Below are 57,671 nucleotides of genomic sequence, written 5' to 3' on the forward strand. Positions count from 1 at the left end.
CGACTGTTTCATTCATTATTCTGATAATTACATGTTACACCTTTTTAGATAACAAAGCAAACTTTATCCTGTTTTGTAGGCATTTTCATCTAAATTCATATCAAAATTTGTATTAAAGTCGCTTGAGATCTATCAACTAAAAGTTAACAAAAAAAGCTTACATCAAAGCTAGACAACTTCTGTGATGTAAGGAATTTTTATTATTTATTTGCTACTTCATCTGCTAGTGATACCTTAGCGGCTAGTAACCAGGGATGTAAGACTTTAATATCATGATTTAGTATATAATCGATATAAAATAAACAGCCTTCTGATAAAGAAATAGATAATGCAACAAGCAAGTCTTGCAAATAAGGTGGTTGACCTGCACCATCCCATTTGATTTTATCAGCTAAAAAGACTGTCTTATCTAATAAACTCGGATTTGCTTTTAAAGTGGTATGACAGCAAATTGCTGATAATATATCTTCGTCTGCTATCTCAAATACTTGCTTGGCAAGTACTTTAGATAACTTCTGGTGGATAATCATCGGTAAGGCAAGTTCTTCTTTAAAAAGTGATAGCTCAAATTCTCTTGCCTTACCTATCCGTTCCTCATTGGGAAAAATACCGCCAATATCATGCAATAAGCCAGCAATATAAGCCTTGTTTTGATCTGCACCGACTTGCTTTGCTAAGGCTTTGGATGCCTGCGCTACAGCAACTAAATGTTTGAATAGGTCATCACAATTATGGGCTTGACAAACAGTCTGCACTTGCTGTTCTAGTCTGTTCATTTTCAATTTATCAGTTTTAGATACTTTGTACATGGGTATTTTCCTTATGACCTACTGCTGATATTTGACCAGTTATTTGGATTTACTAAATACAGCGACATCTTCTGCCGTCATCCCAATCATCGGATCGATCGTTAGGACATTTTCCATTGTCAAAACATAATTTGCTGTTTTAGCGCCTAGTCCAGTACTTTCGACTGCTGGTTGATCACTAGCTACCTGATCGCTTGCGACATCTTTAAAGGCTGTCTTGTCGATTACCGCTGTTTCGATAACTGTTTCTTTGACAGGAATTGCTTCTGAATTAGTTGCTGCTTGATCTGATGTTGTGGTAAGTCCAAACCGTTCAACCAGATATGTTTTACGGTTAGCGCCTTGTCGACTGACTGCTGTTTGGAAACTCTGTCCCTCACCGAGTAAGATCAAGGACTGTTTAGCTCTTGTAATCGCTGTATACAGTAAGTTACGCTCTAGCATGCGATGATAACTCGCGACCATGGGCACGATGACACTTGGGAACTCACTCCCCTGAGATTTGTGGATAGACATGGCATAGGCCAGGGTGATTTTGTACCACTCAGCTCTTGGGTAGCTGACTTCATTGCCATCAAAACTCATGACAATCTCATCCTGTTTAGACTCTGTATACTTGGCTGGGACTAGATCAGTAATCACGCCAATATCACCATTAAAGACGTCTAGGGATGCTTCATTAACCAGATGGAGGACTTTATCGTCTTGCCTAAAAATCGTATCCTGAAAGAGAAATTCTAGTCGATCAGCTAGGGGATTAAACAAATTTTGCAGTGATTTATTGACCTGATTAATCCCTGCTACGCCTTTGTACATGGGGATCAATACTTGTAAATCAAAGGGGTCGTTACCACGCTTCATCCAGGCACTGGCAATCTGCTCGATATAGTTTGGGATATTGACTGCCTTACTTTCGATATAAGACCGATCAGCTTTCTTAGCAGTGAAATCTGCTGGTAGTTGTCCATTTTTGATGTCATGGGCTAGATTTGTAATCGTAGAACCTTCACCCTGACGGAAGATTTTATCTAATCTGACGGTCGCAAAATCAGGGATTTTAAGCAGATCCGCAAATACCTGTCCAGGGCCAACTGATGGCAGTTGATCTGCATCGCCAACGAAGATAACCGTCATAGAGGGTAGGATGGCCGCAAATAGTTTATTGGCTAGCCAGGTATCCACCATCGAAAACTCGTCCACAATCAAAAGACTGCCGGATAAATCGTTACCAAAGTCATCCTCTAAATCATCCGAGTTCAGCCCTAGTTGGCGATGAATCGTCGCTGCCGGTAAGCCAGTTAATTCGTTCATCCGGCGTGCCGCACGTCCCGTAGGTGCCAACTGGACGATTGGAAAGACATCATCCGTATAATTATCCGGATTTAAGTCTAAATGATTTAGGCTAGCATAGGCCTGAACGATTCCCTTTATTACGGTTGTCTTACCTGTTCCTGGTCCACCTGTCAGGATGAAAAATTGGTGGGTCAGCGCCTTATAAATCGCCTCTTTTTGAAGACTATCATAGCGAATCTCAAGCTTAGCTTCGACATCGCCTATAATCGTCTCAAATTTATCTTGTGCTAATTTAGTAACCTTGCTATTGGTTAGCTTGTCTAAGCGCTGATAGATCCCATCTTCCGCAAAATATAAGGAGTTCTCAAATAATTTTGTCCCAATTGCCTGCAGTTTGCCTTCAGCTAGCAAGACGTTAATCATCTCTGCCACCTGGTCAGCTAAAATTTCTACATTTCTAGCTGATTCTAGCAAGTCGATGGTCTGATTCAGTAAATCCCGTGCTTCGATATAAGTGTCACCACTGTCAAGTGAATGGGTCAGCACCGTATGGATTAACCCTGCTTGAATACGTGCATCACTGGTAGCTGAAATCCCTTCATCTTCGGCGATTTTATCTGCTTTTTTAAAGCCGATGCCTTTGACATCAAAAACAAGCTGATAGGGGTTTTCCTTAATCACATCTAAACTCGCCTCCTTATAGAGGTCATAAATTTGAAAATTTAGCTTACTAGGGAGTTCGTACTTGGCCAGTTTGGATAGGATTTTTTCCATACCATGATTTTCAGATAGACGCTTAACAAAGGCAGCTAATTTTTCAGACGACAAAATACCTGATAGATGCTCAGGTGTCTCTAAAATATGATCGATGGTATCTTCTGGAAAGGTTGCGACGATTTTTTCAGCTGTTTTCTTGCCAATACCAGGAAAGTGCTCGCTAGACAAATACTTGACTAAACCTGCTCCTGACGTGGGGACATCTTTTTCATAGGTCGTTACTTTAAGCTGCTCGCCATATTTAGGATGATTGGTTAGCTCACCAAAAAATTTGTAGCTATCCCCTTCAACCACATCCCCTATAATCCCATTGACAACAATCTCGTCGTCCTTAAAATCAGCATTGGTATCTGTAATGGCAAGTAATAGCACCTTATAAAAATTAGCTGGGTTACTGAAGAAAATCGCTTCAATCGTCCCCACAAAATAAAGTTTATCAGCCATGTTTTTCATTCCAATGCGTTAAGACATAATGCGTTCCATCATAATCAACGATAGACAGTGTATTATTATCAAGACCTACACCACCTGGACGTAATTCACCGATCGGTGTTTGGACTAGCATCCTGATTGAGCTAGATAAAAAAGCCCCATGGCTGACAACGAGAACATTGTCATATCCTTGTTGCGATACCTCTGCTATAAACTTCCCAAATCTACGCTGAATATCTGATAGATTTTCTGCACCGAACGGATTACCCCAAAACTGTTCTGGATGATGGCGAAAGGCATTCATATTTTCGGGATTTTTTTTGATGGCATCATCGATCAGCATCCCTTCAAATATACCCAGATTCCATTCAAATAGCTCGGTTTTTTTGATGATGTCACGCGGGTGCTGATTATGCTCAGATAAAATCATTGCCGTGTCTACTGCACGTTTAGAGGGACTTGAAAACATGGCATCGAAGGTGACATCTGCCAAATAATCACCAAGTTTAGCAACCTCTAGACGTGACTCTGCTAATAAGGGAGAATCTCCAGTCATCCCTTGCAGTCTGCGCTCTTGGTTCCATACTGTTTTCCCATGACGTACAAAATAGAGCTTCATTTTAATTTGTCCTTTTCATATCTGTGAACTAATTCCAGTCCGTGATACTGTTGTTGTCTGAGACATTCATAAATCACGATGGCAGCCGCATTTGATAAATTCAAACTTCTGACATGTTCATCATTCATAGGTATGCGCAAGGCCTTTTCAGGGTTTTCACGCATGAAGTCCTCAGGTAAGCCAGTATCTTCACGACCAAATAAAAAATAATGATCTGCTTGATCAGTATACAGATCAGTTTCTGAATAATCATGCTCAGCGAATTTCGTAATCAGATGTAAACTAGCTGTTTCATCAGCATTGACATGCGCTAAAAAAGCGGCTAAATCATCATGATAGACGATTTCAACCTTATCCCAATAGTCCAATCCTGCTCTTTTGAGGTTTTTATCCGTAATCTCAAAACCAAAAGGGCGAATCAGGTGCAAATGTGTGTTGGTTGCTGCACAGGTGCGGGCAATATTCCCAGTATTAAAATGAATACGGGGTTCAAAAAGTACGATGTGATTTGTCATAATAGTTCTTATTATAGCAGATTTTCTATCATATTTCAGGAGTAACTTACCAGTCAAAGACACCCAACTACCTAAACCTATTTTGAACCTTATTTCTGATATGTTTAGCTAGGCTAGGTATTCATTAGATTAACACAGAGTGACCTGCTATCAATGACTAGCAATGTATGGCTAACTTAAAAAAACGATAAAAAAAAACTAGAGTGCTCGGAGTCAATCTCAGCGAGCACCCTAGTTGGTAGACGAGATTTGCTTTAATCATAACAGGTTTGATTGAAACAAATTTCTATATTTAGTATATTACCAAATTATTAGATAATTGTCAACACTTTAGACAAAATTACCTATTTTTATTAGTTCCCCTTACTGCGCTTCAGCTACTTCTTGACAATAATCAAGATAATCTTGATCAACTAAAAAGTATTTAGGCATCATGACGGCAGTAAGTGTGACTAAGAATTGATGATGTGCTATCTTAGGATTTAACATCATGTGTTCGGTATTTGCGATCGTCTTGACTTGTAAGACTGACTTTTTGACAATGTCTGTATAAACAGCTTTTGTTTCTAATGAATCTACATTTTTATCTTTTTCTGCTAGCACTAAATATAGGGGACGTTTTATGTTGGCTAAATCTGCTGTTGCATCTGCATCTAAGTTGCGACGAATAAATAAGTATCTATCTGATGATAGGTTTTCTTTTCCACCCGCAGATTTGTAGCCATCAACTGTTGCATTTTCCTTAATCAGCTGGGCATCTTTTTCAAAAGCTGCCCGCTCTGCTAATCGCTCTGATTTTGAGCCGCCTGCATCTGCTATGCGCCAGTCTGTATTATATAGCCCTTGTCGCATCCAGTTAATGGCTGGTCCTACAAGAATTGAAAAATCAATCTTAGGATTTGTCGCCATGACTTTTGGTATCACCCAACCTGCTTTGCCTCTTTTGGATAGGCTGTTTTTAACCAGGCAATCACTTGGGAAACTTCCTTGGCACGATCGTCCATGGATTGGTCTAACCAGTTGCCAGTTGAGCTCCCAATACCAGCTTTATCCCATGATACAGATAGGAAGCCTGATTTAGCAAATCGTTCCATTACCGGTTTGTAACCACCATCTTGTGTTGCATTTTGTGGCCCATCTCCATGGACAAAAACGATAATCCCTTTTATTTTTTTTTGCTTGGGGAAGGTGATGACTGCAGAGAGTTTCGCCTTTTCCGTAGGTATCTCAACCCTTTTTTCAGTCATCTGATAGTGATTACCTATCATAAATATGATGCCAGATGCAACAATCAGCACAGTTAAAACTGCCATAATCCATTTAATTTTTTTCATTTTCCCACCTCATTAAATACCAGCCTTTTTTCCCAGTCAGCCAATACAAAAGCCGACTTGATTCATGTTTTATACGTTTAAAGTTTAATTTTTCATAGAGTTTAATTGCCTGTTGATTCGTGTCTGCTACATGCAGCGTGAGACGCTGTTTACTAGTCATGGTCATGCTATGCTCTATTAAAGATTGGGCAACCCCTAATCTATAAAATTTTCGATCGGTTACGACTAACTCTATATAGCCTTCATTTTTTTGTGGCCGATAGGAAAGCATCATCATTAGCAATAATAGCTTGAGTGATTGCATAGCAGTTAATGACCGCCTAAAAAAGTGGTAGAGATGCACTAAATTGTTTGGGTGTTCGCTGATAAGTAAACACCCACAAATTTGTCCCTCTATCTCACAAATCGCTAAAGTATGCTGCTGTGACATGACAAGATAATCACTGATGACTTTGATTGCTCGAGTGGCAGTTTTTTTAGAAAACATCTGATGTGTGAATTTGGCTGAAAATCCTTGACTGATTAACTGGCTAAGCTGTTGACTTAGATAATCAGGATCATAGGCAGCTACTGGCTTAATCATTTTGTTCATACACACACTTCCACAGTATAAACTAGGCCACTGTTATAGGCTAGAGAACGCGTGACATTTTCATAGACTAGGATTTGCTTGTCTTTTGGTTGGGTCAACTGAAAGAGTGGATCCTCTAGAAATTGACTAATTTTCAGGTCAAGGCCGACTTCATCAGCTACTAAAAAGTTGATACATGCATAGTTACCAGCTAAATAAACATGATCATAATCAGATACTTGTGATGCATAGCAGACATCAACTTGCGCTTCATTTGACTGGATGAAATAAGGCTGATCTATCTTAAACTCCTTTTGTTTGCTTGCACTAAGGTAGTTAATCTCCCCATTAGTTACCATATCTTGCGGTAACTTTTTAAAGTAACGATCAGCATGCGCAACAAAGTAAACGTCATCAAGTTGACTACTATCATGAGAATCGATAATCTTAGTCGTTAACTTTTGTAAGCTGATTAGCTCATCGATGTTTGCTTGCAACATCTGCTTTGACTTATGTAATAAGGGCATCAAATCATCTACTGCTTGACTCGCCTTAATATCAGAAATAGAAAACCCAATTTTTCTAAATATGATGAGTTGATAAAGTCGATAAATATCTGACTCATCAAATAGATAGTAGCCGTTCTCCTCATCAACATGAGGAGATAATAGCCCTTTGTTAATATAGTAACGCAGCTTTGATTTTGGTAGGCCAAATAGCTCAGCAATTTGACCAGAAGATAGGGTATTCATCTCGTTTTCTCCTTTAAAGACATTATACACCGTGCACCTAGTACGCGGTCAAGTCATTTTATTTAGTTTTATCAGCTTATCTAACCTATAAAAAAAAGAAGTAGGGAATTCCACTTCTTTTTCTATATTTTTTTCTAAAAACTAGGCCACAGCAATCCTTTCAGACTCGCCACCATTAGCTAAAAACTGTTTAGATTTGATAGGCATACAAACGTGCTGGCCCATCGAGGCCATAAGCACTACCCAGATGCTCAAATCCAAATTTTTCATAATATGAGGTATGATCTGTCACCAGATACAAACTCGGATAGCCCATCTCTTTAACTTCTGACACAGCATGCTGGATCAACAGTTTACCTAAGCCTTGTCCTCTGTATTTTTCAGAGACAAACAAGGCCACAAGCCAAGGGTACAGGTCTTGACGGCTATTAAAATCATTTGTAATTAGCCCAAAACAGCCGACAAGCTCAGTCCCTTTTACCAGGACATAAAAGCGAGGTAAGGTAGATGTCGTTGTTAAACTAGCTGTGATACTATCCCTATAAATTTCTTCTGGTATGCCAAAAGCCTCAGAAAAGTAGGTAACAGCAGCATCCAAATACTCCGGATGCTGACTGATTGCGATAAGCTGATGTGGGTTAGTAATCATGAGCAGGTCTTTCTAGATAGGAGCATGCATAGGATAGTTGTTCATACCCCTATTTTTTAATCGACTAAACTTATCAAGTCTTGGAAGAAAGTCGGATATGAGGTATCGATTGCTTCTGCACGCTCTAGCGTGACTTCACCAGCTTTGACGAGTAAACTTGCGATTGCTGCTGTCATACCGATCCTGTGGTCGCCTTGGGTATTAATCGTTGCACCAGTTAACAGTGACTTGCCTCTAATAATCATGCCATCATCAGTCGGTGTGATGGCAGCACCCATGTCATTTAACATGTCAGCTACGACTTGAATACGGTCGGTTTCCTTGACTTTTAATTCCTCAGCATCTCGGATAATGGTCGTGCCATTTGTTTGCGTCGCAAGCAAGGCAATGACTGGTAATTCATCGATCAGTCTAGGAATCAGATCTCCTGAAATCTCAGTTGGCTTAAGTTCTGATGTTTTAACGGTTAAGGTAGCAGATTTTGCTAGCTCGTCGCGATCTGAAATCACCAGATTGCCACCCATTGCCTGAATCACGTCTATGATACCTGTGCGTGTTTCATTTATGCCAACATTTTTTAGTGTGATGTCACTATTTGGCAGGATAAGGCCTGCTACTAGAAAGAAGGCTGCACTTGAAATATCGCCTGGTACTGTGATGTCAGTTGCAGTAAAGGTTTGGCCACCTTTGACACGGATTTCTTTGCCATTGATCGAGATCTGTCCGCCAAACTGTTGGATCATATCCTCAGTATGGTTTCTTGTGAGTTCTTTCTCAGTAATGACAGATTCACCTTCTGCTTGCAAGGCTGCAAAAATCAAGGCTGATTTCACCTGTGCAGAAGCAACAGGTAAGGTATAATTAATCGGCTTTAAATGGGCTGAACCTGTCATCTTAAGTGGAGGTAAATCACGATCAGTTTCTCCTGAAACGCTCACGCCCATCTCTCTGAGTGGTATCGTCACGCGATCCATCGGTCTTTTAGACAAGGAATCATCACCAAATAGCTCAGCTGAAAATGGTTGTCCAGCTAAAACACCACTAATGAGCCGAATAGAGGTGCCAGAGTTCCCCATATCAAGGCGATTTTTGGGTGCAGAAAGCCCCTTAAACCCGACACCATGTACGATAACTTCTGCTCCCTTGTCTTCAATCTTAACGCCCATTTCCCGAAAAACGGCCATGGTAGAAAGCACATCCTCACCACGTAAGATATCATGTACGCGTGTCTCACCTTGGGCTAGGGCACCGAACATAATACTGCGATGACTAATGGACTTATCGCCTGGTACTTTAAGTTGACCGCGAAGGCCGCTTGCATTTGTCTGTAATTTCACTGTATATCATCCTTACTTTTTAGTCACTGGGTGAATGTCCGTATTCAACCTTTACACATGAGGGCTAGCATAAGCTAATTTCATTAGCTTATTGGTAAACGTCATAATCCGTATTTGCTTTGATCAAGCCTTCTGCTGTCTCTAAATCATGTTTTGTTTTAAAGGTAATCTGTAACACACCATTTAGTTCAACACGCGTTTCATTAATTTTGATATTGATAATACTTAAATGATGACAAGAAAAATACCCAAGTACATCATGTATAGCATCTGATTTATCAGGAATACTAATGAATAGATCATAGAAATTAGCCATAGCACCTTTGTGAATGGGCATTTGCGCCCGAAGCTTGCGTGCTTGGTCGAAAAATTGCCAAACAGCATCAGACTGCTTATCTTGAATCAAGCTTTTAACAGCCTGTAATTTGTCGGTAAATTGATCGATTTGATCAACCACATTATCTGGATTAGACATCAAAATTTCAGCCCACATATCTGGCGAACTCTCAGCAATCCGAGTCATATCCCGAAAACCGCCAGCTGCAAGATTTTTGGTAAAGGGCATTTTGTCAGAAAAATCATCGGCATTATTGACTAATGCTGCTGCCACAACGTGTGGGAAGTGGCTGGTTACAGCTGTCATCGCATCATGTTCAGCAGCTGATAGGTCTATAAACTTAGCATGCGTTTCAGATAAAATCAACTTGAGTTCCGCTAGGTCCTCAGGTTTGGATAAAGGTGATGGTGTCAAGATGTAATAGGCATTTTCGAACAAGAGCGCATCAGATGCAATCACACCCGTTTTATGGGATCCTGCCATCGGATGCCCACCTACAAAACGAACTGCTTGACCTGAAAATAGCTTTTCAGCGCTGTTAATAATCTCTTGTTTTGTCGAGCCTGAATCAGATATCAAAACATCTGGCTTTAAAGGTAAGTTTGCTAATGTCTCTAAAAATTTGATGGATAATTGGACAGGAAAATTTAAAATAATCACGTCAGCGGCAACAGCCAACTGCTCAAAATCATCTGATACTTCATCCACCAGCTTTGCTTGCATAGCAAAATCCCTTGGCGCTTGACTACGGTTATAGGCAGTAACATGATACTCTGGATGGCCTGCTTTGATTGCACGTGCTAAAGAGCCACCAATGAGGCCTAGACCAGCAATCAGGATTGTTTTATTGCTCATGATTTGGCCTCCTTTAGACAAGTAATAAAGTCAATCATGCCTTAAAATCCTTTGATATAGGCGTTGTGACGGGCTATATTTTCTTTGAGTTCAGCCATGTTATCTGAGGCAAATTTTGCTAAGACTTCTGTTGCTAAAACAGTAGCGACCACATGTTCAGCAACGACTGCTGCTGCTGGCACTGCCGTCGGGTCAGACCGTTCTACTTGTGCTTTATAAGGTTCGTGCGTGTCGATATCGACTGACATCAAGGGTTTATAAAGCGTTGGAATTGGTTTCATCACACCTTTTACAACGACTAATTCACCATTTGTCATGCCGCCTTCAAAACCACCTAAGTTATTTGACTTACGTGTGTACCCGTCAGCTTCATTCCAAAGGATTTCATCCATAATCTGACTACCTGGTTTATAGGCCGCATCAAAGCCAATACCAAACTCAACACCTTTAAAGGCATTGATCGAAACAACAGCTTGAGCGATTTTTGCATCCAATTTTTTGTCCCACTGAACGTAAGAGCCTAGACCGACTGGTAGACCACCCGCAACAACTTCTACGACACCACCGATGGTATCACCATCTTTTTTGGTTTGATCAATCAAGGCTTTAATGTCTGCTTCACGGTCTGGATTAACAATCGACACTTCAGACTCACTCGCACGCTTGCGAATTTCTGATACCGTCAAGTTCTCAGGAATGGCCACTTCGATGCCACCGAATACGGTTACATGGCTGGCCACTTCTATCCCTAACTCTGATAGTAAGCGCTTAGCAACTGCACCGATCGCCACACGCATCGTTGTTTCACGCGCACTTGAGCGCTCTAAAACATTACGCAAATCTGGAAAACGGTATTTCATACCACCGACTAAATCAGCATGCCCAGGACGTGGTTTGGTCAGTTTACGTTGTGCTTTGAACTTGTCTTCAACGTCATCAGCACCCATAATGCTTGTCCAGTTTTTAAAATCTTTATTGGTCACATTTAGGGTAATCGGACTACCCATGGTAACACCATGACGGACACCTGACGTGATTTCTACTTGATCACTTTCAATCAACATACGGCCACCGCGACCATACCCACCCTGGCGGCGTTTTAATTCCTGATTAATATCAGATGAACTTAAACTAAGGCCTGCAGGAATGCCTTCTATAATCGCTGTTAAGCGAGGGCCATGACTTTCTCCAGCTGTGAAATATCTCATACTTTATCTCCATTTTCATAACGCTTATTTGCTAGTCTCTCAACGCAACAACTTAGTATCTTATTTTATCATGTTTACCATAAGGCGCAAACTGATAGGCCTTTTATAACCGCTTCAACTCTCATATCATGCATGACGACATGTTACAAAACGCCCTTAGGCTAACCAGTCAGAAATAGCAGACATGTCGACTTCATTAATCATCGCTTGTCCTATTTTTGGCACAAGGACTGTTTTGATCAGGGCACCACGTGCTTTTTTATCCATGGTCATGGCCTTAGTAAGACGGGCTACATCCCAGTCTGCAACAGTCGTTGGCAGATGAAATTTGACAACCATGTCACGGATAGCCTGCGTAAGTCCAGGGGCAACCAGTCCCTTTTCCTCAGCTACTTTAGTTATCTGGATCATACCGATTGCGACACCTTCACCATGCATGACGGTACCATAACCTGCCGTTGCTTCGATGGCGTGACCGATCGTATGACCAAAGTTAAGATAGAGGCGTGTGCCATTATCTAACTCATCTTCGACTACCACTTTTCTTTTGACATCACAGGCATGGTAAATCAGTGATTCAGCATTAGCAAGTAGATTATCGACCTCACCTGTCAAGCCTTGTAAAATTTCCCATAGTTCAATATCAGCGATCAAGCCACACTTGATGACTTCTCCCATACCTTCGTATAGTTCTCGTTCTCCCAAAGTTGCCAGACAATCTGGATCGATTAAGACACCGTCAGGCTGGGTAAAGGTACCGACCATATTTTTGGCATAGGCAGTATTTACCCCCGTTTTCCCACCTACTGATGAGTCGACTTGCGCAGTCAAACTCGTTGCGATTTGTAGAAAATGAATGCCACGCATATAAGTTGAGGCGACAAAACCTGCTAAATCTCCGACAACGCCACCACCAAGTGCGACGATACCATCTGAGCGCGTCAAGCCAGTCTCAGCTAAAAATTGATAGGCAGTTTCAACTGTCGCCAGTGTCTTCGAGGCTTCTCCTTCTGGAAAGGTAAAGACGGCAACGTCGAATCCTGCACCCTCAAGTGACGCTTTCACGCCATCGGCATATAAGCTACCCACATGACTATCTGTTATAATCACGATTTTTTGTTGTTGCCATAGACTTGCGACCCACTCACCTGCTTGTGATAAGTAGCCACGCGCCACGATTATATCGTAAGGATGATCTGGTAAATTTACATGTAGTTTTTTCATAAATAACGTTTCCTTTCAGCTTCAACCTTAAGATAAAGGGGGTGTCTTGGATTGCCAGCCTTGGTTGGCTCAGCAAAATGGAAAATCTTGATACCTTGCGCTTTTAAGACTGCTAATATCGCATCCCGACCTTGTCGTAAGGCTTCATACTTAAGATCTCCCCAAGCACCCCAAACTTCTGTAATCTCATGTTCACACAAAAATGCACTGATCACGGAGATATTTTCTTGGGACAAGGCTTGATCAACCTCAGCCATGTTAGCCGCATCAGTCGCACGTTCTGGATAAGTATTAAAGACAACCCAGCCATCATAGCCTAATTTTTGACTGGCCGAAATGACACGATTAACGGTTCTATCACTGCTTTGGTCTCTGGCAGCTGACGGATTCATGCAGATGGCAACCAGTGGTCGCTTGCTTACTTTGCCAATGCCAAACCGATAGGGCTGATAGTGAGTTGGCTCAACCCAGTCAGGTGATTCACCTGCTGGATAGTGGACAACAAGCTTGGTCACTTTAGCAGCTGTAGTCTGTTTTTGATTTGCCATTTTCGGTGTGACTGTCTGTTTATCCATATACTTTTTCTTCCAATTTTGGCCAAATCAAGTCAGTTGGCATTTCCTTTCCAGTCCATAGGGTAAAACTTTCTGCTGCCTGATAAAGCAACATCCCTAAGCCATTCACCGTTTGATTCCCTTGAGACTTGGCATATTTGATCAAGGGCGTTTCGATCGGTTTATAAATCACATCAGCAACGATCATGTCTTTGGGCAATTTCATATCAGATGCGATCGGCATACTGATGCCATCCATGCCAACACTGGTCGTATTAATCAATAAATCACCAGTCAAACTCGCTAGTTCTGATAAAGGTTTGAAAATGATCTCTCCTGGATAGCCTGCAAATAGGTCTGGTTTATAGGTCCGATTATAAACTGTAATTCGGCCTGCACCTTGTAGCGCTGCTTCAGCAATAATCGCACGTGCTGCCCCACCAGCACCAATGACAGTAATCTCACTATCTTTGATGACAAAATCTTTAAGCGATTTGAAAAATCCCAAACCATCTGTTGAGGTACCAAACAAATGACCATCTTGATTGACGATCGTGTTGATGGCACCGGTCAGTTTAGCAACCTCTGAAAGCTCATCCATATAAGGGAGTGCGGCTTCTTTATAGGGCATAGACAAATTAGCCCCATACATCTCTAGGGACTTGATCGACGCTATTGTTGTTTGTAGATCTTGCTCTGCTATCTCAAATGCAAGATAAACGCCATTTTCATTAAGCTGTTCAAATGCAAAATTATGTATCAGTGGTGACAGAGAGTGTTTGATAGGGTTTGCAAGGACTGCTGCTAATCTAGTCTGACCATTTATTTCCATATCTTATTTTAACGTAATTTTCCGAATTTTTCAATATTGCTCAGCATACAAAGGCAGTTTCCTTGCGGTCAAGCCATATATTGGCAACGCTAAGCAAAAATACCTCAAGAATCGACAACAGCTACTTACTGTCGATTTCTGAGGTATCGGTATAGCGTTTACTGACGCTTGATATTGTTATGTCGTTTCTTTAGTCGCCCGCCATAACCATAGCTTTAATCGTGCTGATAAAGTCAGCATGACTGCTACAACTACTCAGTCTTTTGGCATTCAGGTCGTCTGACACAAGCATAATAAACTGCTCAAAGAAGCGATTAAATACCCGAGCATCAGCTTGATTAATGGCGATACAGGCGACTAATTTGACTGGATAATTCTCCCATATGATGGCATGCCTTAAGGTCATGATACTTACACCACTTTTAAGGGCAACGCGTGCCACAGCATGCGGTACGGCAATACCTGATGGAAAACTAGTTGGCGACATCTTTTCTCGCTTCTCAACTTCACATAAAAACGTCTGATCGACATAATCTGCTTGCTGCATGCGCTGATAGAGTCGCTTGCGAATCATGACCGGCGTGAGATCTTTTGATGCGAGCTGACCAAAATATAAGTCAGCCGGTATAAGGGTATCGATCAAGTGGCAGATATGACTTTTCTTGCGTGTCATGCTTAAGGTATCAATCGCCTGAGCTATTTTTTTCAAGTCCTTAGCTCTCAGAAATGGCTGTACCTTAACCGCATGTGCATAAGTAGATGCGATAGCTGGATCAGTTGTTATCAGTAACTCAGAGGACAAGGGGGCAAGATCACTTTTTTCAATCACATCAACCGTCACACTCTTGCCAAAATAGCACACGAGTTGCTCACGCATTTTCTTACCGATATCATGATAATCATTGACAAACAGGTTCAGACTGATTCGATTTTTATCATATCGCTCATTCTCTAAATAAGCACCAATATGTAGCGCAATGAAGGCAATTTCATCATCATTAATCTTTATCGCCAGCTGTTCTTGAATTAAAGAAGCGATGTAAACTGCCAAATCATAGGTCAGCGGATAAGCGCTTTTTAAATCCATTAGACTATTGTTTCTAGTAAACGTATCATATCTTGATCTGTGATAGAGACTTTGTAAATGAATGGCCAGCTGGTTGAAAAAAGCAGTATCATGTAAGTCGACTAGATAGGTCCGTTCAACTTCTGCTAAGACGGTTTCGAGTGCTTGTATAATCTCTGGATCAACAAAGCAGGTTAGGGTGTCATTTTGCAGGTGAAGCTGGGTATCATTTTGTAGACCAATGAAGAGTAAAGATAGCTGTGCGAGCTCGATCTCTGAGAAATAAATGTCGTATTCTTGAGCGAGTTTGTCAGCAATTTCTTCCGCGATTTTAAAAGTCGATTTACGCTTTAACAGCTCATGTTTTGGAAAGCTCATCAAGGTATGACCTTGCTTGATCCGCGCCATGCTAATCGCTAAATGCAAACTGATATTATCTAAGACATACTGATTCAGTTGCATCTGGTGGGCTGATAATACCTCTTGAACTAGCCCATTCAACTTGTCTAGTGATAGATACCCAATCATATCTTGAATGCTTTGCTTTAACTTTTCTTGCAGGTCACTTTCATTATACAAAAGTGAAATCAAGTAGCCTCGTTTCGCACGTTCAGTCCCAGTTAGCTTAACATAGTTACCCTCAAATACGATTTGAATCGGGTCATTTACAAGATTGCCTTTTAAGCATTGGATATCCTGTTTTAAAGTGGATTCAGAGATAAACAAGCTATCTGCCAAATCGAAAAAGTCAACCCCATTTTCAGGCTGTTTTAGCAGGGCTAAAAAGATACGAGGTTTCCTTTGCTTCCTCAAAAAGTCTGTCTGCTTCTTCCTTAAAATACCGTATTTTATTTGAATAATAGGTCTTGATGTAGTCATCGACGGTCATCTCATCACTAAAATAATGCGTATGAACAAAGGTAAGGGCTTCTCGAGATAAATCTTTCCAAATAAATGACGAAAAATTATCGTCTTCTCTCACGATTTTAGGCATTAGTGCCACCCTTTCGCATCTTGACTATCACGTAATGCAATACGTTGAGCGAGTTCAGGGAATTTATTAGCTTGTCTTAAGACACAAGAAGTGATTTTGGCAACATCATTCATCAGTTCATTCGCAATTTGTTTTCCATTCAGCATCGATTGTACATTACTCTCGCCAAAATCAACAGTTTTAAAACTCGACATGTCTTTTAAACCTGTCAATGTTGCAATTGCATCTTGTGCTTCTACGGTATTCGATCGGATTTTACCTGCCATAAAGAACCCATTTTCTTAATTAGTTACATTTATTATAACACGAATCATCTTAAAAATCAGTTGCTTTAGGACTTATTCCATATTTTCACTATTTTGTTGGTGTTTATAATCAGTTTAGTGAGTTTAATTAACTAAACTAACTAACTGGATATGTTAAGTTATGATTCATCTCTAGCATTTTCATTATTTGATACATTCATTATAAAACAACCGCATGATGACAAGCAAACTTCTTTTTTTCCTACTACTAGGAAACTTCATGATTTTGATAAACAAAAAAGCACCTAGGCTTTCCTAAGTACTGTTAGTATGATATATACATTAATTAAAACATCGATGTTGAATGCGCGTGCTTTAATTGGCCAGACTGGATTTTCTCCATGATCTGATTGACCGCATGCGGCCCTTCTTTGAAGCCTTCGACAATCAAGCCAAGTTTCCCTTCATAGCTTGCTGTATCACCAATGGCGTAGATATTTTCACTACTTGTTTGGTAATGTTTATCAACCAAGAAATGCTGGCGATTCATCGTCAGATTAACTGACCAAGCACGGATATCCTTATTATTACTGAGGAAACCGTGCTGTACAATGATCGTATCCACTTCCAGTTGATGGTCATTAGACAAGGTTAACATCAGGCCATCGTTATGATCTGAAATGTTGCGAATCGTCATCGGTGTTAAGACATCAACTTTTGAGGCATGCAACTTATCAACTGAAGACTCATGGGCACGAAACTCATTTCTTCTATGAATCAGACTAACTGATGCGCCGACGTGTTCTAACATCAAAGCCATATCGATAGCCGAATCTCCACCACCGGCAATGGCGATATGCTTGCCATTAAACTGATCTTTTTCAGCAACATTATAGCGGAGTTTGGCTTCATCAAAGACAGATGGCTCATCAGTCTTCAGCATTTTAGGTGCGAACGAGCCATTTCCAGTCGCAATGACCACGGCTTTGGTCAAGTAGCTAGTTTTGCTTGTCTTCACCTCATAGAAACCAGTTTCAGCTTGTTTGGTAATATCGACTACTTTTTCAGAAAGTCTGATTGGCACGCCGAATTGGGCAGTTTGTTTGACCAAATCGGCCACCAAATCTTCAGCTTTTACTGCAAAATAGCCTGGGACATCATGGATTGTCTTCTCTGGATATAGGGCTGTTAATTGGCCACCTGCTGTTTCAAGCGAGTCCAAAATTTGTACTTTATTTTTACGCATGCCAGCGTAGAAACCAGCAAAGAGGCCGCTGGGCCCAGCACCAATAATTGTGATATCGTAAATATTTTCTGTCATTTTTATATTCCTTTTTAGCATATAGTGTCAAACATATTTTACCATATTTAAATGAAAAGCGTATTAAAAATGCTTAATATTTTCTATATGCCAACAGAACATCTAGACTTAGTAACGATGAAATTTAGTTTCTTAAATACTTTTTTTAAAAGCAGTCATATTGATTGATTGCTGCCACACTGTTGTCAGCTATAAACAGGTATACTTATCATATAACAAACCTATCATCATTAATTGGAGGAAACACATGAAAACAGTTTATATTTACCTACTTGATACACTCGCGGACTGGGAAATCGGCTACATCACGTCAGAATTACGCTCAAAACGCTTTTTCAAAAGAGATGCACCTGAGATCACAATTAAAACAGTCAGTTATGACTTAACCCCCATCACGACAATGGGCGGTTTTACACTCAAACCTGACTGCTTGGTAGCTGATATTTTGGTCAATGCATCCAGCACCTTACTATTACCAGGGGCAGATACTTGGCATGAGCAGAAACATCAAGCAATACTTGTCAAAACGCACGAGTTACTTGATGCTGGGGCAACGATAGGAGGGATTTGCGGGGCAACTGCTGCCCTTGCCAATGTTGGCATACTAGACGATCGGATGCATACCAGTAATGGCCTAGTCTTTCTTGACATGTTTGCTAAAGCCTACCATGGACACCCCCATTACATAGATGAACCAGCCGTATCAGATCATAACCTCATCACTGCAAATAGCACTGCTGGAGTGTTATGGACAAAACTAATTCTTGAACAAATAGGGGTATTTGAGGTCGACACCTTGTCTGCTTGGTACCACTATTTTAGCACTGGTAATGCAGCCTACTTCTTTGAGCTGATGCAGTCTTTACCCGCTAAAAATGATCAAAATCAGCCCCATTAACTTACTTTGATAGCAGCTTACAACAAGCCGATGTTGGAAGCTGCTATTTGCTTTTATCTGCTTTGAGTTGTCTCTTTATTTTTTTACTTGCCCAATCATAATGACTGGATAAGGATGATACAAAATAACTCCCTAAGGACGTCGTCCCTGTCCAAGCAAAATACTGCTTGGTAAAGAGAGCTTCATTTGACAAAGCGTCAACTAATGTCATCATTTCCTGATGACTGTTGGCCAATAATGCTTCTGCGCTTGCTAGCGTAGTTTCCTGATGTTGCGCTATAAAAGTTTGATTTAACTTGCCATAAGTTCGCCAGTTATAAGGGGCTGGAAAGAATGGCTGAACTTGTCCTGCTTGATTTGCCCTAACCCAGGTTAATACCAACTGATGCCATTCATATAAATGGATCAGTACATCTCTTACATTTTTATCTCGCTGCCAATGGACCTCTGTCATCTTGTCAGTTATGACAAAGGAAAAGTCGACTTCTGGATCTGCTAACTGGTGGCACAAGGCCATCATCTGCTCATAACTCGTCCTACTCGCTGTGAGTAAATCTGCTTTAATCGTTGGTCTGCTCATGATATAACTGCCTCATACTTTCTACTGTTTCTACTAGCTCTTTTTTTAAGCTTGTAGGTGATAGCACCTTAGCTGCCTCTCCTAGGGATAATATATAGTTAATGAGCCACTTGCCCCTAGGAAATTCGCCATCAACTAGCAAATGACCACTTGCTAATTTGCTAATCGAGTCAAGTGGAAAATCATCATAAACTCGGTAGCCGACTCCTGCTGCTACCTCCATGACCAAATGAACTGTTTCTATCTCACGTGGGTCAACAAAAGGCCGTGTTGTCGTTACCATCTCTCGCCTAGTAAACTGCTGTGAGCTGATGATTAAACTTGTCATTCGGCTTAGCTTAAATAGTCTAAAATCAGATCTTGTTAAGCAATAGCCTTTAAGATACCAATTCATACTCTTAAAGACAAGTTGCAGCGGTTCCACTTCTCTAGTCGATAGATCACCCTTACTATTAAAATAGTTAAACCTGACGCTTTTAGTGTCAAAAATAGCGTGCTTCAAAAGATCGAAACACTGGTCACTTGTCTCATACCAGGTGCTTAAGTCGATCGCTAACCAGGGTTCACTGATTTTACCAAAAAACGCTGATAACTTTTGTAAGACATCGACATTTCTTGTCTCTATATTAACTGCAGCCATTGTCTCAAGTGCCTGTAAGACGGTCTCTCTCTCTTTTTGATCCAGTAGCACTTTATTCAGTACAAAATCAGATAAGAGACCAACACCGCCACCAGCTCCCTTTTGCGTATAAATAGGAATCCCAGCCTGACTGAGCCGATCAATATCCCGATAAATCGTTCGGATGGACACCTCACATCTCGCGCTCAAGGCCTTAGCGGTTATCCGCTCTTGGTTTAACAGTATATAAATAATATCAAATAGTCGATTTGTCTGCATCCGCTAACTCACTCCTTAAACTGATGTAAATATGGACCTCAGCTTGCTTACCATCGGCCACCTGATAGGCTTCAAAATCTGCGGCAAATAAGCGAGGTAGGGGCATCTGCCAAATAGCCGTCCAAGCATCTGCGACTTTTGAAACGAGTTGATCTTGACTTGCTTTGACAACAAATTTAGCATACTTACCGCCCTTGATCACCCGCGTTTCAAAGCGACTACCTGGCTCAGTCACTTGGCATGCCACCATCACCGTATAGTCGCCTTTTTCATCAGATGCATAATCCGTGTAAATACCTAGTGCAACATGGTCTACCCGATGCGCAATTTTGTCAACATGACCATCACTATAGAAGCGCTGCCATAACTGAGCAATCTTTTCACCCATATCCGGCGCAGCATTATTGGTCCGATCCGTAATTCCCACAACTAATTTATCTGCTAGTGTCACAAGTTCATAGGTCATTTTAATCACCTTTTATCCTTTTCATTATACCATTATCATAACAGAGGTAAGCTGACAAGATCTGTCAGGTATATAAAAAGAAACATAGACCTTTAGTTTCAGTTATAAGAACAAAACCCCATCCGCTAGCCATACTTAGTTTTGACAAGACATAAAAATAGCCATGTGATTGGTATATCCCTAGTTATTGTTTTACTTTTTCAAAAGATAGTGCTTAAATAATAAACATAAAAGAAGGATGCGATATGAACAGTTAAGACTAGATCTTACGAGAATGGGGACGCTTAAAATGGTGAATGCTTTAGAAAAAGGGATCGTTATGGAGTTATATCATATTTTAGAAAAACGTGATCATAAGTCTATACAAATTTTAGATATTTTGGATGTTTTATTACAAGTTGATAAACGACTAGATAACGAAAAACATCCAGAGAGATTAATCAATAAATTAACGCAATATATTCGGATTACTGCTTCTACAGGGAAAATTAAATTTGATTCTGAAGCAGAAAAACTAACCATTCAGTTAAGTGTTATTGGGCAAAAAGCTGGCCTAAACGGGTCATACATGGCGGACTTTTCTGATAAATCACAGTTCTATAAATTTGGCCAACAAGTGCCATGTCATAATAACTAGATTAATCCCCCAAAAATACTTTCAAACAACAGATAAACCTCACTCAGAAAATGGGTGAGGTTTTTTGCGATCTGACTAAACAGATGACGTTTAGTTTTTTTAGTTACCTTGTAAAATCGTCACCTTAGGCCATTTCTCTTGCCAATTTTTCTTGGCAAGACGCGCTTGATAAATGCTTAGCTTCTCTGGACTCTCTAAAAAATAAGGGGTTGGTCTGACGATAAAGGCAAGAATATCAGATAAGCCGTAAGGCGTAAATAGCGTAATCTCACCATCGGCTGATCCTTTTATACCAATCGCTGTACATCTTTCGGGAAACCTTGTGATGGCATCACAAGCGCTGAGATAAGGCTGTGTATTAGGATTATGCAAGTGCATGTGTGCTTGATTTTTCAGTTCCCAGTCATAAGTCGGATAGGCAGCTTGCAGGGATGCTTCAATGTCTCTAGTTTGCTCGTAAGATATCAGCTTGTCAAAAAACACGACATCAACATCCGTTTGCTGATCAAAAAGTGGCAAACCTGATAGATAATTCCAAATCAAGTTTCGAATCGTGCCGGCAGCTAACCAAGCATCAGCCAATCCTAAGCGGTTAATGATGTTTAAGATAGCAATGATTTCAGGCGTATCATGTAAGAGGGCTTTTAATTCGGCTTCCGTCATTTTTTCTTCTCCTCATATCTGATTTAAGCTAATTTCTGTTCTTTCTCAAACTATCTCATCTTTAGTATAGTGCCTAAAAGCATGTCAGTCAACAAAAAAACTAGACTCAGCTAGTTTTTTTCATTAGTTATTCTCCAAAGAAGGCTAACGCAAGTGCTTGACCTTGGTCAATTTTTGCCCATTGTTGGCTTTCTGATAGCTCATTGCCACTATCACAAGATGCAAACCCACATTGATGAGACAAGTAGAGACGTTCTTTAGGGATAATTTGGCTAGCTTGTTCAAGTAAGGCAATCACGCGCGCCTCGTCGTCTAACGTTGCTGTCTTACTTGATAAAAATCCTAGCACAACTTCTGTCTCAGGTCTGTCTCTAAATACGTCAAGTGCTGAGAGGTTACCTGCACGCTCATCATCCCATTCCAAAAAGAAGCGATCGTAATGTTGTTGTTTTAAAAATAGATTTGCTATCGTTTCATATGACCCACCACTCAAGTATCTAGAATCATAGTTACCACGACAATTATGCGTCCAAACGGCTAAGCCAAGACTATGACCATAGTCTATCACATCATTATTAAGGTCGATAAAAGTTTGTGCCAAGGCTTCATTTTTTTCTTGATCACTCGCTTCATCATTTAAGGTAGAATGTGGATTATCTGCTGAGAATCTTTCCCATAGGCAGTCATCAAACTGGATGATTTTTCCGCCAATGGCAACATACTCTGATAAAAATTCCTTATAGGCTGCTGCTAAATCGGCCTTAAAGTCAGATGCATCATGATAGTAGGCTTCTGGGTCTTTTTCTTGCGTCGCTTTTGCCTCTTGTGTAAATGACCACTCCCCAAAAATATGAGAAGGAGATGGGATACATAATTTAGTCGTATGATCACCAGCATTAGCCAAAATTTCTTTGTATATCTCAATAAAATGATGATTTTTGCCACTTAATTTTTCAGTAAAGGTCAAGCCGATGTCACGACGTGTTTCATAGTCTTGCGCTGCATCCGTATCTCTAAAGAGATAGCCCTGCGTTGCTAGGAAACGACGAACACCTTTGAGTCCCCAGACAAAGTCCAGGTGCCAAAGGGACTTAGAAAACTCACCATCTGAAACAATCGAGATATGATGGTCAATTTGCTTTTTAATGACCTCCTGAATAGCTTGTGTTTCAGTCGCTTGATAGCCTTCAAAATCTTCATAAAAGGGATAGGTAATATCATCTCTTACTTGAATCTGGTTCTTATAGTCAAGTAAACCTTTTGGTCTCAACAAACTACCTATAATTTGAAATTTTTCACTCATCTACTTATCCCCTTTTATATGGTATATCTAATTAACAGCATGATAAAAATATGTGCTGTTATCAACTTGCTTGATAGGTCTATTATAAGTAAAAATCAGTCTCTTGTATAATACTAAAAATCCCTAGCTAACTATAGTCAAAATCTATAACTAAATCGCTATTTATATCCTTTTGCTATAGATTTAAGCAATATAAAAAACTGCCTAGTGACAGTTTTCTATAGGTTAGACATGCATTTCCATATCTTTTTTCAATTGTTTCTTAGCTGTTGCCATCATCAAGCGAATTCTATTGAGCTGATTGACAACCGATACGGATGGATCATAATCAATCGGTGCAATATTTGCTCTAGGATATTGACGGCGTAATTCCTTGGTCATCCCTTTACCTACGATATGATTGGGTAGGCAACCAAAGGGTTGGAGACAGACGATATTATCCACACCATCCTGTAATAACTCAATCATCTCACCTGTCAAGAACCAGCCTTCACCCGTATGATTACCGATCGAGATGATTTTCTCAGTATCTGCTGCTAAGGCATCTATGGAATGAAGCCCATCAAAACGTTTGGAAGCTTTGAGTGCCTTATTCATAGGTTTTTCCATCATCTGAATGATATTGATAAAGGCACGCGCAAAGTATTTGGCTTTTTTACCCATGCCAAGGTTATCTGATTTCCAGATTTGGTTGTATAATGAGTAGTTCATAAAGCCGATGATATCTGGTACCACGGCTTCTGCACCTTCAGACTCGATGATGCTGACGATGTCATTATTGGCTGTTTTAGAGTACTTGACCAGGATCTCACCAACAACACCAACGCGAGGTTTTTTGATATCACGTAGCGGTATCTCATCAAATTCACGGACAATCTGTTTCATGTTACGATTAAATTCAAATATTGACCCTGATTTCATGTTGTGTTTGGCTTTTTCAAGCCATTTAGCATGCAAGGCATCTATCTGACCCTTACTGATTTCATAAGGTCTTGTCCGATAAACCACGCGCTCAAACAAGTCACCGTATAACGCGCCGATCACGACACGAACCATGAGCGGTACAGTCAACTTAAAACCATCTGACTGCTCAGTCCCTTTATTACCCATCGATAGGGAGACAACAGGGACTTGTGCAAAGCCAGCATCCTTGAGTGCTTTTCTGAGCAAGGGGATGTAGTTAGTCGCTCTGCAACCACCACCTGTTTGTGTCATCAAAACTGAGGTGTTATTGACATCATAGTCACCTGATGCTAGGGCATGTATTAATTGACCAATCGAAATAATTGCTGGGTAGCACGAATCATTATTGACAAACTTAAGCCCTGAGTTGATGGCTGCCTTATCTTCTGGTAATAGGACCACATTGTAGCCTGATTGTTTGAAGGCTTCATCGATCAAGCCTTCTTGGTGAATAGGCGACAACATGGGCATGAGTAAGGTATGCTTTTGTTTCATTTCTTTTGTGAAAAGGGGATGACTTTCGACCATTTCATGATAGTCAGCCTCAGCCATTTCTGCCAGTTGAGGGCGTTTGTCTCGTTCGTTTACCGCCGCTTTAAGTGACCGCAAGCGAATCCGAATCGCCCCCATATTTGACCCTTCGTCTATTTTTAAGACAGTATAAAGTTTGTGATGGGCTTGCATAATTTCTTCGACTTGGTCGGTTGTGACCGCATCCAGACCACAGCCAAAGCTGTTGAGCTGAACGAGTTCGAGATTTTTATTTTTAGCAACGACACGTGCAGCACCATACAAGCGTGAATGATAGACCCACTGGTTCACCACACGTAAGCCACCCACTTCTGATAAATGGGCAATGGCATCCTCAGTCAAGACATGAAAGCCTTCTTGGGTGATGATATTTGCGATACCATGATTGATTTCAGGATCCAAATGATAGGGTCTGCCAGACAAGACGATGGCTTTTTCATGATTTAAGTTGATCTGCATCATCAGGTCTTCTGCCTGCTCTCGAATGTCTTGCTTGAAAGCATCCATCTCTTCAAAGCCGTGTTTGACTGCAGCTGAAACCTCTGCTTTTGTGATCTCAAAATCTGACAAAGCTTGGTAGAGGTTGTTGGTCATATTGTCTGGATCAGCTAAGTTGATGAAAGGATGAATATAGCCAACTTGACCATTTCTGATTTCATCGATATTATTTTTAATGACCTCAGGGTAAGACTGGACGATTGGGCAGTTATAATGGTTTTGGGCACTAGCATCTTCTTGACGTTCATACAAGACAGACGGATAGAAAATCGTTGGGACATCTTTTTCTATCAAGCTCATGATGTGACCATGACTCAGTTTGGCAGGGTAGCAAACGGTATCAGATGGAATCGTCTCAATCCCTTTTTCATAGAGTGCCTTATCTGATTTTGGCGATAAGACAACTCTAAACCCTAAATCAGTTAGCAGCGTATGCCAGAGTGGGTAGTTTTCATACATATTCAAGACACGTGGAATACCAATCTCCCCATGCATCGCTTTTTTCTTACTCAACGATTTAAACTTAAAAAGTTTTTTATATTTATAGTCAACGAGGTTAACTTTTTTATCGCGTTTATCTACTTTAATCTGCATGGCCTTTTCTGCACCACGCTCACAGCGATTACCAGAGACAAATTTAGAGCCATCATTAAAAACGGTCAAGGTCATCTTACACATGTTTTCACAGAGACCACAGGTCGTAAATTCTTTTGTTGTCTTAAAAGCTTGCAGTGATGCCAAATCAAGAATCGTAGAGAGACCTGTGTCGTCTGACCCATTTTCCATGGCAATTAGGGCACAGCCGTATGCCCCCATGAGTCCTGCTATAGAGGGACGCACCACTTGACGACCGGATATCTTTTCAAAGGCACGTAAAACAGCTTCATTATAGAAAGTCCCACCTTGAACGACGATTTTGTCTCCCAAATCTTCTGGACGTTTGACCTTAATCACTTTATAAAGGGCATTTTTGATAACAGAATACGACAAACCAGCAGAAATGTCACCAACAGTCGCCCCCTCTTTTTGAACCTGTTTGACTTTCGAGTTCATAAAGACCGTACATTTTGAGCCGAGATCAACTGGATGTTTGGTCAACAAAGCTGCTTGGGCAAACTCTTTAACGTCATATTTCAATGACTTGGCGAAGGTTTCGATAAAAGAGCCACAACCAGAACTACAGGCTTCATTTAGCTGAATGCTTGATAAGGCCCCATCCCGAATCTTCATCGCCTTCATATCTTGCCCACCGATGTCGATGATAAAGTCGACACCAGGTTGGAAAAAGTCAGCTGCTTTGTAGTGGGCCATGGTTTCAACTTCACCGATGTCGACTTTTATCGCAGCTTTGATCAGCTGTTCCCCATATCCTGTGACAGCTGATTTGGCAATATAAACATCATCGGGCATTTCGTTGTACAGCCTTGTCATGACGGTCAATACTGATTCAAGTGGATCACCATTATTTGACCCATAATGCTCAAATAATAGATTGCCTTCGTCATCGATCAAGACAAGTTTTGTCGTGGTCGATCCAGCATCAATCCCAAGATAGGCTGCACCACGATGCTCAGAAAGTAATTTATGCGCAGCTGATGCTTTGGCATGTCTGGCTCTAAAGGCTGCTAAATCTGCTTCACTCTCAAACAAGACATCCATCGTATCTTGCGGGACTAAGTTTTCAGAGTTGTCATTTTCTAATTGATAAATGATTTGTGACGCAGAAAATTCAGTAGCATTTTCTTCGTCTAGTGCAGCACCCATGGCGACAAAAAGTTGTGGATGTTCAGGAAATACAACATTTTCAGGTTTGATATTCAAGGTTTCGATAAACCGTTTGCGGAGTTCACTCATGAAATAGAGTGGTCCGCCTAAAAAGGCGATATTCCCGGTTATTCTGCGACCCGCGGCCAATCCAGCAACGGTCTGATTGACAACAGCCTGAAAGATACTTGCGGCGATGTCTTCCTTACGGACCCCTTCATTTAATAGAGGTTGCACATCTGTTTTGGCAAAGACACCACACCGACTGGCGATCGGATAAAGATTTTGATAGTTTTTAGCAAGCTCATTCACGCCAGCAGCATCTACTTTTAATAGTTCCGCCATTTGGTCGATAAAGGCACCCGTTCCACCAGCACAAGACCCGTTCATCCGCTGTTCCATGGCCCCATCAAAGAAGGTCATCTTGGCATCTTCTCCACCTAATTCGATCATCACATCTGTTTGTGGAATAAATTTTTCGATCGTTAAAGTAGAGGCGATAACTTCCTGAATGAAGGTTGCCCCGATCACATCAGATAGCCCCATACCACCTGACCCTGTAATCGAAAAAGTGAAGGGAATATCACCCAGTTCACACATCATCTCTTGGAGCACTTTGATGGTGGCTGTTTTCACATCTGAAAAATGTCGTTCATAACGAGAGAATTTCATCTCATAGTTATCATCAAAAACGACCATTTTCACTGTTGTTGAGCCAACATCAATCCCTGCTTTATACATAAACACTTCTTTCCTAATTTGATACATGCCATAGACAACACACTGTTGTCTATCATATATAAGTTCATTTTACAAGTAATTCGACTTGCGCGCAACCGTTAAAATGTGCTAAACTGTTGGTAAAACAACACTAAGCAACAAAGTGTTGCATAACCATGGCTGATTTTTAAAAATAGTGAGGAAATGATGACAAAAAAAATTGATTTACGTGTTAAGCGCACCAACAAACTGATTACACAAGCCTTTATTAAATTATTGGGTAGCAAGACATTTGATAAAATTACAATTAATGATATCTCAGATGAGGCGATGATCAATCGTGCGACATTCTACAGTCATTTCAAAGATAAATTTGATCTTTTTGAAAACATTATAGACAAATTTTTAGGCGATTTTGCAGATGTCTTAGATACTGAAAATTTAGTGGAAGAAAATGCGATAAACGTCAAAAAAATAGAGGGTGCCTTGACTAAATTCTATGACTTTGTCAATGAAAACCCTGATTTAGCTAAAATTTTCATCACACATAGTAATAAGGAAATTTTATCCAAAAGATTGCTGACGATTCTTTCTGAAAGATACTCAGAAATTTTTGACAGCTTAGATGTCCGAAATGAGGACTTGAAGATTCCGACTGATTTTGTCGTATCCTATATCACAAGTATCTTCATCGGTACGGTAAACTGGTGGATTGAACAAAAAAATCACGAGATGTCAGCAAATGAATTTGCGTCTCTCGTGATTAAATTAATTTCAAACGGTCACTTGACAGTCTTAGGTGTCAATATTAACCGGGATTAATATGAATCCTACCCTAGTATATCGGGATTAAATCGTGTCTTCTTTAATAGCCTGTAAGATAAAATAGCCCTTATCTTTTTTGATGACCTCACAGTTGCCAAACACTGTTGCCATTTTCGCCTTGGCACTAGGTGCCCCTTGTTTTTTCTGAATGACGATGGTCAGTGTACCAGCCAAGTTAAGGTGGTCAAATGCCCCAGTAATGACACCATGAACGACGTCTTTTCCTGCTCTGATAGGAGGATTTGAGATGATGTTATCGTAAGTGCCTACCACTTTATCGTATAGATTTGACTGAAAAATAGTTGCTGTGACCTTATTTTTCTCAGCATTTTTCTCTGATAAGGCAAGGGCACGTAGATTCACATCGATCATGGTAGGGATAACCCCTTGTGCTTTAGCTAAGGTAATGCCAATAGGGCCATATCCACAGCCAACATCTAATAAAGTTGACTTTGCCTCAAAATTAACCGCACTTAAAAGCACTTGACTCCCAAAGTCAATGGCTTTTTTACTAAAGACACCAGCATCGGTTGTAAATGATACGTTTTGCGCTAATAACTCAGTATCAAGTTGATGAATATCATGTGCAGCATCTGGATTTTCTGCATAGTACATTTTTTGAAATTGGTTAGACATGCTCTTTTTTAAACTCCCTAGTCCTAACATCAGCTGCAATCAGTGATGTGATTAATTGATAGCCCTTAGTCGTAAAATGAACCCCATCTGATACGATTAACTCATCTGGATTTGGACTTGCAAGCATGGCTTGATTTAGCTCTATCAGGCCTGCTCCTGTTTGACTAGCCACTTGCTTAGCTACCTCGACATAGGCCACAAATCCTGCATTTGTCCGGCCTAGCATCTTCTGTGTCTTAGCGATAGCTGTTTCACTAACATAGGATGGGGTCAAAATCGTCGTTTTTCCTGCACCAAGTGCTGTGACAAATGTGGTTAGGTTATCAGCAAACTGACTAGGAGATATCTGTCTGTGAACTGCTGCGTCATTTGCACCAAAGAAGATATAGTAATAATCAGCTCTTGACGCGACCACACCTGCTAGCCGGTTCATGGCCGCATTCGTATCCTCTCCTGCGACAGCAAAACGTTCAACTTGCGCTGAAATACCTGCTTTAGTCAGCAACGTTTGCGTCATCACTTCCATTTCTATATGTGTCGAGATGGAGTCACCAAATACTGCTATTTTCACTTTTTAACCCCCTTAACGTTTATCTGGCAAGCCATTTGCTACTCTTTTAGCTATTCCCTGCCATTCCTGAGTTTGAACAATCTATTTATTATAGCATATTTTATGACGTGATCTGATACGATATGGACTGATTTCTGTGATATATCCCTCCCTTTTCCAGTTAATCTCATTTTGTGTAAGCGCATTCTGGTAATTAAAATGGGAATATGGTAAAATTACTTTTATGGAAACTGAACTGATTAACTACGAAAAAATAACCCGCCGTATCTGGCAAAATTTATATAAAAAAAGCTTACCTGCTTTGACTGAAAAAGAACTTGATAATATCAAATCGATTAACGATGAAATCAGTCTTCAAGATGTTAATGATGTCTATCTACCACTCGTACAACTCATTCGTATTTACAAGAAAACGATGCGTGATCTTAATTTTTCAAAAGGCCTATTTCTCCAGAAGATTACTGAAAAACAACCCTTTATTATCGGTATTTCCGGTTCTGTAGCTGTTGGTAAATCTACTACAGCCAGACTACTACAGCTGCTTCTATCACGGACGTTTAAAACGTCTACTGTAGCGCTTGTGACCACAGATGGCTTTCTATATCCTAAGGAAACCCTATCTGAGAGAGGTATCCTTGATCGAAAAGGCTTCCCTGAATCTTATGACATGGAAAGCTTAATCAGTTTTCTACTTGCAATCAAGTCTGGAAAAGATGTCAGTATCCCCGTCTATTCTCATGAAACCTATGATATCTTGCCTGAAAAAGAATTGGTTAAAGCACCAGATATCCTAATCGTTGAAGGGATTAATGTCTTCCAAAGTGGTGCAAACAAACAACTTTATATCAATGACTTTTTCGATTTCTCGATCTACGTTGACGCTAAAGAACAGAATATCGAACGCTGGTATCTGGAACGGTTTAAAACCTTCCTAGACCTGGCTAAACAAAATCCAAGTAACTACTATCATCAGTTTACCTCACTACCAGCTAATGAAACACTAAAAATAGCACGTGATACTTGGAAAAAGGTGAATTTAGTTAACCTGAGAGACTATATAGAACCCACACGTAGTCGCGCTGAGGTGATTCTACATAAGGATAAGACCCACAAGATTGATAAAATATATTTGAAAAAATATTAAAAAAAGTTCGCGAAAATGATCACCCCACATCAAATGTCTTGATGTGGGGTTTGTGGTATTGATGCTAGTAAGATGTTCGTGACGTTCATAAAAAACTAACAATACAGTGTCAAAAGTAAGCAACTTTATCTTCGGATAGCTTTAGTGGCTTAACTAATTTGTACCTATTTTTATTTATTGCTAAACAAAATCAAACTATCCAAGACAGTATGCAATGTTTCAACTTGTTTTTTAGTCATTTTTTCTTTAGTCGCATCATGTCGGTCAACTGTTCCGATATGTGTCTTTACCTCACCTTTTGAATTGATAGCAACTACAAAGGGAACTGTCAAGCGTTTCTCTGATGTGTACTTAATAAAAAACGTTTCAAGAAGTATATTATCTTGACTTGTATAATCCTCAGCCCGTATGTTTACAACTAATAATTTGACATTTAATTTTTCTAATCTCTCATCAAATACTGGTAATAGCGCTAAACACCAAGAACAAGTAGGAAAACCAAAGTAATAAAGACCCTGCTGTTTATCAGAAAGTTTTTTTAGACTTACTTCAGGTAATTCTCGTATCATTTGCGAGGTTTTATCGTGATAAACTTCAGATGTAACTTGCTTTTTGGCCAGATAATAACCACCAAGACAAATCATGATGATGATCATCACAATACCGATTAGCAGTTTAAGGGCTTTTTTCATTACGTCTCTTTCTTAATATATTTATTATAGATAACAAGATGACCTCTCCATCTGAGGTCACAGGTAGTAAATTAAAGATATTACTCAAACAAAATAGTTTTAATAGCAACAAATTTTGACCATTAGGTAATAAAATACCCACCATTATTGACATAACTGGTGCAATAGCTGCTATCATTAAATTATGTTTATCATTTTGTTGATTAAGATAAGTAACAGCAAAATTTAAAATCCCATTTCTCTGTATATGTGGTTGATAGCCCAGCACTATTGCCATAAGAAAATGTGATAATTCATGTATCATTAAAGATAGCACAATGGATAGGATAAATTTTGTTAAAAAAATAATCATTTACTAGTCATTTTCAAATCAAAGATTTTCTTAATAATGAAGAAAATACCAATAATTATCAGGTAACTTATAAACACTTTAAAAGTTAATGCAAATGTTGTCGTCATCTCAGTTGCCGTATCGACATTACTGATTTTCACACCTAATAAAGTCTCCCTTACTTGAGTTCCCTTTACTTGAAACAATTCAAATAAGGTCTCAAATACTAAAATAAATAAAAACGATACAGTTGCAATTGTAAAAATACGACTATTTTTCTCCAACGGCTCTCTCCTTTTTAATGACGTATGCGAATAAAAATAACTGAGCCACAATGATAAAACTTGTCAGCTCAGGTTTTTTCCACAAAATAAAGCAGATCATGATCGTCATGGCTAAAATAATCATTTGTGTTGTTTCATTTAATATGCCATCAGATTTAGGAAATAAATAGCCTAAAATAAGGGAGGTTAGCGCAACCCATATAGGCTGTAGCAAGTTAAGATAATTATCATAACTGACAATAACATATGGTAAAACGAGGATAATCAGCATCATGAGTTGATACCCGATATCTCGTTTCAAAGAAATTGAATAGCTAGTAAATAACTGTCTAAATCGGCTCATGTTATCATAAAACGGCAAGCAAAAAATACCTGAAAATACCAAAATCATTTGTAAGATAGTCCCTAACTGTTTAAAATCCTGACTGACATATAAAATAACAACAAAAGCAATCATTAAAAATAAAACATACCAATTATTTTTGGTTCTGAGTAAGGATATGAGATTACTAGATAACAAATTTTTTATTGTCGGTCCAATTTTGATATATTTACTAGTCGTTAATATCTGTTCTGGAAAAATAAATTTCCTAATCAGTAGCAAACTCAAGAGCAACAGCAATAAAATACTCAGACATACAAGTCTTATCAAAACTGATATATGTGTTGTAAATCCACTCAGTTTTTCTTCTAATTTATACCTGAATAGAAAATAATAGAGCAGAGCACTCAACAGTAAAATAATATCAACGGTATACTTGACGATCACCCTACCTTTACCTTTAGTAAAAGTAGTCATCTTTTTATACAAAAAATCTAGACAGATACAAGTCAAGATAAAAATAGCCTGTAAAATAAGCCAAATCAAAATAAATAACAGCTTGGATGATGTCACGAGTGTCATCATCGGTGTAATAATTAGCATGATAAATTCATATAGGCCAATCATGATAGAAAATTTAAATATCAAAAAACTCAATTGAATTTCATTTTCCTCAAAAGGTAATGATTTTGCAAAAAATAAAGAAACTTTATCCAAGGCTACTGTATTTACAACAAATAGATAGAGAATGACACCGAAAAAAAACGCTGATGAACACGCACTAAAAAATGTCATCAGCTGACCTTTAACGATGACTGCCAAAGAGATATTTTGATTTACCATGCTTATTTTAGCTAATTCGACCATATTATAATAAAAATAGGCAAAATATAAGATTAAAATCATGGTGCAGGTAATATAACGATTACGCTTTTTTTTGAAAAAAGGGTGCTTGACAAGACTCCTAAAAGAATTGCTATAAAACAATTCAAGTAGTGTTAAAATACGCTTTGATGAGGCGTCTTTTATCATTCACTACCTCCATTTCTTTAATCGTTTCCTCTAAATTTATGATGTCATCGGCGTATTTTTCAAGTTTTCCATCGGACATCAAGAAAACATGTTCTGAAAAACGCTCAAGAATCGTTTTTGAATGCGTTACTAGCACAATACCAGTATCCTTCGACATTTGTTTAAAAATTTCCTGTGTCAGTAGGGTTGTCTCAAAATCCAACCCACTAAAAATTTCATCTGCTAATAGATAATCTGTTTTTACTGCGATTGCTGCAATCAATTGTATCTTCTTTTTCATGCCGAATGAGTAAGTTTCAATGAGTGCATGACTTTTTTCTGCCATACCATAGATTTCATATAGCGTATCGACTTGCCAACTGTCTGAACTAGCATATTGTTTTAAAACAAATGATACGTACTCTCTACCAGTCATAAACTCAGGTAGGTAAAAATCAGATGGCAAGTAAAATAATTTTGATTTATAGGCATAGCTACCAGATTCAAAGTTATCTATCCATATCGTTCCTGAAAATTTTTTCAAACCAACAATACAATCAAATAACGTTGACTTACCACTACCATTGACACCAACAATAATACTGACATTGTTTTCAGCAAATGTCACATTGATACCCTTTAAAATTGGGTCATCATATCTTTTTTCAAGGTTTTCTATATTAATCATGTGATTTAAAATGGAGAGAAAAAGGTCTCTCCTCTCCCGCTTTTACCTTTTACAACCGATTGAGACAGAAATTAAATTTGGTATGCCAAATTTAAGGCTACCCGTAAAACTTCCGCCACTCCAAGTGCAATAGACACCATAACCGACTACTGCAACAAGAGACAGCAACGCTACTATCCAAAAAATCCATTCAACCACAATCTGCTTTTGATATTTCTGATCTAGCATCTGAAAATAATGAGTCATCATTTGTTTTTCCTCCAAATTATAAACTAGAGGTTACTCTAGCTAAAGGGCGTTCATGAGCATTAGCTCATTGCACTATCAGGAAGGATTTCATAGCCCTATCTTATCTCATCCATATAACCAAGATGACTTAATCAAAATACTTTTAAGTAAAAGTAGCATCATGTTAGCACGACTAAATTTAAATGTAACGTCTGACTAGTCAACCGTCAATATAAGATATCAAGTAAACTAAGGTCAATTACTTAGGTTTTAGAACTTAGCAAAGAGATAAACGTTCTATACATGTTATCAGGACGGAAACACAAATAGGTAGCATATTAGAATAAAATCCTATAACTTCATTCTAACATACGTTGTTAAAATTTTCAGTCTAATTGCATAAACACAACACTTGGTGCTGAACTGTCATGTTTATGCAACAGTTAGTAAATCAATAAATTTTAATGATATAGTCAACGGATTAACTATGAGAGAGGATGCAGATGGTCAAGCATTAATGATAAGATTCAGTATTTTTTCAAACCGCTCAGCTATACCCACTGCACCAAATTTTCTTAACCTATCAATATCATCCTGAATGTCAATCAAAAGTTCAGGATTATTTTTTTGTTTATACCTTGAAACTTTTTTAAAAATATGAAGTGATATTTTCTCCTCCAGGTCCCATTCTGTAATGAAGTCATCTAATATTTCTTTAATTCGCTCCGCTCGCCTGTACCATCCTTTGCTAATTAAAAAAATATATAGATTAATAGCAGTTTTTTTGACACCATCACTATTCTGGATAAAAAGAACAGATAATTCCTCACTATCTAGCATATCTTGTCCCAAGTCATAAACTTCCTCTTCATCAAGAAGTGCTAGACAACGGTTAAAGATGCTAATATCAAACATAGTCCACTGGGAAATCCTATTGAAATGTCTATTCAAAAAAGTTTGCTCTACTTTTGTTAACAGATTTTTTCCAGTTAGGTCTAGTATCACTGCTTTTGTCAAAATATTAAAGAATTTATCCCTTTTTAACTTAGCATTTCCCTTAATTAATTTTTTCAGTCCTACTATGTCTTTTGTTATCTCATAAGCCATAATTTTATTACCAAAAGCTTGGTACTGATTTGGTTCCTCCGCCCACAACGCAAAAAATTCATTGGGTGTCATATTAATCGCTTTAATCGCCAATAAAAATCTATCCGTTGTCAACATACTTAAACCACTCTCAAACCGAGAAATTTGTGACTTAGAAAGATTATCATTTGATCTTGCAACATCTCCTAGACTATAGCCTCGTTCCTCACGAATTCCTTTATAATAATTACCAATTGTTTGTGATTGCGCATCTTGTAACATCTTTCACCTCATCAATTTCACTTTAAAAATACAGTGGATGTAGCTAGGTACAAAAGTTCAAATCAGATACACAAGAAACCATCAATTAAGTACCATTTGGAATAGTTGGTTTCTTGAATCAGATCCATATTATGGTCCATTTACTCTCGGAGGTTTTGAGCTGCCAATTCTATAATGGGAATAGATAGCATTTTAGCATACGTCAACTCATTACATGCGTCCTCTACGACCATAGTCATCGTGTTTGCCTATATAACACGACTGGTTAGTGTGCGTGGTAAGCGGAACTTATACGCCAGTTATGTACTAATTTATATCATATATCTTATCGCATTCCACATAATAAATTAGTTGTATAATATTATTATATTAATTCGTTATTTAATTGTCAACAACAACATGAAAACGCTTTATTTTTATTATTTTGATACTTAGTCATTTCTAGTGTTTATTAATGTCAATAATAGAATAGTTATGATTAAACACCAAAAAAGCTCTTCATCAGAGAGCCGAACTTTTTTAATATTTGTATAGCCTCAAATTACACGCTATTTTACCTATAAAATATGCTGTAGCTGACGCATTTCAGTTAAACTTAACTGGCCTGGGGCACTTGTTGCATCAACAGCAGCAAAGGTCCAGCTACTTCCAAAGCTATCCCCAACCAGACGCGTTACTTTGCCAAGTTCCCCCATAGCCATGGTCACAATGATCTGATCAGGATGTACTTCAGAAAAAGTCAATGTTTCTGACATCAATCTGATCACGTCTTTTTTATCTTGCGGCATACCAGCAAATTTCACAACTTTAGGGTGTCTAGCCTGCATCTTGCCTAAAATATCTGCTAGATTTTCTGGAATTTGGTCAAAATCATGATAAGAAGCGATTGCGTTCTTGGGAAGAGAAATCTCAGGAAATCGTAAGACTTCGATATCGATATAGGCGAACTCTGATGCAAATTTATCAATTAACCTTGCATAGTCAGCATCAGACAGAAGCTGCTCATCTTTATCTTCTGTCCTAAATGTAAAAATAATGGGGTGATCAGGAAACTTGTCTTTAATTTTACTGGCTGCAAGATCTAGATCACTGATTGCTAAAAAATCTGCTCGCCATTCGATCAAATCCGCACCCTGATACTGATCAGAACTGAGTCGCGCAATTGCTTCCAAGCTCTTTGGCATGATTGGGACAACAATTTTCATAGTTACTTCATCTCCAACACAAAGACTTTCAAGTAATCAGACTGTGAATCTACTGAATTGACCGTAAAATCTGCCGGTAAGCTAAATTCTTGGACAATCTCAAATCGTTGATTGCCAAACCCTTTTTTAAGTTCAGCTAAGAAATCTGCTCTGCTTAGTCTGGCATGATTGGTCGATGCGATAATCTTACCATGCTTGTTTAAAATGGGTAGCGCATCTGCTATTAATTGGTGATAGTCTTTAGCCACTGAAAACGTCATCTTTTTATTTCTAGCAAAGCTAGGTGGATCTAAAACAATCAAATCAAAGTGTAAGTTTTTTCTAGCCGCATACTTGAAATAGTCAAATACATCCATGACATGAAATTTGTGCGCATCTAGTGGGATATTATTAGCCTTAAAATGGGCTTCTGATAGCTCACGTGAGCGTTTTGCTAGGTCGACTGATACGGTTGACTTAGCGCCACCTATTGCGGCTGCTACAGAGAATGCTGCTGTATAAGAAAACATATTTAACATGTCTTTTCCAGCAGCTAGTCCATCAATGAGAGCACCACGCACATCATGTTGATCTAAAAAGATTCCAGTCATCAAGCCATCATTTAAGAAGACTTGATACCGTGTGCCATTTTCAAGGACTATAAATTTATCTGGCGCTGATTGGCCATAAATATGACTTGAAATCGGTAGCTTACTTTCAAAGCGAACTTTTTCATAAGCACCTAATATTTCAGGGAAAACCTGTTTAAATGCTGTCATGATCTCTTGTTTCAACGAATAGACAAAGGCATTATACCAGTTAAAAAGCGCATATTCATCATATATGTCTATCGTGAAGCCACCAAAGTCATCCCCATCTTGATTAAAGACACGAAATGCAGTCGTTGCAGTATCCTGGTAATACGGATAACGTTTATGCTTAGCATCTGTCAAGAGAGCAACAAAATCTCTTGTTTTAATCGTCCAGCCAATCCCTTTGTTTTGACGTGAAAAGTAGGCTGATGTCAAGAATTGTTTCTCAAAATACAACTCAGCAAAGCCCTCAATATGTGTCTGTACAGGGAAGTCATGTGCATCCAAAACTGAGATACCATCAGCTATTTTTTTTGCGGCAAATTTATTTATCGTTAGTTTAGTCATTAGTTAATATTATACACGAAAACAGCTCAGAAAGCTATCTCATAAGGGGAAACAAGCGGATAGCAAAAATGTGAACCGGATCAATCACTTCAACTTGCCATGACTTTAGGCGATAATTATGACAGCATCAGAAAATAAATAGGTCATTGTTTGCCAAAAAAGTGAAAATAGCGTAAAATGAAGAAAGATATTTTAGAGAAAATTTGTAGTTATCGGAAGTGTTAGCTGCTTCAGCTTATCACCCGTGTACTGCTACCCAAAGGAACAGATTAACTTGTTAAAAAAATTTTCAAACATTGTCTCGACGAGACTCGGATTTACTGCTTTTCTAGTCCTACTATTTTGGCTTAAATCCTTATTTGCCTACTTCTTCAAATTTGATTTAGACTTTGATAATTCATTTCAAATACTGCTCGCCATCCTCAACCCCTTGGCAAGCACCCTTTTATTGCTTGGTCTTGCCTTATATGTCAAGAATACTAAGCTCTACTACAGTCTTTCGCTGGTGATTTATTTTATACTAACGCTTTGGCTATTTTCAAATGCAACTTATTTCGGTGAGTTTACTGACTTTATAACCGTTAATACGATGCTAGCATCAAGTAAAGTGGCCGCAGGTTTAGGACAATCTGCACTGAACTTGTTCAATTTTACAGATTTGTTCTTCGTAATCGATTTTCTAATCATTGGTCTCTTAATGTGGCGAAAGGTCATCCGTTTTGACCACCGTGCCTTTAGTAAACGAGCTGGATTTGCCATTACCTCACTTTCCATTCTTGCCTTTACAGTCAATCTTTTTATGGCGGAAATTGATCGACCAGAACTCTTAAGTCGCGGCTTCTCAAATACCTATGTGGTCCGCTACCTAGGACTTGTACCTTTTACTGTTTATGATGGGATTAATACCTATAAAACGAACCAAGTGCGTAAAGAAGCTAAGCCTACTGATGTGGCTGAAGTTCAAAAATATGTTAGCGACAACCACGCGAAACCAAATCCTGATACTTTTGGCATCGCTAAAGGCAAAAACGTGATCTATATCCACCTTGAAAGTTTCCAACAATTTTTGATCAATTACAAGCTAAAAGCCATTGATCCAACAACAAAACAGGAAAAAGAGTATGAAGTGACGCCTTTTCTAAATTCCTTGTTTGGCTCAAAAGAGACTTTTGCTTTTGATAATTTTTTCCATCAAGTTAAAGCGGGTAAGACCTCAGATGCTGAAACATTAATGGAAAACTCATTTTTCGGACTTACACAGGGCTCATTTTTCGTTAGTAACGGTGGTAAAAATACCTTCCAATCAGCTCCAGATATTCTGTCACAAGTAGGGGGCTATACATCTGCTGTTTTCCATGGTAACGTTGGCTCATTCTGGAATCGAAATGAAACTTATAAACGATTAGGCTATAACTACTTTTTTGATCAAACCTATTTCAACGTTGATAAGTCAAACTCATTCCAGTATGGCTTACATGATAAATTCTTATTTGGTGATTCTATTGAATATTTAGAACACCTACAACAACCTTTCTATACTAAATTCATTACAGTATCTAACCACTATCCATACGTTAAATTTGCTGGTGATGAAGGTGGCTTCCCACTCGCAACGACTAGTGATGATACCATAAATGGTTATTTTGCAACTGCTAACTATCTAGACACAGCAGTCAAGGAATTCTTCGATTATCTGAAAGCGTCAGATGTCTATAAAAACTCAGTCATTGTCCTTTATGGCGACCACTACGGTATTTCTAATTCTAGAAATCCTCAGTTGGCAGAGCTATTAGGTAAAAACAAAGAGACTTGGTCAAGCTATGATGATGCCATGCTACAACGTGTACCTTATATGATTGTTGTACCTGGCATGGATAAAGGGCGTGTCGACCATACATTTGGTGGAGAAATAGATAACCTACCTACTCTCTTACATTTGTTAGGCATTGACAACAGCAAATACCCACAATTAGGTCAAGACTTACTCAGTCCAGATCATCGTAATTTACTGGCCATGCGAAATACCGATAACTGGGTATCTTCAACCTTAACCAATTACTCTGGTCGTATTTATAAGACGGCTACTGGTGAAGAGATCACCAATCCCGATCCGGATACCAAAAAACAAATAGATGCAAATAATAAACAATCAGAAGAACAATTAAAAATTTCTGATGCAATTACCACAGGAGATTTACTCCGCTTTTGGCCTAGTGATGGGTTGAAACCCATTGATCCTAACGACTATAATTATACTAAGGGTCTCCAAAAAGCAAAAGTCATCGAGAAAAAATTAGGTGATGCGTCAACCTCTATCTTCTCCCAAAATGGTGATAAGACAACGAAAGACCTCTGGAAAACACAAAGTTTCCAAGCACTGCACCCAGAACTAAACCTCAGTCAAGCAGGTACGTCTGGCAGCTCAGCTAAGAAATAATGTGTTAACCTAGATCTATCCTTATAACTTATAAAAAATAGCCCTCATCATTCATGAGCGCTATTTTTTATGCGTCTATTTATAGATTAACCACTCTTATTTGACATATGCCGCTGCCTGTGTACCTGCTTGACGACCAAAAATGATGATGTCGGCTACTGCATTACCACCAATTCGATTACTGCCATGAAGACCACCTGTGACTTCACCAGCCGCATATAGTCCCTTGATGACTGTGCCATCTTTCTTCAAAACTTGTGTTTCAGTATTGATTTTCACGCCACCCATGGTATGGTGAATACCTGGTGAAACTGCAATCGCATAGTAGGTGCCATCAATATCGTTTGTCATACCAGTTGTTCTGCCGAATTCAGGATCTGTCTTAGTAGCAACAGCTGTTTGCCATGTCTTAACTGTTTTCTCAAGCTCAGTTTTATCAATGCCTGTTTTTTCTGCCAATTCTGCTAAGGTTTTAGCAGAAACGACCATGCCTTTTGACATATACTGGTCAATTGCTTTAACCGCTGCTTTTGTTTTATCTCCAAAGACGATGTAAGCTGACTTACCAGGTTGCTTGAGTTCAGCAGCAGAAACCTTATCACGTGTGTTCATCTCATTCGTAAAGCGTTTACCTGCTTTATTCACTAAGATAGCACCTTCACCACGGACCGCTTCTGTTACCAAATAGCCTGTTTTCTTAAAGACAGTTGGGTGGATTTGAATCTTATCTAGATCAACCGTATCACCACCTAATTGTTCAATCATCTTGATGCCATCGCCTGTTGAACCTGCTGCATTAGTAGAGACATAATCTTTCAGGTCAGGACGATATTTTTTTATCATCTCTTTATTAGCACCAAACCCACCTGTTGTCACAATCACTGCTTTAGTAGTGATCGTTTTGGTCTCAGTTTCATCAACTTTTACCTTAACGCCAGAAATTTTGCCATCTTTTTCAATTATTTTAGTGACATCACTATTAACAAATAGGGGAATGTCTCTACTTCTAATATTTTTTTCAAGGCCTTTGACAAGGTACTGACCTACAGCAGAACCATCTGAAGGGCGATGTGTTCTAGAGACACTCATGCCACCTGTCGTCGTCAGATTATCAAGGACAATCTCATTTTTAGCTAGCCAATCGATAGCACTTGCTGAATGATCCACAAAGTAACGCAGTAGAGCTTGATCATTTGTCCCACCACCACCTTTTAAGGTTTCATCAAAGAATTTTTGATTGTCATCAGCAACACCTTGTGCTTTTTCAACAGTCGTTTCTGATGCATTCATGCCTGCAGAAGATTTTGAGGTATTGCCACCTGCAACTGGCATTTTTTCCAAAATGACTGGATTCATCCCTGCATCTTTGGCTTCCATGGCAGCAGTCATACCTGCGCCACCTGCACCAATGATGACGATATCATAGTCAGATTTCATATCAGCTATCGGCGTATAATTATTTTTAGCAGATGCTGCTGCTTTTGCATCTGATTTACTTGCCTTAGGTTTTTCAGCCGTTTTCTTACCACCACATCCGACCAGTGCGACTACCGCTAGTAAAGTGAGTCCTCCCGTAACCACCTTTTGCCATTTTTTCATACCACATTCCTCGTTCTTCATTATTTGTGATTTACATCACAAAACTATTATATCAAAAATAGCATAAAAAAACGATAGGTATTTTTATTTTTTTAAAGCGCTACCAAGCTATCGCTTATCCCAATTTGTTAAAAACCTGCTTGACTAGCAAAAAATACAGCTATCTGATGTGATAGCTGTATTTTTCTAATTTATAACTGTCTCATAATCAAAGTGTTGCGCGAATAGCTTGTGTTGCTTTAACTAAATTTTCTAATGATGCTTTCACTTCTGTCACCCCACGTGTTTTAAGGCCACAGTCAGGATTAATCCAAAGTTTTTCTAACGGCACTTTAGTCAATAGTTTATGAATGACGTTCTCGATTTCGTCAAGTGATGGAATCCGTGGGCTATGAATATCATAGACGCCAGGTCCTGTTTGTGTTCTAAACCCATTTTCTTGTAGGGCATCAAGGATGGACAAATCACTCCTACTCGCTTCAAATGAGATGACATCCGCATCCATGGCATCGATTGCTGGAATGATGTCTGTGAACTCAGAATAGCACATGTGTGTATGAATTTGCGTTGTTGGCGCCACTTTAGCATGTACTAAACGAAAGGCAGGAATTGCCCAATCTAGATACTGACTGTCCCAATCTGTCTGGCGTAGCGGTAATTTTTCTCTGAGCGCTGCTTCATCAATTTGGATAATCTTAATCCCGTTTTTCTCTAAATCAAGCACTTCTTCTTGAATCGCTAGCGCAATCTGGAGCGTCGACTCACTTAATGAAATATCTTCACGAGGAAACGACCAGTTTAAGATCGTCACAGGTCCTGTTAACATGCCTTTGACTGGTTTATCAGTCAAACTTTGGGCATAAACTGAATCTGCAACTGAAAGTTGTTGGACCCTCGCGATATCCCCCCAGACAATCGGTGGTTTAACACAACGTGTGCCATAAGATTGTACCCAAGCATATTTAGTAAAGATATAACCGGCTAGTTTCTCACCAAAATATTCCACCATGTCATTTCGTTCAAATTCGCCATGAACGAGGACATCAAAGCCGATAGCTTCTTGCCAGTCAATCCACTCTTTTGTTTTTGTCTTGTTAAAGTCATCATAGGCAGCTTTTGTGATATCACCACGCTTAAAGTTTAGACGATTTTTACGGACATCTGCTGTTTGTGGGAATGACCCGATCGTTGTTGTTGGTAGCGTTGGTAACTTAAATACCTCTTTTTGGATTGCTTCACGAGCTGAAAAGTCGGGTGTTCTACTATAGTCTGATGATGATAAGCCCGACACTTTTTCCTGTACAGTCAAGTCAGCTTCAAATCTTTTTTCATCAAATAAGGCCTTATTTTCTGCTAAACTTCCTGTTTCGAGTTGGTAGAAAATAACGTTTATATCCTTGATTTCTTGCAACTTTTCTTGCGCAAAGGCAAAATGACGTAAGATTTTTTCATCTAAGTCCGTCTCAGCACTAACCGTGTAAGGGACGTGTTGTAAACTACATGATGACGAGATGATCAGTTTATCTTTTGGTAACTTAGCTAGAATAGCAAGCGTCTTTTGATAGTTATTCCGCCAAATATTTTTACCATTTACCACACCAGCAAACAACTTTTTGTCAGTTGGGAAGCCATGTGTTTCAATCAATTCAGCTGTCTTACGGCCTTCCACAAAATCAAGGCCAATGCCGTCGACATCTAGCCTGACTAAGTCAGTATAAATATCACGGACGTCACCAAAGTAAGTTTGTAGTAGGACTTTAACTGATTTTTTTTGTGCGAGTAAAGGCGTATAGATTGCCTTGACTAACCCAATATCCTCAGCAGATAAGTCAAAGACAAGCGCTGGCTCATCTAGTTGCAACCAGTCGATTTTTTCAGCTGCTAGTTTTTCAAATACCTCAGCATAGATGCTAACAAAATCATCCTGAACTGTCGCGATAGTTGATTGACCTGTAAACTTAATGAGCTTTAAAAGCGTGTAGGGGCCGATTAAAACTGGTTTAGTCGTGATCCCTAGTGCCAAGGCTTCCTGATATTCTGAAAGTAATTTGCTAAGATCAAGCTTTAAGACAGTCCCATCATCGAATTCAGGCACCATGTAATGATAATTGGTATTAAACCATTTTTTCATGGCTAATGCTTTGACATCTCCTGCCTCAGACTGATGTCCCCGTGCTGCTGCAAAGTATTTTTCGAGGGGTGAGATGGCAAGTGCTTGGTAGCGCTCAGGCACGATATTTAGCGCAAAAGCGGTATCTAGTGTCGTATCATAAAACGAAAAATCATTTGATGGGATAAAATCAATGCCAGCTGCAAATTGGGTTTGCCAATTTAATTGTCTTTGCGTTTTAGCAACAGTTTCTAACTCTGACTCAGAAAGTTCCTTTTTAAAAAATTTCTCGATTGCAAATTTTAATTCTCGTTTTGCGCCAATACGTGGATAGCCTATAAGTGATGTTGTCATAAATTGCCTCTTCATTTCTTTAGTAGTATGACATTATTCTATCATCTCTCGTTATAGTTGTAAAATATATAAAAATAGGTATTAGTTATAGTTTTAACGTATAACAAAAATCGCCGACCTAGGTCAAGCGATTCATGCCACGTAAACGATTAATTAATTCGGCTAGCCAAAATCCGGCTGCAATTGCACCAATAATAATTACGAGTAATTCAAAATTAGCGACTGCATCATCCCGATTACCAGTCACCAAACTTCTGACCACTTGATAGGCTTGCCCACCTGGGACTAAAGGAAAAATACCTGGGATACTATAAATGAGCATCGGTACTTTTTGTGCCCGACTCATGGTCAAACTTAGTACACCAATCACATTAGTTGCAATAAATGACCCTAGCACAATTCGCCAATTTTTATCCATCATCTGCTGTGTGCAGAGTAAGACAAGTTCATAAGTCAGCCAAGCACTTGCGCCGACAATCCCTGCACGATTCAGTGTTCGCCTAGGAATATTTAAGATAATACCAAAAGAAAGTGTCCCGATATAGGCAAGAATCATTTGGCTGAGTAACTGTAATAAAACAAGCATCCTAGGACTCCTTTAATCAATAAAAAAATGAGAGTAACACAATACCGAGTCCTACAGAAGCAGCTGTTAACAGCGCTTCTATGATCCGTCCTTGTCCAGATATAAAGTTACCAGCCATGATTTCTCTCACAGCATTGGTTAGTGCAACACCTGGTACAAAGGGCATAATGGCACCAATAATTACGATATCGGCATCAAAAGGATGCGCCAGTACTTTTGAACAGATGAGCATGATAAAAGACATGGATAAACTCGCTAGGAATAAGCCAAAAAAACGCATATGAAACTTATTTCTCATTTGAAAGGCGATTGCATAGGCAAGACCACTTGTGGTTGCTGCTAGAAAAAGATTGATAAAAGCTGTATTTCTCGTTAACATAATCACAAATGTTACAGCGATTACCATGGCACTCATGACCTGCAATTTTAGTGAGAACCTGGGAATCGTCATATCAATCTTACTTAACTTATCTGCAAAGGTCTCGATTGAGATCCGGTGTGCTGTGAATTGACGTGTCAAATCGTTGACCGCGACAATCTTTTCCATATCCATCGTCTGTATGCGAGGTGGAATACTGCGCATTTGCGTTAAGCCTTGCTCTGGAAAACTGACCGTGATGGCATTTAAGAGGACATAGACCTGCAGGTTGTTAATCTCTGCTGCAACGCCCATTCTCTGTATCACATCTTCTACACGTGATATTTCAGATCCATTTGCCATCAATATTTGCCCGGCCAAGAGACAAGAATCCATTAAAATATGGACGTCTGAGGCCTGTTTCTTTAAGGTATTACTGTTAAGATTAGTTACAGCATCTGGCATTTCAGTCATCCTATTCTTAAATTATTTAGCGATACGTTTGGTGATGAGTTGTCTTAAGGACCTTTAGTGCCTTATATGGCCATATCGAAAGTGAGCTGTGGTTTAACAGGTTCATAATCGACCAGCTCAAAATCTTCAGGTTTGATATCAAAAAAGTTAGTGCCATCTGCTACATTCAGCTTTAGTACTGGATTTTTATCTGATGGTGTCCGTTCAAGTAGCGTGGTCGCATTATCAAACTGATTATCGTAGATATGTAAGTTATTGACAAAATAGAAGAACTTGCCAATCTGCCAGCCGAAATGTTTGGCAATCATCATCTGCAAGGCCACATACTGCATGGCATTGATATGATGGGCTACTAACATGTCATTACTGCGTTGTGTCAAGGTCGCATCTAGATAGATCTGTCCATCAACACGTCGAACATCAAACATGGTTTGAAAGGCACAAGGCAATAAGCCTTCTGATGCCTCAAAATCATCATATTGCCAGAGGTTGATGATATTTCTGCGATTCCATGGATTTTTTTCAAGTCCACTGAGTAATTTACCGATGATATCATGTTTTTTGACAGTCGCACCATAGCGCATACCGATATTACCTGACTCCCCAACTTCCCACTCATTCCAATACTTAACGCCATACTTGTTTACTAAAACGTCCAGCTCACTGGTTTGATCCTGATAAATCCACATCAATTCTTTGATGGCTGACTTGATTGGAATTGGTCGTAAGGTGGTAATCGGAAATTCACCTTTACTCAGGTCGTACTCAGCAAAACTACCTGTAATATATTTTGAATTTGCTGTCTTTCCATCCTTATATTTTGGACGGGCATTTTCACTCCATACACCATCGTCTAATATGTGATGGATATTATCAATAAAAAGTTTATCTGCTTTTCTCATATCTTTATCTTATCATTTCTTTATCATCTATACGACTATAGGGCTCAGCATCTTGCAGATTCATCTCGTCATTTAATCGACGGTTAGTCAAATCCAGCCAAGTACTCATAGCGTTCATATTTGTCTAGTAAGTCATTATTTTTAAGGTCTAGGTCTGCTTGTAACTCGCCTAATTTTGTGAAGTCTGACCCATGTACAGCCATCTGCTGCTCGATAGTTGAAATCTCCGTTTCCAAGCTTGAAATCGAGGCTTCAATCGTTGACCATTCTTGTTTTTCAGAATAGGTCATCCGTGCTCTTTCGAGTTTATTTACTTGTACAATTGGGACTGCTGCAACTTGTTTATTTGGTTTTTGATCTGCCACTTTAGTCGCCAAATAATCTGAGTAGCCTGAATGCACTTCAGTCACAGTTCCCTTATCAAAAACGAGTAGTTTATTAACGACCTTATCAAGGAAATAGCGGTCATGACTGACTGTAATCACAACACCTTTATAGTGTTGAATGAAATTTTCTAGGACAGTCAATGTCGCAATATCCAGATCATTTGTCGGCTCATCTAGCAGTAAAACGTTAGGTTGTTGTAATAAAATCTTTAGCAAGTATAAGCGTTTCTTCTCACCACCAGATAATTTAGCAATCAGGGTACCATGCGTGGTCCGTGGAAATAAAAATTGCTCTAACAGATTAACGATACTCACTGATTCACCAGAAGAGGTGAGGCTGTTATCTGCAATCTCTTGTAGAAAGTTAATCACACGTTTGGACTCATCTAGTCCCTTGATTTGCTGTGAAAAATAGCCGATCTTAATCGTTTCACCGATGTCAACTGTCCCAGCATCAGGTGTCAATTCCCCATCTATCAGATTAAGTAAGGTCGATTTTCCTGTCCCGTTGTTACCAACGATACCAATTCTATCCGTATTTTGAACCAGAAGGTTAAAGTCAGTCAAGATGGGTTTATCAGCAGAAAATGCAAAGTTAACATGCTCAAAATTGATGACTTTTTTACCAATTCTTGACGTGGCGACATTAATTGAAAGATCATCAGATGAGCTGACACTGTTAACCTCATTTTTGATATCTTCAAATCGATCAATCCGTGCCTGCTGCTTGGTCGCCCGTGCTTGAGGTGATTTGCGAATCCAAGCTAATTCTTGCTTGAATAATTGCTTGCTCTTATGATGCTGAGCAGATTCTCTTTCGTCTCTTTCAGCTTTTTGTTGTAGATAATCTTGGTAATTACCTTGATATTCGTATAGCTTACCATTGTCTAATTCAAAGATACGTGTTGCCAAATTATCTAAGAAATAACGGTCATGGGTAATAAATAAAATGGTTTGTCTTGCGCTTTTTACATAGTTCTCTAACCATGCGATCGTATCTACATCCAGATGGTTGGTTGGCTCATCCAGCAGTAATAAATCGGCAGGATTTAGCAAGGCCTGCGCTAACTGAACACGCCGTTTTTGACCACCAGATAAGTTCTTGATTTGCTCAGTCAAATCAGGTAATTTCAACTTAGATAAGACCGTTTTAACTTGATTTTCAACTTCCCAAGCCTCAATTGCTGTCATCTGTGCTTCAACTTCAGATAAAGAGACTTGCAAGGTCTCATTTTCTGGATCCTCTGTCAAGGCAAGCAAGACTTGCTCATACTGCTTGATGGCTTTCATCTGTGCTAAGTCATCTGACAAAATCGTATCCATAATCGATACATTTTCATCAAATTGTGGTTCCTGCGTCAGATACTCGATTTTGAAGTCATTGTGCGCAAAAAATGGTGAGTTATCACCATCAAATCCAGCTTTTCCTGAGATAACATCTAGTAAGGTCGTTTTCCCAGTACCATTCACACCAATCAAGCCAATCCGATCTAAAGGATGGATGATAAAGTCTATCTTTGAGAAAACCGTCTTATCTCCTACAGATTTAGTCAAGTTTTCAACACGAAAATCAGTCATTGTTGCCATCGTTACTCTTTTCTTTTACATAATTAAAAATAGCTTCTGGTCGGTTAATTAAGTTGCCCCTAACGATTTCCAGTTCAATCGTGTGATAGAGTTTACCAATACCTGGACCAGGTTTGATGCCAAATTTGGTCATAATATCTCCTGCAGAAACGGCAATCTCTCTTTTGTGTCGGATCTGTAGTTGCGCATCAAGTCCTGTAATCCGCTCGAAATCAGGTTTAAGCTCTTGTGCAGCAACCATCTCCTCAACTAAAATCAAGCTTGACTTACCAAGCAAATAAAGCGATTCTTGTGTGAACTGACTTGTTTGTCGGATATGATACGCCTTCAAAAAGTTAGTCACATCTGTCGAAAAATCACGAGATACTTTCCACTGCTTCATCAAAAATTTGCCATCTAAATAGCCAAGCTGATAAAGTAAATAGCCCCATGCTTGGATCGAATTTGTAAATACAAAGTCTTCTGGCAGTGACAGCATCTTTAAGAGGGCTGATTCATTTGAAAGGCCTGGTAAATAGTCAGACGCCTCTATTGCTAAAAGTGCCTTAAGCCCTTTTTGCCAATGATTTGCAATTAATAACTTATCCAGCTCGATAAAAATACGTTCGATTGAAATTTTTTCTAGCAAATAAACCTGGGCTTTCATGGCATCAAACGTATCAGATGCCAAGTCAAAATTCAGTGTCGCACTAAATCTAAGGCCACGCATGATTCTTAAGGCATCTTCTGTGAAGCGTTCTGATGGCTTACCAACTGCTCGAAGGACTTGTCTGTCTAAATCGATTAGCCCGTCATAGAGGTCGATAATCTCCCCATCATTTGCAAGTGCAAAAGCATTGATTGTGAAATCACGTCTTAACAAATCCTCTGATAGTTGACGTACAAAGTTAACATGAGCTGGTCGTCGATAATCGACATAGACATCTTCTGTCCGAAAGGTCGTGATTTCATATTCGTCATCTTGCGCTAAAACAAGCACCGTACCATGCTCGATACCGATATCGATTGTATGCTCAAATATCTGCTTAATCTCAGAAGGGTAAGCACTTGTTGCGATATCAACATCATGAATCTGCCGATTGAGTAAAACGTCACGTACACTGCCACCTACAAAATAGGCTTCATAGCCAAAATCTCGAATTTTTTGCAAAATCGGCAGAGCTTTTACAAACTCCGCCGGCATCTTCTCTAATCTCATAACAGACAATCTAATCCATAAACCAAGGCATCAATTTCAACAACTTTTTTGATACCGATATTAACACCACCCATGAAAGAAACACGATCGTAGGAATCATGACGGATGGTTAAGCCTTCACCTTTTGCACCAAAAATAACTTCTTGGTGGGCAACAAGACCTGGCAAGCGAACAGAATGAATTCTCATGCCATCAAATTCGGCACCTCTTGCACCTGGGATCGTCTCAACTTCATCAGTAGCACCCTGCTGTTTAGGCTGACGTGTTGCTTTAATCAGTTCTGCTGTCTTAATGGCTGTACCTGACGGCGCATCCTTTTTGTTGTCATGGTGTAATTCGATAATTTCTACATCAGGAAAATACTGAGCTGCTTTTTGGGCAAATTCCATCAACAAAATCGCACCAATAGCGAAATTAGGCGCAATGAGGCCACCTACTTTTTTCTCTTTTGATAAGGTGATGAGTTCTGAAATTTGTGCTTCTGTGAAGCCAGTCGTACCAACAACAGGACAAAAGCCATTTTCCAAGGCAAATTTAGTGTTGTCAAAAGCAACTGTAGGGATCGTGAAATCGACCCATACATCTGCTTCAAATCCGATGAGTGCAGTTTTGTCATTAAAGACTGGAACACCATCGACTACTTTTTCACTTGTTAGGGGATCTACCAAAGCGACTAATTCAAGATTAGCATCTTCTTTTACCATCTCCACTGCTGTTGAGCCCATACGGCCTTTGAAACCCGCTATAATTACTTTAATCATTATGTTAATTTCGGACTAATACCAAATCCGAGTGCTCCTTCCCCTAAATGTGTGCCAATCACAGCACCAAAGCTTGCAATTGAGACATCAAAGCCTTTTTCTGTCAATTCTTGCGCGACATCTTTCGCCGTTTCTGGAATATTTGAGTGAATCACATAAACCTTATAATCTCCTGATTTTGTTGTTTCTGACAGAATCTTATACAGTTTTTTAAATGCCTTCTTGCTTGTCCTGATCTTTTCATAGACAACGATTTTACCAGCTTCATCAAACCGTAGAATCGGTTTGATATTTAACAAGTTGCCAATTATTGCAGCACCATTCGACAGTCTACCACCCTTGACCAGATGATCTAAATCATCCACGATAATAAAGGCTGTCGTTTTAGCAATGATTTCAGCTAATTCTGTCAAGATAAAGTCAAATGACGCATTTGTCTTGGTCATATTAGCCGTCATTTCAACCATGTAGCCTAAAGGTGCTGACGTGATGATAGTATCTGGGAAGGCAATTGTTAACTTAGGATACTCATCTTTGAGATATTGGATATTTTGCCAAAATCCTGAAATACCAGATGACAAAAACAGACCAACAACACGTGTATAGTTTTCTGCTACTAGTTTGTCGAGTAATTCTGTCAGATCATGAATACTTGGCTGGCTCGTTTTAGGTAGTTCAGCAGATGCGGCCATCTTCTCATAAAATGCTGAGTCTGTTAAGTCTTTGCCTTCGATATAGGTCTGACCGTCTATAAATATAGGGATATCAAGCACAAACACATTGTCCTTTGCCCTGATGTCATCACTCAAAAATGCTGAGCTATCTGTAATAATCGCAGTCTTCATACAGCCTTAAAACTCCAAGCTAACGCCTGGTTGATCCAAAGCAATTTCAGTTATTTCATAAGTCATACGCTGTAATAAATCAAATAAAGGCGCTGCCAATTCTGACATTTCTTCTTGAGATAATTGTTCTTTATTTTCGATGACCTGTCCACGAATGACGCTCAATTGACCGATGTTTCCTGAAATCACAAGATTTTCAAGGACAATCATGAAAGATAAGAGACCATTAATCGCTGTATCTGTATCTGCTAGATTCTCAACCTGATCTACGAGTTGGAATTGGACATTTAATGCTGTTTCTGGTGTCCCATTTTCTTCTTCCCAGGCTAAATTTCTAGCATCATAGTGGAATTGGTGGACAAATTCTTTTTCGCGTTCAATATTCATTTTTAAAGTTCTCCCATGTTGTCACTGTGTAATCTGCGTTTAGTTCGTTTGCTAGAAAAAATCCAGCTTCATCAAATAACATCGTTTTGATACCAGCATTTTTTCCTGCTAAAATATCTAATGGCCTATCGCCCACCATAACAGTCTGATCAAGTCGTAACTGATACTTGTCTATCAGATAAATCAAACTCTCCGGATCAGGCTTTCTGGCAAAGTGGTTGCTACTCGTAATAATTTCAGTAAATAAAAGGCTCAGCTCACCTAAATAGGCGTATGTCTTATCATCTCGATGACTCAGTATAAAATGTTGCCCACCAGTATCGATTATCTGCTTTAAGATAGCAGGAATTTCTGGATAAGAGGCAACCTGAGTCTGCAAGGTTGTTTCCAACTGATGATAGTCATCAAGCAGGGCATCTGTGCCATATTGCTTGGCAAATTCTCGAATTGAATACTTTTTGATGAAATAAGCCAAATCCCCATCATAGTGTATCTGGTGCTTTATCATCACCTGCTTGAGTGCTGTCAGCATGACAGGATAGGTATCAAATAAGGTACCATCAAAATCCCAGATATAATTTTTTAAGGTCATTTTAATCAGGACTTTCGTTTTTTATCTGTTTAAGTAGCGCTCGCTCTTCATCACTAAGGGGATATGCTGCTAGCAAATCCGGTCTTAATCGATGCGTCTTAGCCAAACTTTCAGTTAGGCGCCATTTGCGAATATTTTCATGATGACCGCTCATGAGGACATCTGGTACTTTTAGCCCTCTAAAGTCTTCAGGTCTTGTATACTGCGGATACTCTAATAAGCCTGATGAGAAGCTATCTTCTTCGTGACTGGCTTTTTTACCGATCACATCAGGAATTAGGCGTACTGTGGCATCAATCATGACACTGGCTGCTACTTCTCCACCTGTTAAAACATAATCACCCAAAGAGACTTCATCTGTCACAAGCGTCTTGATCCGCTCATCAAATCCTTCATAGTGGCCACATAAGAAAACGACTTGGTCTTCTCCCGCTAATTCCTCAGCGAAGGCTTGATCAAAGGTGCGACCAGCAGGGTCCATCATCAATACGCGTGCACCCTCATGTGGAAATGAAGCTAAGGTATCAAAGATTGGTTGTGGCATCAGTAACATGCCTTGACCACCACCATAAGGCATATCATCGACATGTTTTTGCTTATTTGTAGCAAAATCTCGAAAATTATGAAAGTTAATCTCGATTTTTCCCGACTTTCTCGCCCTGCCAACTATAGAATGCTCTAGGCTAGAGAACATATCAGGAAACAAAGTTAAGATATCAATCTGCATCCTAATCATCCAATCCTTCTGGAATGTCAACGGTCACACGTTTTGCGACAATATCAACTGTCAAGATGACTGACTCGATAAATGGCAGGAGTAAGTCCTTTTTGCCTTTACGTTTGATCACCCAAACATCGTTTGCACCAGGCTGAAGGATTTCTGAGACTGTCCCGATTGCTACCTCATTTTCGAAAACAGTAATACCGATGATATCATCATAGTAAAACTCGTCATCACTATCCAGTTCTCCACGATTTTCGGCAGCAATTTTCAATGAAAAATCACGATACTTTTCGACGTCATTAATACTATACATACCTTCAAACTTGATGATATCTAGATTTTTTTGTTTTCGATGCGTCTTGACTTTCAGCATCCTAACAAATTTATCTTGTTTATCAAATAAAGCCAATTCAGCATTTTTTTGATAGCGTTCCTCTGCGAAATCCGTTACCGAAATCACGCGCACTTCGCCTTGTAAACCCTGTGTGTTTACAATCGTTCCTACTATGTAATAATCCATTCTTATATTATATCATAAACTTGTAGCCTTACCTAGGTTATTCTCCCCTAGATGGCCTCATTTTAAAGAGGTCTCATGGAATGTCAAGTAAGTACTTTAACGACCTGTTTCCAGCCACGCCGTCTCATTAAAAATACCATCCCCTTTTGTGATAGGAGATGGTATTTTTGATATTAGCCTGATTCGAATCATAACTAGATGTTTATCCTGAATATTTTTTGATGACCCTATCTCAATATTTGATGGCTATCTTTTTTTACGTCTTAATTTAATCAAACAAGCAGCTGCACCTGATAATAAAGCAATACCCGTAAGTATGACTGCCATATGTCTACTTTCACCTGTTTTTGGTAATGATTGTGATCCATCTTTGCTTGCATCAGAAGTCGACGACGCACGCTCACCTGCTACCTTATTTTGTTCTGCCTTATCTGGATCCTTTGCAGTCGTATTTTTGGTGTAGACATAAGTCACGACTAGTGCCTTATCCGAAAATAGACCTGTCGGTGCACCTTTTACTTCTTTAAAGGTATAGTCTTTGATATCAAGTTGCTCAGTTTGATAAGCATCACCAACATTACCTGACATTTTTTCAGTGGGTGCAATCTCATTTCCGTCTAAATCTACATAAGATACCATCACTTCACCTAACTTACTTACACCACCTAATTTTTTATAGACAAAAGTAACTGTTTGTGCGTCGTTACTAAACACACCAGAAGTAGCACCAACCACATTAACCAGCTGGTAATCCGGAATCATTTCAGCAGCAACAGCATACTCTTTTCCAACAAATCCGTTGATTTGTTTATCAGGTAATAATGTTTGACCGTTTTCATCCATATAGCTGACTGTAATCGGAGCGCCATCATCATTTATATTGAACTGATGCAGATAGGTGCCAGCTGAAATCGCATAGAAATCCAGTCCTTCCGGTACAGCATAGGAACCATATGGATTGTTCACGCGTGGATTATACACAAGTGTATTAAGTTGCGTGTATGCCGCTTCACTCACATCCAAAACTGTAATCCCCAGATCAGTGATTTGTAGTCTGTTTGCTGGTAATTGCTCCCCGTTAAAGTCTAGGTAGGTGTTACTAGCCGAGCTACTGGTAGTAAATGGTGGTATATAGCCATCAAAGTTTGTCAGACGATTTGGCATCATGGCAAACGGAATAAAGACCGTTTTCGAATTCGTATCATAAACTAATTTTGACCGACTAATGTCTGTCGGTTCATCACCACGACCAGTATTTTGACCAAATGCTGAAAGATTTTTCAAGGCAGGGAACTCAACAACACTCCTGAAATCAGTTACACCACAGAATTGGATGAATAATACTTGCAGATTTGGTAAGTCTTTCAATGGTTCAATCGTCGTAATTCCCATATTTTGATCCAGATGTAAGCTATTTAGCTCCCTCAGTTTAGCAATTTTTGGCAAGACTGCATCATCTATTCCTGTTGCAGTTAAGTCTAAAAATTTAATACCTTGGCTTTTCGATAGGTCTGGAAAATTTGCACTAGTCAGTGCATTTGTTTGCAGTGTGACATAGGTCAGGTTAGTCAGTTGTTCTAGAGGGCTGAAGTCTGTCAAGGCACTTTTATCAATAATAGAAAAGGTAAGTAGATTGGTTGCATATTCTAGGCCAGATAAATCACTAATTAGTGTTGGACTAGTCATTTTCGTTATTCTTAAACTCGTCAATTTTTCCATGTCTGATTTCGTTAACTCTGTCCCTTCCGGCAACTTCAAGGCAGTCAAAATCTCTTGTTTCAGTACAGGATCTGGTATGTCAACCTTATCTTGTATTGGCGTTGTTCCTAACAACGCTTTAGCACTTTCCACTGGTACGACAAGACTTGTGTTGTCGCTAGATGCTAGTGCTTTATCCTCTGGTGGTGTAGCTGAGTCTGGTACATCAAGTGCGTCACTTTTCGAATTCGTTTCATCTGGTACATCACTGGTTACTACGTCCGTAGCTGACGGTACTGTAACTGGATCCGATGTCGCATTTTTTGTAGCTGTACTAGAACCACTAGTCGCTGTATTATTTACGTCCTTTACTGACATATCCTCTTCTGCAAAAACAGTAGAAGTTGTCAGCAACATCGGTGTACTCAAAGACAGGATCATCAAACTAGACAAACTTTTTCTAATAATAGTTTTAAAAACATGCTTGTTTTTCATACTTTTCCCTCATACATTTCTTAATATTTTATTATATTAACTGATATTATCATCAACTAGTATAATTATAACAAAAAATATTAAAAAAAACACTTTAGATTTAATGATTAATATAAAAAAATAGAAACGCCATTTCCCCTTTGCTACCCTGAATGATTTTATTATCTTGAGGTAACTACTTCTCTCCTAAACCATTTAAGCAACCAAAGGGAATCGAACCCTTTATTTGTACGAAGCTAAATTGTACATGTTTATGCTAGTGTCTACCAAGACTGGTCGCTGAATAAGTAAGCTATTAACAGACTAGCTTACTGTGATAAAGCAGGCAAAACTTAGGGGCAACGCAATCAACCTATACCTTAGATTAGGCTAATTGCTTTACTTGTTTTGCGACTTCATTTATCTTATTTTTGTAGCAGTTTCTTTTGTCATCATCCTCATGAACAGGTTGCTAACTATCACAGCGCATCAGTTAACAACTCAAGAAAGATCGTAAGTATTAATAGGTCTGCTGATCCACCTAGACTAAGATTTTGACGGATAAAGACTTGATCTAACTGATACATATAGGCCTTACCAGCTGTCGTTTTTGCACCTCCCAAGTCAAAATAGTGCGTGACTTGTTCTTGGAGATTATCTAGTACGTGAATACCACCAGCCCGTTTAATCAAGTTAGTATCTTGTATAGAGGTGGCGATTAACATCAGGGTATCCAGCAAGCGATCATTCATCGTCCCTTTTCTATTTTTGAGATAAGGGAGTGCCAAATCAAACACAGTGGGAAACCCTTTTTCAGCTTCACCACGAACACCTGTTAAGCCGTAGCTTAAAAACTGGCTTTCACCGGCAGTTAAGGTCGACTTATTGGGTAACCCTGCAAATGCCTGCTCTGTCAGTCCAGCTAACATCTGACAGATGATGTTCTGTAAATCAAGTGACACTTGCTTCTGATAGACACTGGCTGAAAAGAGAATGCCCAATGAAAATATAACCCCTTTATGTGTATTAACATCTTCTGTCGTTTTCAACATCGTGATCTCAGCCTTGATTCCTAACCGTCTTATCTCCTCAAATAGGCTTGGCAAAGACGCTGTCCATGACAAGCTTACCTCATATAAGGCAGTAAAGTAAGGTCGTAGGCTGATGGCACTATCAATAAAAAGGAAGGCGTCCATATCCTGATGACTCCCTTGACTACTTGGATCTACCAAACCGGGTTTTGGTGTAACAGATACTTCATAGAGCATGGCACGAATAGCAGACGATACCCATTTCTCTTTATCTTGTCTAACATAGTCTAGATATATGGCGTCTAACGCTTTTCGAATCTCGATCCAAGGATGCTGCTGGGACCGGGCACATACCTTTGCATCTTCTGCACATACATAACAAGTTCTGCAGGGCATCTCTAGAGTTGCGCGCGATAGATTCTTACGATCAGCTGCTAAAACATCCACATCAAATAAACGACCTAACACAAAATCTGTCTCAAATGTAACCGCCTTTCTTTTACAAGTATTAGCAGCAGCATCTACCACAAGAATTGCTTCTGGCCCTGTCTGCAAGTCA

General features: G+C 39.3%; 56 protein-coding genes (1 of these 56 running past the window's edge). 5 read left to right on the forward strand and 51 right to left on the reverse strand.

Translation table 11 applies throughout. The features are described from left to right. Positions 1-200: 200 nt before the first annotated feature. From yqeK to RU86_RS06675, 19 genes are all read right to left on the reverse strand, one after another. Positions 201-809, reverse strand: a complete 609-nt coding sequence (gene yqeK, locus RU86_RS06595) for a bis(5'-nucleosyl)-tetraphosphatase (symmetrical) YqeK (RefSeq protein WP_179296232.1) — start codon at positions 807-809, stop codon at positions 201-203. A gap of 39 nt (positions 810-848) precedes the next feature. Further along, positions 849-3,323, reverse strand: a complete 2,475-nt coding sequence (recD2, locus tag RU86_RS06600) for an SF1B family DNA helicase RecD2 (protein WP_096814626.1) — start codon at positions 3,321-3,323, stop codon at positions 849-851. Next, entirely contained in the window at positions 3,316-3,930 is a 615-nt protein-coding gene (locus RU86_RS06605; protein ID WP_096814627.1) for a histidine phosphatase family protein, read from the reverse strand. Before RU86_RS06605 ends, recD2 begins: the two co-directional genes overlap by 8 nt. Next, positions 3,927-4,445: a tRNA (cytidine(34)-2'-O)-methyltransferase gene (locus RU86_RS06610; RefSeq protein WP_096814628.1), complete on the reverse strand. Its 519-nt coding sequence runs from the start codon at positions 4,443-4,445 to the stop codon at positions 3,927-3,929. The genes RU86_RS06605 and RU86_RS06610 overlap by 4 nt, the downstream gene beginning before the upstream one ends. 363 nt (positions 4,446-4,808) lie before the next feature. Next, complete coding sequence (locus RU86_RS12325; protein WP_245810490.1) at positions 4,809-5,369, reverse strand: hypothetical protein; 561 nt, start codon at positions 5,367-5,369, stop codon at positions 4,809-4,811. After that, positions 5,366-5,779, reverse strand: a complete 414-nt coding sequence (locus tag RU86_RS12330; RefSeq protein ID WP_245810491.1) for an alpha/beta hydrolase family protein — start codon at positions 5,777-5,779, stop codon at positions 5,366-5,368. The genes RU86_RS12325 and RU86_RS12330 overlap by 4 nt, the downstream gene beginning before the upstream one ends. Continuing rightward, entirely contained in the window at positions 5,766-6,371 is a 606-nt protein-coding gene (locus RU86_RS06620; RefSeq protein ID WP_096814629.1) for a GNAT family N-acetyltransferase, read from the reverse strand. The genes RU86_RS12330 and RU86_RS06620 overlap by 14 nt, the downstream gene beginning before the upstream one ends. After that, a complete protein-coding gene (locus RU86_RS06625) occupies positions 6,368-7,102 on the reverse strand; it encodes a MerR family transcriptional regulator (protein ID WP_096814630.1) in 735 nt (244 codons plus the stop codon). Before RU86_RS06625 ends, RU86_RS06620 begins: the two co-directional genes overlap by 4 nt. 190 nt (positions 7,103-7,292) lie before the next feature. Then, on the reverse strand, positions 7,293-7,751 hold the full coding sequence (locus RU86_RS06630) for a GNAT family N-acetyltransferase (protein ID WP_096814631.1): 459 nt from the start codon (positions 7,749-7,751) through the stop codon (positions 7,293-7,295). Positions 7,752-7,807: 56 nt separating this feature from the next. Then, the gene (aroA, locus tag RU86_RS06635; RefSeq protein ID WP_096814632.1) at positions 7,808-9,088 is read right to left on the reverse strand and encodes a 3-phosphoshikimate 1-carboxyvinyltransferase; all 1,281 of its coding nucleotides are present in this window, start codon (positions 9,086-9,088) and stop codon (positions 7,808-7,810) included. A gap of 88 nt (positions 9,089-9,176) precedes the next feature. After that, entirely contained in the window at positions 9,177-10,280 is a 1,104-nt protein-coding gene (locus RU86_RS06640; RefSeq protein WP_096814633.1) for a prephenate dehydrogenase, read from the reverse strand. Between the two features lie 41 nt (positions 10,281-10,321). Then, the gene (gene aroC / locus RU86_RS06645; protein ID WP_096814634.1) at positions 10,322-11,488 is read right to left on the reverse strand and encodes a chorismate synthase; all 1,167 of its coding nucleotides are present in this window, start codon (positions 11,486-11,488) and stop codon (positions 10,322-10,324) included. A 156-nt stretch (positions 11,489-11,644) separates the two neighbouring features. Continuing rightward, positions 11,645-12,712 (reverse strand): 3-dehydroquinate synthase, encoded by a 1,068-nt coding sequence (aroB, locus tag RU86_RS06650; protein ID WP_096814635.1) that lies wholly within the window; start codon positions 12,710-12,712, stop codon positions 11,645-11,647. Then, positions 12,709-13,287 carry a DUF1643 domain-containing protein gene (locus RU86_RS06655; protein ID WP_245810492.1) on the reverse strand — a complete coding sequence of 193 codons (579 nt, stop codon included), beginning with the start codon at positions 13,285-13,287 and terminating at the stop codon, positions 12,709-12,711. Before RU86_RS06655 ends, aroB begins: the two co-directional genes overlap by 4 nt. Then, positions 13,280-14,098, reverse strand: coding sequence for a shikimate dehydrogenase (aroE, locus tag RU86_RS06660; RefSeq protein ID WP_096814636.1), 819 nt, complete (start codon positions 14,096-14,098; stop codon positions 13,280-13,282). The genes RU86_RS06655 and aroE overlap by 8 nt, the downstream gene beginning before the upstream one ends. Before the next feature lie 190 nt (positions 14,099-14,288). Next, the gene (locus tag RU86_RS06665; protein WP_179296233.1) at positions 14,289-15,977 is read right to left on the reverse strand and encodes a BglG family transcription antiterminator; all 1,689 of its coding nucleotides are present in this window, start codon (positions 15,975-15,977) and stop codon (positions 14,289-14,291) included. Beyond that, positions 15,925-16,158, reverse strand: a complete 234-nt coding sequence (locus RU86_RS12065) for a hypothetical protein (protein WP_179296234.1) — start codon at positions 16,156-16,158, stop codon at positions 15,925-15,927. Before RU86_RS12065 ends, RU86_RS06665 begins: the two co-directional genes overlap by 53 nt. Then, positions 16,158-16,424 carry a hypothetical protein gene (locus RU86_RS06670; RefSeq protein WP_096814638.1) on the reverse strand — a complete coding sequence of 89 codons (267 nt, stop codon included), beginning with the start codon at positions 16,422-16,424 and terminating at the stop codon, positions 16,158-16,160. Before RU86_RS06670 ends, RU86_RS12065 begins: the two co-directional genes overlap by 1 nt. Before the next feature lie 325 nt (positions 16,425-16,749). Beyond that, positions 16,750-17,724, reverse strand: a complete 975-nt coding sequence (locus tag RU86_RS06675) for an NAD(P)/FAD-dependent oxidoreductase (RefSeq protein ID WP_096814639.1) — start codon at positions 17,722-17,724, stop codon at positions 16,750-16,752. A gap of 247 nt (positions 17,725-17,971) precedes the next feature. On the opposite strand from RU86_RS06675, the gene RU86_RS06680 reads away from it, so the two are divergent. Further along, the gene (locus RU86_RS06680) at positions 17,972-18,622 is read left to right on the forward strand and encodes a DJ-1/PfpI family protein (protein WP_096814640.1); all 651 of its coding nucleotides are present in this window, start codon (positions 17,972-17,974) and stop codon (positions 18,620-18,622) included. Between the two features lie 43 nt (positions 18,623-18,665). On the opposite strand, the gene RU86_RS06685 is transcribed toward RU86_RS06680, so the two are convergent. From RU86_RS06685 to RU86_RS06695, 3 genes are read right to left on the reverse strand one after another with little or no spacing between them, the layout of a single operon-like run. Continuing rightward, on the reverse strand, positions 18,666-19,202 hold the full coding sequence (locus tag RU86_RS06685) for a ClbS/DfsB family four-helix bundle protein (RefSeq protein ID WP_096814641.1): 537 nt from the start codon (positions 19,200-19,202) through the stop codon (positions 18,666-18,668). Next, a complete protein-coding gene (locus tag RU86_RS06690; protein WP_096814642.1) occupies positions 19,183-20,100 on the reverse strand; it encodes a helix-turn-helix transcriptional regulator in 918 nt (305 codons plus the stop codon). The genes RU86_RS06685 and RU86_RS06690 overlap by 20 nt, the downstream gene beginning before the upstream one ends. Continuing rightward, the gene (locus tag RU86_RS06695) at positions 20,078-20,566 is read right to left on the reverse strand and encodes a GyrI-like domain-containing protein (protein ID WP_096814643.1); all 489 of its coding nucleotides are present in this window, start codon (positions 20,564-20,566) and stop codon (positions 20,078-20,080) included. The genes RU86_RS06690 and RU86_RS06695 overlap by 23 nt, the downstream gene beginning before the upstream one ends. Positions 20,567-20,804: 238 nt before the next feature. Here RU86_RS06695 and RU86_RS06700 point away from each other — a divergent pair, with 238 nt between their 5' ends. Then, the gene (locus RU86_RS06700; RefSeq protein WP_245810493.1) at positions 20,805-21,203 is read left to right on the forward strand and encodes a bacteriocin immunity protein; all 399 of its coding nucleotides are present in this window, start codon (positions 20,805-20,807) and stop codon (positions 21,201-21,203) included. A 99-nt stretch (positions 21,204-21,302) separates the two neighbouring features. Here the strand turns inward: RU86_RS06700 and RU86_RS06705 are convergent, their stop codons facing one another. From RU86_RS06705 to RU86_RS06715, 3 genes are all read right to left on the reverse strand, one after another. Next, positions 21,303-21,866, reverse strand: coding sequence for a nucleotidyltransferase family protein (locus tag RU86_RS06705; RefSeq protein ID WP_096814645.1), 564 nt, complete (start codon positions 21,864-21,866; stop codon positions 21,303-21,305). Positions 21,867-21,993: 127 nt separating this feature from the next. After that, positions 21,994-23,169 (reverse strand): cobalamin-independent methionine synthase II family protein, encoded by a 1,176-nt coding sequence (locus tag RU86_RS06710; RefSeq protein WP_096814646.1) that lies wholly within the window; start codon positions 23,167-23,169, stop codon positions 21,994-21,996. Between the two features lie 225 nt (positions 23,170-23,394). Then, positions 23,395-27,666, reverse strand: a complete 4,272-nt coding sequence (locus RU86_RS06715) for a 2-hydroxyacyl-CoA dehydratase (RefSeq protein WP_096814647.1) — start codon at positions 27,664-27,666, stop codon at positions 23,395-23,397. A 186-nt stretch (positions 27,667-27,852) separates the two neighbouring features. On the opposite strand from RU86_RS06715, the gene RU86_RS06720 reads away from it, so the two are divergent. Then, entirely contained in the window at positions 27,853-28,467 is a 615-nt protein-coding gene (locus tag RU86_RS06720) for a TetR/AcrR family transcriptional regulator (protein ID WP_096814648.1), read from the forward strand. 27 nt (positions 28,468-28,494) lie between these two features. On the opposite strand, the gene RU86_RS06725 is transcribed toward RU86_RS06720, so the two are convergent. Both RU86_RS06725 and RU86_RS06730 read right to left on the reverse strand, forming a co-directional pair. After that, on the reverse strand, positions 28,495-29,106 hold the full coding sequence (locus RU86_RS06725) for a class I SAM-dependent methyltransferase (RefSeq protein WP_245810494.1): 612 nt from the start codon (positions 29,104-29,106) through the stop codon (positions 28,495-28,497). Continuing rightward, complete coding sequence (locus RU86_RS06730) at positions 29,099-29,677, reverse strand: GDSL-type esterase/lipase family protein (RefSeq protein WP_096814649.1); 579 nt, start codon at positions 29,675-29,677, stop codon at positions 29,099-29,101. Before RU86_RS06730 ends, RU86_RS06725 begins: the two co-directional genes overlap by 8 nt. A 223-nt stretch (positions 29,678-29,900) precedes the next feature. On the opposite strand from RU86_RS06730, the gene coaA reads away from it, so the two are divergent. Beyond that, a complete protein-coding gene (coaA, locus tag RU86_RS06735) occupies positions 29,901-30,821 on the forward strand; it encodes a type I pantothenate kinase (protein WP_096814650.1) in 921 nt (306 codons plus the stop codon). Positions 30,822-30,991: 170 nt separating this feature from the next. On the opposite strand, the gene RU86_RS06740 is transcribed toward coaA, so the two are convergent. The 9 genes from RU86_RS06740 to RU86_RS06780 all read right to left on the reverse strand — a co-directional run bounded on the left by RU86_RS06740 (position 30,992) and on the right by RU86_RS06780 (position 38,089). Continuing rightward, a complete protein-coding gene (locus RU86_RS06740; RefSeq protein WP_096814651.1) occupies positions 30,992-31,513 on the reverse strand; it encodes a thioredoxin domain-containing protein in 522 nt (173 codons plus the stop codon). Next, the gene (locus RU86_RS06745) at positions 31,497-31,865 is read right to left on the reverse strand and encodes a hypothetical protein (RefSeq protein ID WP_096814652.1); all 369 of its coding nucleotides are present in this window, start codon (positions 31,863-31,865) and stop codon (positions 31,497-31,499) included. Before RU86_RS06745 ends, RU86_RS06740 begins: the two co-directional genes overlap by 17 nt. Continuing rightward, positions 31,862-32,128, reverse strand: a complete 267-nt coding sequence (locus RU86_RS06750; protein ID WP_096814653.1) for a hypothetical protein — start codon at positions 32,126-32,128, stop codon at positions 31,862-31,864. The genes RU86_RS06745 and RU86_RS06750 overlap by 4 nt, the downstream gene beginning before the upstream one ends. Continuing rightward, positions 32,115-33,482, reverse strand: coding sequence for a hypothetical protein (locus RU86_RS06755; RefSeq protein WP_096814654.1), 1,368 nt, complete (start codon positions 33,480-33,482; stop codon positions 32,115-32,117). Before RU86_RS06755 ends, RU86_RS06750 begins: the two co-directional genes overlap by 14 nt. Beyond that, positions 33,439-34,149 carry an ATP-binding cassette domain-containing protein gene (locus RU86_RS06760; protein ID WP_096814655.1) on the reverse strand — a complete coding sequence of 237 codons (711 nt, stop codon included), beginning with the start codon at positions 34,147-34,149 and terminating at the stop codon, positions 33,439-33,441. Before RU86_RS06760 ends, RU86_RS06755 begins: the two co-directional genes overlap by 44 nt. 42 nt (positions 34,150-34,191) lie before the next feature. After that, positions 34,192-34,398, reverse strand: a complete 207-nt coding sequence (locus tag RU86_RS06765) for a hypothetical protein (RefSeq protein WP_096814656.1) — start codon at positions 34,396-34,398, stop codon at positions 34,192-34,194. Between the two features lie 486 nt (positions 34,399-34,884). Continuing rightward, entirely contained in the window at positions 34,885-35,745 is an 861-nt protein-coding gene (locus tag RU86_RS06770) for a helix-turn-helix domain-containing protein (RefSeq protein WP_096814657.1), read from the reverse strand. Between the two features lie 557 nt (positions 35,746-36,302). Then, on the reverse strand, positions 36,303-36,950 hold the full coding sequence (locus RU86_RS06775) for a type I 3-dehydroquinate dehydratase (protein ID WP_096814658.1): 648 nt from the start codon (positions 36,948-36,950) through the stop codon (positions 36,303-36,305). Positions 36,951-36,952: 2 nt separating this feature from the next. Next, a complete protein-coding gene (locus RU86_RS06780) occupies positions 36,953-38,089 on the reverse strand; it encodes a class I SAM-dependent rRNA methyltransferase (RefSeq protein ID WP_096814659.1) in 1,137 nt (378 codons plus the stop codon). Between the two features lie 274 nt (positions 38,090-38,363). On the opposite strand from RU86_RS06780, the gene RU86_RS06785 reads away from it, so the two are divergent. After that, complete coding sequence (locus RU86_RS06785) at positions 38,364-40,526, forward strand: LTA synthase family protein (RefSeq protein ID WP_096814660.1); 2,163 nt, start codon at positions 38,364-38,366, stop codon at positions 40,524-40,526. Between the two features lie 96 nt (positions 40,527-40,622). Here the strand turns inward: RU86_RS06785 and RU86_RS06790 are convergent, their stop codons facing one another. The 15 genes from RU86_RS06790 to citG form a co-directional block, all read right to left on the reverse strand. Next, a complete protein-coding gene (locus tag RU86_RS06790) occupies positions 40,623-42,125 on the reverse strand; it encodes a flavocytochrome c (RefSeq protein ID WP_096814661.1) in 1,503 nt (500 codons plus the stop codon). A 208-nt stretch (positions 42,126-42,333) separates the two neighbouring features. After that, complete coding sequence (gene metE, locus RU86_RS06795) at positions 42,334-44,589, reverse strand: 5-methyltetrahydropteroyltriglutamate--homocysteine S-methyltransferase (RefSeq protein ID WP_096814662.1); 2,256 nt, start codon at positions 44,587-44,589, stop codon at positions 42,334-42,336. 118 nt (positions 44,590-44,707) lie between these two features. Continuing rightward, positions 44,708-45,175 carry a threonine/serine exporter family protein gene (locus RU86_RS06800; RefSeq protein WP_047915451.1) on the reverse strand — a complete coding sequence of 156 codons (468 nt, stop codon included), beginning with the start codon at positions 45,173-45,175 and terminating at the stop codon, positions 44,708-44,710. 16 nt (positions 45,176-45,191) lie between these two features. Then, entirely contained in the window at positions 45,192-46,007 is an 816-nt protein-coding gene (locus RU86_RS06805) for a threonine/serine exporter family protein (protein ID WP_096814663.1), read from the reverse strand. 62 nt (positions 46,008-46,069) lie between these two features. Next, the gene (locus RU86_RS06810) at positions 46,070-46,909 is read right to left on the reverse strand and encodes a thymidylate synthase (protein ID WP_096814664.1); all 840 of its coding nucleotides are present in this window, start codon (positions 46,907-46,909) and stop codon (positions 46,070-46,072) included. An 83-nt stretch (positions 46,910-46,992) separates the two neighbouring features. Beyond that, entirely contained in the window at positions 46,993-48,873 is a 1,881-nt protein-coding gene (locus RU86_RS06815; RefSeq protein ID WP_096814701.1) for an ABC-F family ATP-binding cassette domain-containing protein, read from the reverse strand. Then, positions 48,866-50,080, reverse strand: a complete 1,215-nt coding sequence (locus RU86_RS06820) for a CCA tRNA nucleotidyltransferase (RefSeq protein ID WP_179296235.1) — start codon at positions 50,078-50,080, stop codon at positions 48,866-48,868. Before RU86_RS06820 ends, RU86_RS06815 begins: the two co-directional genes overlap by 8 nt. Then, positions 50,077-50,844, reverse strand: a complete 768-nt coding sequence (gene dapB / locus RU86_RS06825; RefSeq protein WP_096814666.1) for a 4-hydroxy-tetrahydrodipicolinate reductase — start codon at positions 50,842-50,844, stop codon at positions 50,077-50,079. Before dapB ends, RU86_RS06820 begins: the two co-directional genes overlap by 4 nt. Continuing rightward, positions 50,841-51,686 carry a DegV family protein gene (locus RU86_RS06830; protein ID WP_096814667.1) on the reverse strand — a complete coding sequence of 282 codons (846 nt, stop codon included), beginning with the start codon at positions 51,684-51,686 and terminating at the stop codon, positions 50,841-50,843. Before RU86_RS06830 ends, dapB begins: the two co-directional genes overlap by 4 nt. Before the next feature lie 6 nt (positions 51,687-51,692). Then, positions 51,693-52,073 (reverse strand): DUF1149 family protein, encoded by a 381-nt coding sequence (locus tag RU86_RS06835; RefSeq protein ID WP_096814668.1) that lies wholly within the window; start codon positions 52,071-52,073, stop codon positions 51,693-51,695. Beyond that, a complete protein-coding gene (locus tag RU86_RS06840; RefSeq protein ID WP_096814669.1) occupies positions 52,063-52,665 on the reverse strand; it encodes an HAD-IA family hydrolase in 603 nt (200 codons plus the stop codon). The genes RU86_RS06835 and RU86_RS06840 overlap by 11 nt, the downstream gene beginning before the upstream one ends. Before the next feature lies 1 nt (position 52,666). Then, positions 52,667-53,392 (reverse strand): tRNA (guanosine(37)-N1)-methyltransferase TrmD, encoded by a 726-nt coding sequence (trmD, locus tag RU86_RS06845; RefSeq protein ID WP_096814670.1) that lies wholly within the window; start codon positions 53,390-53,392, stop codon positions 52,667-52,669. 1 nt (position 53,393) lies between these two features. Continuing rightward, positions 53,394-53,909, reverse strand: coding sequence for a ribosome maturation factor RimM (rimM, locus tag RU86_RS06850; RefSeq protein ID WP_079505962.1), 516 nt, complete (start codon positions 53,907-53,909; stop codon positions 53,394-53,396). A gap of 246 nt (positions 53,910-54,155) precedes the next feature. Continuing rightward, positions 54,156-56,102 carry a MucBP domain-containing protein gene (locus RU86_RS06855; protein ID WP_096814671.1) on the reverse strand — a complete coding sequence of 649 codons (1,947 nt, stop codon included), beginning with the start codon at positions 56,100-56,102 and terminating at the stop codon, positions 54,156-54,158. 458 nt (positions 56,103-56,560) lie between these two features. Beyond that, positions 56,561-57,671, reverse strand: partial view of a triphosphoribosyl-dephospho-CoA synthase CitG gene (gene citG, locus RU86_RS06860; RefSeq protein ID WP_096814672.1) — the 3' portion only. 236 nt of this gene lie beyond the right edge of the window; only the last 1,111 of its 1,347 coding nucleotides appear in the window; the start codon falls outside the window, past its right edge; its stop codon occupies positions 56,561-56,563.

The sequence above is a fragment of the Pseudolactococcus piscium genome (assembly GCF_002441695.1).
In the GTDB taxonomy this organism is placed as follows: domain Bacteria; phylum Bacillota; class Bacilli; order Lactobacillales; family Streptococcaceae; genus Pseudolactococcus; species Pseudolactococcus piscium.

Bases quoted from the DNA above. Each gene is read 5' to 3' on its own strand.
- yqeK (WP_179296232.1), bottom strand. From the start codon at position 809: ATGTACAAAGTATCTAAAACTGATAAATTGAAAATGAACAGACTAGAA.
- recD2 (WP_096814626.1), bottom strand. From the start codon at position 3,323: ATGGCTGATAAACTTTATTTTGTGGGGACGATTGAAGCGATTTTCTTC.
- RU86_RS06605 (WP_096814627.1), bottom strand. From the start codon at position 3,930: ATGAAGCTCTATTTTGTACGTCATGGGAAAACAGTATGGAACCAAGAG.
- RU86_RS06610 (WP_096814628.1), bottom strand. From the start codon at position 4,445: ATGACAAATCACATCGTACTTTTTGAACCCCGTATTCATTTTAATACT.
- RU86_RS12330 (WP_245810491.1), bottom strand. From the start codon at position 5,779: ATGAAAAAAATTAAATGGATTATGGCAGTTTTAACTGTGCTGATTGTT.
- RU86_RS06620 (WP_096814629.1), bottom strand. From the start codon at position 6,371: ATGAACAAAATGATTAAGCCAGTAGCTGCCTATGATCCTGATTATCTA.
- RU86_RS06625 (WP_096814630.1), bottom strand. From the start codon at position 7,102: ATGAATACCCTATCTTCTGGTCAAATTGCTGAGCTATTTGGCCTACCA.
- RU86_RS06630 (WP_096814631.1), bottom strand. From the start codon at position 7,751: ATGATTACTAACCCACATCAGCTTATCGCAATCAGTCAGCATCCGGAG.
- RU86_RS06640 (WP_096814633.1), bottom strand. From the start codon at position 10,280: ATGAGCAATAAAACAATCCTGATTGCTGGTCTAGGCCTCATTGGTGGC.
- aroC (WP_096814634.1), bottom strand. From the start codon at position 11,488: ATGAGATATTTCACAGCTGGAGAAAGTCATGGCCCTCGCTTAACAGCG.
- aroB (WP_096814635.1), bottom strand. From the start codon at position 12,712: ATGAAAAAACTACATGTAAATTTACCAGATCATCCTTACGATATAATC.
- RU86_RS06655 (WP_245810492.1), bottom strand. From the start codon at position 13,287: ATGGATAAACAGACAGTCACACCGAAAATGGCAAATCAAAAACAGACT.
- aroE (WP_096814636.1), bottom strand. From the start codon at position 14,098: ATGGAAATAAATGGTCAGACTAGATTAGCAGCAGTCCTTGCAAACCCT.
- RU86_RS12065 (WP_179296234.1), bottom strand. From the start codon at position 16,158: ATGCCTAAAATCGTGAGAGAAGACGATAATTTTTCGTCATTTATTTGG.
- RU86_RS06670 (WP_096814638.1), bottom strand. From the start codon at position 16,424: ATGGCAGGTAAAATCCGATCGAATACCGTAGAAGCACAAGATGCAATT.
- RU86_RS06675 (WP_096814639.1), bottom strand. From the start codon at position 17,724: ATGACAGAAAATATTTACGATATCACAATTATTGGTGCTGGGCCCAGC.
- RU86_RS06680 (WP_096814640.1), top strand. From the start codon at position 17,972: ATGAAAACAGTTTATATTTACCTACTTGATACACTCGCGGACTGGGAA.
- RU86_RS06685 (WP_096814641.1), bottom strand. From the start codon at position 19,202: ATGAGCAGACCAACGATTAAAGCAGATTTACTCACAGCGAGTAGGACG.
- RU86_RS06690 (WP_096814642.1), bottom strand. From the start codon at position 20,100: ATGCAGACAAATCGACTATTTGATATTATTTATATACTGTTAAACCAA.
- RU86_RS06695 (WP_096814643.1), bottom strand. From the start codon at position 20,566: ATGACCTATGAACTTGTGACACTAGCAGATAAATTAGTTGTGGGAATT.
- RU86_RS06700 (WP_245810493.1), top strand. From the start codon at position 20,805: ATGCGATATGAACAGTTAAGACTAGATCTTACGAGAATGGGGACGCTT.
- RU86_RS06705 (WP_096814645.1), bottom strand. From the start codon at position 21,866: ATGACGGAAGCCGAATTAAAAGCCCTCTTACATGATACGCCTGAAATC.
- RU86_RS06710 (WP_096814646.1), bottom strand. From the start codon at position 23,169: ATGAGTGAAAAATTTCAAATTATAGGTAGTTTGTTGAGACCAAAAGGT.
- RU86_RS06715 (WP_096814647.1), bottom strand. From the start codon at position 27,666: ATGTATAAAGCAGGGATTGATGTTGGCTCAACAACAGTGAAAATGGTC.
- RU86_RS06720 (WP_096814648.1), top strand. From the start codon at position 27,853: ATGACAAAAAAAATTGATTTACGTGTTAAGCGCACCAACAAACTGATT.
- RU86_RS06725 (WP_245810494.1), bottom strand. From the start codon at position 29,106: ATGTCTAACCAATTTCAAAAAATGTACTATGCAGAAAATCCAGATGCT.
- coaA (WP_096814650.1), top strand. From the start codon at position 29,901: ATGGAAACTGAACTGATTAACTACGAAAAAATAACCCGCCGTATCTGG.
- RU86_RS06740 (WP_096814651.1), bottom strand. From the start codon at position 31,513: ATGAAAAAAGCCCTTAAACTGCTAATCGGTATTGTGATGATCATCATC.
- RU86_RS06745 (WP_096814652.1), bottom strand. From the start codon at position 31,865: ATGATTATTTTTTTAACAAAATTTATCCTATCCATTGTGCTATCTTTA.
- RU86_RS06755 (WP_096814654.1), bottom strand. From the start codon at position 33,482: ATGATAAAAGACGCCTCATCAAAGCGTATTTTAACACTACTTGAATTG.
- RU86_RS06760 (WP_096814655.1), bottom strand. From the start codon at position 34,149: ATGATTAATATAGAAAACCTTGAAAAAAGATATGATGACCCAATTTTA.
- RU86_RS06765 (WP_096814656.1), bottom strand. From the start codon at position 34,398: ATGATGACTCATTATTTTCAGATGCTAGATCAGAAATATCAAAAGCAG.
- RU86_RS06770 (WP_096814657.1), bottom strand. From the start codon at position 35,745: ATGTTACAAGATGCGCAATCACAAACAATTGGTAATTATTATAAAGGA.
- RU86_RS06775 (WP_096814658.1), bottom strand. From the start codon at position 36,950: ATGAAAATTGTTGTCCCAATCATGCCAAAGAGCTTGGAAGCAATTGCG.
- RU86_RS06780 (WP_096814659.1), bottom strand. From the start codon at position 38,089: ATGACTAAACTAACGATAAATAAATTTGCCGCAAAAAAAATAGCTGAT.
- RU86_RS06790 (WP_096814661.1), bottom strand. From the start codon at position 42,125: ATGAAAAAATGGCAAAAGGTGGTTACGGGAGGACTCACTTTACTAGCG.
- metE (WP_096814662.1), bottom strand. From the start codon at position 44,589: ATGACAACATCACTTATAGGCTATCCACGTATTGGCGCAAAACGAGAA.
- RU86_RS06800 (WP_047915451.1), bottom strand. From the start codon at position 45,175: ATGCTTGTTTTATTACAGTTACTCAGCCAAATGATTCTTGCCTATATC.
- RU86_RS06805 (WP_096814663.1), bottom strand. From the start codon at position 46,007: ATGACTGAAATGCCAGATGCTGTAACTAATCTTAACAGTAATACCTTA.
- RU86_RS06810 (WP_096814664.1), bottom strand. From the start codon at position 46,909: ATGAGAAAAGCAGATAAACTTTTTATTGATAATATCCATCACATATTA.
- RU86_RS06815 (WP_096814701.1), bottom strand. From the start codon at position 48,873: ATGACTGATTTTCGTGTTGAAAACTTGACTAAATCTGTAGGAGATAAG.
- RU86_RS06820 (WP_179296235.1), bottom strand. From the start codon at position 50,080: ATGAGATTAGAGAAGATGCCGGCGGAGTTTGTAAAAGCTCTGCCGATT.
- RU86_RS06830 (WP_096814667.1), bottom strand. From the start codon at position 51,686: ATGAAGACTGCGATTATTACAGATAGCTCAGCATTTTTGAGTGATGAC.
- RU86_RS06835 (WP_096814668.1), bottom strand. From the start codon at position 52,073: ATGAATATTGAACGCGAAAAAGAATTTGTCCACCAATTCCACTATGAT.
- RU86_RS06840 (WP_096814669.1), bottom strand. From the start codon at position 52,665: ATGACCTTAAAAAATTATATCTGGGATTTTGATGGTACCTTATTTGAT.
- trmD (WP_096814670.1), bottom strand. From the start codon at position 53,392: ATGCAGATTGATATCTTAACTTTGTTTCCTGATATGTTCTCTAGCCTA.
- rimM (WP_079505962.1), bottom strand. From the start codon at position 53,909: ATGGATTATTACATAGTAGGAACGATTGTAAACACACAGGGTTTACAA.
- RU86_RS06855 (WP_096814671.1), bottom strand. From the start codon at position 56,102: ATGAAAAACAAGCATGTTTTTAAAACTATTATTAGAAAAAGTTTGTCT.